The organism is Pseudomonas sp. ATCC 13867, assembly GCF_000349845.1.
Lineage (GTDB): Bacteria > Pseudomonadota > Gammaproteobacteria > Pseudomonadales > Pseudomonadaceae > Pseudomonas.
The window spans coordinates 2,060,252-2,110,000 of record NC_020829.1 but is presented as its reverse complement, the minus strand read 5'-3'; the positions used below and the strand labels follow the sequence as shown (position 1 = coordinate 2,110,000).

Sequence of the window (49,749 nt, the reverse complement as noted above, 5' to 3'; positions counted from 1 at the left end):
CGGCCTTCCATTCGTACTTTTTATCGAACATACGGGTACTCCTCCGCCGCCAAGGGCATGGATGGAATGAACGCTTGCGCAGGTAGGATTGCGGGGTGGATCAGAAGTACACGAGGGCTTCGACCAGACCGGTCAATTGGGTGCGGTCACGACCATTGCCGTAGACTCGGTCATGTTCGATGGGATCGAACCAGTCGTAACGCAGTTCGGGACGGATGCTGATGTGGCGCGTGGCGTCCCATCGGAGGCCCATCGTCAGAGCGTTGAAGTCGCCCCGAGCGCTACTGGTGGGGAACAGCACGAAGGCGTCGCGATCGCGGAAGTGTTCGCCGCGAACGGAAAAGGCCAGGTCCTTGCGGTGCTGGTAGGTCAGCACACCGTTGACGCCCCACCATGAGGCTCCGTCGAAACCAGGCCCGGTGACGATATCGACGGTGTCTGCCTTCCCATCCCCGGACTGGCGACCGTAGACCACCTCCCCGCCCATCGACCAACGCGTATCGAAAGCGTGCCAGGCGTTCAGCGAATGCTGCTGACGCAACTGGCCATCGTGAGAGACCAACCGCGCGGTAGGGGCCTGGACGTCGTCGAAGTCATGGTTCTCCTCATCGCCAACCATGAACTCGTAGTCGATCCAGGTCTGCATGTCTGGCGTGCGCCAGCGTAGCGCGCCCAGGACCGACTTGCCGCTGTTGTTGTCCCGCAGGTTGTTGCGTCCCTGTACCACCCCCAGCTCGACGCCGAGAAGACCGCTCTCGTCATCGAGTAACCGGGTGCTGGCCAGGAATCCCGACACGGTGCTGGCTTCGGAGACGAAGGCGTAGGTCTTGCTGGCGAATGGGTTGCGCGCCTCTCGGATGTTCGGTGGGATCTCGTAGCCCGTCGCCGGGCCGAAGATCCCGGCGATCAGGCTGAAGCCGGGACCATAGGGCAGGTATATGGAAGCGAACAGGTTCGGCGTGGCGACGAACTTCTCCTTGTCGCGCTTGGCCCGTTCGACATCGTCGTCGCCCGGTGAGTTGGCGGGCCAGTGCATGTCCCAGCCGAAGGTCCGCGCAAACTGGGCGTTGCGCCCATAGAGCGTCTCCATGCTGAATCCGAAGGACACCTCTTCGGGTTTGGGGCCGGGCAGCGGCGTGACCCTGGGTACCACATTGGCCACCAGCGGCTTGTCGGCAAATATATGCACCGATGCCAGCTCCAGCCCTTCATCGGAGAAGCCGGTCAGCGGCAGGTTGCTCAGACCGTCCTCTCGCTCGGCATGACTGGAGCGGTTGTTGCGGGCATAGCCGACATCCAGCAGACCGGAAATCCGTATGCCGTGGTCATGCTCCAGCTCGGGACCGAGCAACCAGCGCGCCAGGGAGCCCTCCCCCTTTTCTTCGACTTCAGCGTGAGCGCTCATCGCCGCAACGGCGAGCAAACCGGCGCTCATGGACAGCATCACGTTGTTCAACATATCTGCCTCTTGTTCTTGTTTTCGCGGATAGGGCGAGTCCCCTCCCGGAAGGCCTTCGCGGGGCAAAACACTCCCGAACCGGGCCGTGTGACCGGCCCGGCGGGAAGGGACTCATGAACGGGAAGGGAAACTCAGTGGCGAGCCAGCACGGCCTTCAAGGCATCCAGCAGCAATGCATCGGCAGATGGTGAAACACGCTGCGCACGCCAGGCGACATGCTTGTCAGGACGGACCAGTACGCAGCCGTCCTCATGGATCTCACGCAGCCGCGACCAATCGCCATAGCTGTCGGTATATTCCAGGCCCAGCCCGATGCGGCGTACGACCAGATCGATGCCCAGCTCCTGGGCAGCCAGTTGGGCGGCATGGCGCCAGGCCTCTCCACCGTGCCCGATAAGCAGCGTGAACCGCCCCTGGCTGCAGACATCCAGGGTGGAGAGCTTGTGTCCGGCGGCGTCATGCAACCAGGCATGCGGCAGGTGCGCACCGGGCCAGGTGGTGGGGTGATAGTAGAGTTCACGGTCCCGACCATAGGCCGGCGCCTCGCTGCCATCCCCCGACACCGCGCAGCCTTGATAACGCTGGCCCAGCTCCACGCCATGACAGTTGAACTGATAGTGCTGCAGTTGAATGGCTTGCTCCAGGGCCGCGCGGCGCTCACGGCCGGTTGCCGAGTCCGCGCTGAGCTCCTGCAGGCTCGCCCAGCCTTCGGCCTCGGTCTGGCCTGGCTTGAAACCCAGCGCGCTGGAGATCGGCAACATGTTGCGTACGCTCTCCATCGCGCGGTCCACGACCTCGCGCCCCACCGGCTGACGCTCCTGGTTGTAGCTGTCCAGCAACCCCGTGCCGGCTTCCCCCTTAAGGACCATCGCGAGCTTCCAGGCCAGGTTGTAGGCGTCCTGCACCGAGGTGTTGGTGCCCAGCCCGTTGGCCGGCGGATGGCGGTGCACAGCGTCGCCGCAGCAGAACACCCGCCCTTCGGAGTAGTGGCTGGCGACCACGTGGTTGATCTGCCACTTGCTGGTGGCGAGCACTTCCACGGGGATATCGGCGTCGCCGATGACACGGCGGGCTCGCTCGATCACCGCTGCCTCGCTGAGGTCCGGTTCCCCCTGTGCGGGATCGTACATGAACAGCATCACCCACTCGTTCCACGGACGAACGCAGATGAAAGTACCGCTGCCCACCCAGTAGTCGTTGCCCGGCTGCACCATCCAATAGAGCACGCCAGGGCGGCTTTCGCAGTAGCGGCGCAGGTCGGCGCGCAGCCAGACATTCACCGCGCAGCCCAGGCCCATCTCGCCTTCCAGCGGGATGCCGAGCAACTCCATCACCCGGCTACGGGCACCGTCTGCGCCGATCATGTAGCGGGCGCGCACGGTGAACTCGCGCCCGGTACCGCGATCAAGGACGCGGGCGGTAACCCCCTCGGCATCCTGGGTGAAGTCCACGAGTTCGTTGTTGAAACGCATCTCGCTGCCGGCGCGCAAGGCTTCGTTGGCGAGAATCGGCTCCATCAGGTGCTGGGGGATGTTGCACATGGCCGACGGGCTGGCCAATTCGTAGTCGGACTTGCGCTCGATGGCATTCCCCCAGGTCAGCAGGCGGCCGAACTCCTGGCCACTGAAACTGGTGGCCCAGACGTTGTTGGCCATCAGCTCATGGGGACTTGCGGCGGCGACGACCTGCGATTCGACACCGGCATCCCGGAACACTTCCATGGTGCGCTGGTTGGTGATGTGCGCCCGCGGGCTGTTGGCGGTCCAGCGATACTTGTTGATCAGCAGGTTGCGGATACCGTAGCGCGACAGCAGCAGGGAAGCCGTGAGGCCGGAGGGACCACCTCCGACAATCAGGACGGGGACTTCGATGATTTCGGAGGTGTTTTGCAGTTTCATGGTTGTACTCCGCACTCTTGTTCTTGAAATCGGAAAGTTACCCACCAGGGCGGGCGCTATTGCCTGCGCCACTTATCCAGGATCGGGCAAGCCGAACCCGCGCCGCTTGCCCGAAGGCAATCAGCGAATACGAAATGAATGGCGTCAGGGAGTTGCTGGCGTGCCGGTCAGCCGCCCGCCTCGGTGTTCAGGATGAAGTAGTCGGGGACCGGCGGCCCCCAGAGATACAGCGAGCTCTCCGCTGGGAAGTCTCCCGCCGGCCACTCGCTCCCGGCCTCGATGAAGTCCATTTCCGTGGAGTACTCACTGAAGGAGCCCCAGGGGTCGCGGACGTAATGGAAGTAGTTGGAACCCAGGCAATGCCTGCCCGTGCCCCACCCTTCGACATAGCCCGCGGCGGCCATCTGCTCCGCCCCATTGCCCACGTCATCGATGGTCGGGACGTCCCAGGCCGCGTGGTGGAACCCCTTGGCGCCGCTTTTGGCGAAGGCCACCAGATGGTGATCGCAACCGTGTCGCGCATGGGTGAAGGCAATGATGTCCTGGGAGCGGTCGGAAAGTTTCAAACCCAGCGCCTGCTCATAGAAAGCCACGGCCCGCGGCACGTCTGGAGAAAAGAACAGGACGTGGGACAGGCGCCTTGGCCGGACCTGGCACACCGCGTCCCGGCTGCCCACGCCACGCAGGTCGCGAACAACCTGGGGACTCGTGGGGCGCGAATCCGGCATGGTCTTCTCACCTACCCGGACCTGTATCAGGTTGCCGTCCGGATCGCGGAACCAGAAACCGTCGCCAGCGCCTTCTTCGAGCGGCGCGCCGCTACGCTCCACCTGCTCGCGCAGCGTGGCGAAGTCGTCCTCGAAGCAATTGAAGCTGATCCAGGCCAGTGACTTGCCCGGCCCCGGCAATATGCGCGCCCAGCGATGGCCGTCGGCCGCCGAAATGTCCAGCCACGCCTCGCTCCCCTGCACATCCAGACCGAAGTGCTCGAAGAAATGCCGGGCCTGCTGTAGCGACGGGACGTACAGCGCGTAATGATCGATCGAATGCACGCCACGACTCGTGATGCCCATGATCGCCTCCCTCATCTTGTTGTAGTCGAAGCCCCAGGGAGGGGGCTTCTCTGCTCATCGGTTGCGGCGACCGCTCAGGCCTCGTCGACCACCGGATTGACCAGCGTGCCAATGCCTTCGATGGAAACTTCCACGACATCGCCGGCCTTGAGATAGACCTTCGGGTCCATGCCGAAGCCGACGCCGGCGGGCGTACCGCTGACGATCACGTCGCCGGCTTCCAGGGTCACCGCCTCGCTGAGGGTGGAGATGATCGTTGCCACGTCGAACAGCATGTCCTGGGTGTTGGCTGACTGCACCACCTTGCCGTTGACCCTGGTCTGCAACAGCAGGCCCTTGCCGCCGAGCGGCAGTTCGTCCGCGGTGACCAGATCAGGACCGAAGGCGCCGGTGTCGTCGAAGTTCTTGCCGACTGTCCATTGCGGCGACTTGAACTGATAGTCACGCACGGAGCCCTCATTGAACAGCGCGTAGCCGGCCACGCAGTCCAGAGCCTTGTCTTTCGGGATATGCCGGCCGCCACTCTTGAGCACCACCGCCATCTCGCCTTCGTAGTCCAGCGTGTCGGAAACGCGCGGCCGCACCAGCGGCTGGTTATGAGCGGTCAGGCTGCTGTTGAAGCGCGGGAACAGGGTGGGATAGTCCGGCTGCGCATAGGGCGACTCTTTGGTGTGGTCGGCGTAGTTGAGGCCGACACACACGATCTTCCCCGGCCTGCGCATCAACGGCAGGTAGTCCTGTTCGCCAACCTCCACGACGTCCCCCTTGGCCTTCTCGCCATAGGTGGCCAGGTCCTCACCACGCGTCAGCAGCGACTCCAGGGTTTCCTCACCCAGCACCTTCACGCCTTCAGGAGTGCGAACGCCCAGCACGGCGCGGCCTTGATGATTGAACGATACATAGCGCATGGATCAGGACCTCTTGTTGTGTTGTACGGCACCGTCACGCAGAACGGCATAGGGAGAAAGCTAAACCCGTTAAAATATATCGTCAATTAAAAAATATATTTTCTTCAGATTTTCTACAAAAGGCTCTGCGTGTATGATCCTGCTAACGCTGACGCACACTGGGTATCTGCCATGAACCAACCTGAACGCTGGATGGAATCGGTCGAAGGCGTCGACAAGCGCACGATGGCTTCCCAGCTTGAATCCCGTGTCCGCCAGGACATCATCAGCGGCCGCCTGGCGCCAGGCAGCAAGTTGCGCCTCAAGGAGCTCGCCGATACCTACGACGCCGGCGTGATCCCGTTGCGCGAGGCCCTGTCGCGCCTGGCTGCCACCTGCTTCGTACTCGCCACCGAGCAGAAAGGCTTCAGCGTCGGCCGCATCTCCGCCGAAGAAATCCGCGACATCACCCATACCCGTCTGCTGATCGAATGCCAGGCACTGCGGTTATCCATCACCCAAGGCGACCTGGACTGGGAGAGCCGGCTGATTGCCGCCCACCACCGCCTGGACCGCCTGCCGGTGGTGGAAGGCCCCGAGAGAATGCTGCGGCCGGACTGGGAGCAGGCCCATGAGGCTTTCCATACTATCCTGCTCTCGGCCTGCGACTCGCACTGGCTGATGCGCTTTGCCGGAATGCTCCGCGACCAGACCGCGCGTTATCGCCAGTTGTCGCTGCTGTACGCCGGCAGCATCGATCGCGATGTACCGGGTGAACACCGCGCCCTGCTGGACGCGGCATTGGCACGTGACGTGGAGCGGGCCTGCGAGCTGCTCACCGAACATTACGAGACCACCACGCGCAATGTGCTCAAGCATGAGCGCCTGAAGGCTTCCACTCAGAGCTGACTCCGGCCTCTCTGAGCACTCAGAAAAGCCCCTTGAAGGAGCTGGACGTCACAATGCCTTTCCCAGGCGACGGGAGCGCAGCCAATCGCAGAAGCCTCCGCAAGCGGTGGCGCGGGGGGAATAAGTGGCTGGCCCGGGGGAACGTCGAAACCAGCCCACAGAGGCGGCAATCAGGCCGTAAGACCACCGTCGACCAGATAGTGAGCGCCGGTGACGAACGAAGCTCGCTCCGACGCCAGCCACATGACCAGCTCACCGACCTCCTCGGGCTTTGCTGCGCGACGAATCGCGGCGTTGGCCAGCAGCACCTTCACGCTCTTGTCGTCCCCCTGTGCTCACCGTCATCGGCGTGGCGATCAGGCCCGGACACACGGCATTGACCCGGATGTTGTAGCGCCCGCAATCCATCGCCGCAGCACGCGCCAAACCGATCACGCCATGCTTGGACACACGATACGCGACATCACCCGACATCGAGCGGACACCCGCGATCGACGCCGCATTGATGATTGCCCCACTGCCCGGAGCCTTCATCGCCGCGATCTGATGAAGCATGCACTTAATACCCCGACCAGGTTCACATCGATCACCCGTCGCCAGGTTTCCAGGCCCAGCGCATCAACCGGCAGCAGTTCGCCGGAATCCCCGCGCTGTTGAAGGCAACGTCCAGTCTTCCCATATGTCGTACGAATGCCAACTCTAAGCGTATGGGGTCCCAATGATGGCAATGAGGGGCGGCCCCGCTGGAGCTCGTGTGTAGATCCACCTGGAAAGCTGTTGAACCCATAGGCTCTCGTACGCCCCGGCTAACCCGCGGACACCCATCGCAGCGCCTACCGAAGGACACCTCGCCGCCGTAACTGGAGTAGTCGCCCACAGACCGACAGATATCATCCCCAATATACAAGGAGCTCCTCAGGCCCGCGTATCAATCCCGCTCATGATTCAGGACTGCAGCCTGACGCTCCCCTGCTGGCGACGTTACACTTCGGCGCTCGCCTACAGAGGCAAGCCTATCCGCTCCTATTCCCCGTTGGAGTATGCGGACTACAGCCCGCCTCCCTTCTTGACTATCAAGCGTGTTGTGGAGAGAGAGGGCTACTGGGCCACAAGAACGGCAGCATCACCAGCCACTACTCCGCGGCGGAGCTGGACAAGCTGATTGAGGCAGCCAACAAGGTATCAGCAACCGACCGTCGCGCACCGGCGCTTACGATTCTAAAGAGGAGGATGGGCTAGTCGAAAAGGGGCGTGCCACTTGAAAAGTCACTGCCCAGAAACGACAAAACCGCCCGAAGGCGGCTAAGTCATTGAATATATTGGTCGGGACGGAGTGATTCGAACACTCGACCCCTTGCACCCCATGCAAGTGCGCTACCAGGCTGCGCTACGCCCCGACGTTGCTTTTGAGTTCCCTCAGAAGCGGATCGCACTATACCCCAAGCATTTGCTTCGGAGAAGTGCTTTTTTCATTTTTTTCAGTTACTTGCGCAAGACGTGCAGCACGTCTTCCAATTCGGCGATCATCTGCCGGATCAGTTGCTTGTACTGTGTGGCGTCCTCGCGGGCTTCATCGCCAGTGAGGCGCTGGCGGGCACCACCGATGGTGAAGCCCTGATCGTAGAGCAGCGCGCGGATCTGGCGGATCATGAGCACGTCCTGACGCTGGTAGTAGCGCCGGTTGCCTCGTCGCTTGACCGGGTTGAGTTGCGGGAACTCCTGTTCCCAGTACCGCAGCACGTGCGGCTTTACCGCGCAAAGGTCACTTACTTCACCGATGGTGAAATAGCGCTTGCCCGGAATGGGGGGCAACTCGTCGTTATGACTTGGTTCCAGCATAAGCTTCAACCCTGGCCTTCAGTTTCTGCCCTGGACGAAAGGTGACGACGCGCCGGGCTGTGATCGGGATTTCCTCTCCCGTCTTCGGGTTGCGTCCCGGACGCTGGCGCTTGTCGCGCAGGTCGAAGTTGCCGAAACCCGACAACTTCACCTGTTCGTTATGCTCCAGCGCCTGGCGGATCTCTTCGAAGAAGAGCTCCACCAGTTCCTTGGCTTCCCGCTTATTCAGGCCCAGCTCTTCGTACAGACGTTCAGCAATTTCAGCTTTCGTCAGAGCCCCCATACGCTACTTCCTTAACGTGGCGTTGAACCTTTGTTCCAGCGAGGCGACGATATTCTGCGTAGTCGCGTTCACCTCGTCATCGTTAAGAGTGCGTGATGGATGCTGCCAGGTCAAGCCAACCGCCAAGCTTTTTCTAAGCGGATCAATGCCTTTACCGTGGTAGACGTCAAACAGCCTGAGGTCCGTCAGCCATTCGCCCGCCATTTCACGGATATTTGCCAGGACGAATTCGGCCGGGGTATCCAGATCGACGATCAGCGCCAGGTCACGGCGCACTTCGGGGAAGCGCGACAGTTCGCTGAATTTCGGCAGGCGGCCCTTGGCGACCTCGGCCAGTACCAGCTCGAAGGCATAGACCGGGCGATCCACGTCCAACGCCCTGGCCAGCTCCGGGTGCAGGGCACCCAGATAACCGACGAGCACGCCGTCACGCTCGATCCTGGCGGTCTGGCCCGGATGCAGCGCCGGGTGCTCCGCCGGGGAGAAGGTGAAGGCATCGATGGCGCCGGCGCTACCCAGTAGCGCTTCGACGTCGGCTTTCACGTCGAAGAAGTCGACGCTCTCGCGGCCGTTGGCCCAGCCTTCCGGCTGACGGGCACCGCAGACGACGCCGGCGAGCATGTTTTCCTGCACCAGCCCTTCCAACTGACCAACGAAGCGCAGGCCGCTTTCGAACAGGCGCACGCGGGTCTGCTGGCGGTTGAGGTTGTGCTGCAGGGACTTCACCAGACCCGGCCAGAGCGAGGCACGCATGGCGGCCATGTCGGCAGAGATCGGGTTGGCCAGCATCAGCGGCTCAACGCCAGGGTGGAACAGCTGGAACAGCTTGGGATCGATGAAGCTGTAGGTAATGGCTTCCTGGTAGTCGCGGGCGACCAGCAGGCGGCGCAGTGCCGGCAGTTCGGCCTGAGACTCGGACTTGGTGTTCGGCGCCAGGCGGGCCTGCGGGTAGCGAACCGGCAGACGGTTGTAGCCGTACAGGCGGCCCAGCTCTTCGATCAGGTCGACTTCGATGGAGACGTCGAAGCGATGGCTCGGCACACCCACAGTCCAGGCATCGGCGCCGGCCTTCTGGACGTCGAACTCCAGAGCGGTGAGCAGACGCTCGATCTCGGCGTTTTCCAGGGTCATGCCCAGCATCTGGGTGACGCGCTCGGCACGCAGGGTGACCGGAGCAACCTTGGGCAGGTCGGCCTCGTCGACCGCTTCCACGATCGGGCCGGCTTCGCCGCCGACGATCTGCAGCAGCAGTTCGGTGGCGCGCTCCATGGCGCGACGGGCCAGCTGCGAGTCCACGCCACGTTCGAAGCGATGCGAGGCATCGGTGTGCAGGCCGTAGGAGCGAGCCTTGCCGGCCACGGCGATGCTGTCGAAGAAGGCGCTTTCGAGGAACAGGTCGCGGGTCTTGGCGCTGACGCCGCTGTGCTCGCCACCCATCACGCCGGCAATGGCCAGGGCGCGTTCGTGGTCGGCGATCACCAGGGTGTCGGCACGCAGGGTGACTTCCTGGCCATCGAGCAGGACGAGCTTTTCGCCCTCCTCCGCCATGCGCACGCGCACGCCGCCCTTGATCTCGTCGAGGTCGAAGGCGTGCATCGGCTGGCCCAGTTCGATCATCACGTAGTTGGTGATATCGACGGCGGCGTCGATGCTGCGGATGTCGGAACGGCGCAGGCGCTCGACCATCCACAGCGGGGACGGCTTGCTCAGGTCGACGTTGCGGACAACGCGACCGAGGTAGCGCGGGCAGGCCTTGGGCGCGAGCAGCTCGACGTTGCGCACTTCGTCGATGTGCGGAGCAACGGCGTTGACCACCACCGGCTTGACCTCGGCGCTGTACAACGCACCGACTTCGCGAGCGAGGCCAGTCAGGGACAGGCAGTCGCCGCGGTTCGGGGTCAGGCCGATCTCGATGGAGGCGTCGTCCAGTTCGAGGTAGTCGCGGATGTTGGCGCCCACCGGCGCATCAGCGGCGAGCTCCATCAGGCCGGCGTTCTCTTCGCTGATTTCCAGCTCTTTGGCCGAGCAGAGCATGCCGTTGGATTCAACGCCGCGCAGCTTGGCTTTCTTGATCTTGAAGTCGCCCGGCAGCTCGGCGCCGATCATGGCGAAGGGGATCTTCAGGCCTGGGCGCACGTTGGGCGCGCCACAGACGACCTGGAAGGTCTCCGAACCGTTGCTGACCTGGCAGACGCGCAGCTTGTCGGCGTCCGGGTGCTGTTCGGTCGACAGCACTTCGCCAACGACCACGCCGCTGAACTGGCCGGCAACCGGGATCACGGCGTCGACCTCGAGGCCAGCCATGGACAGACGAGCGACCAGCTCGTCACGGGATACCTGCGGATTTACCCAGCTCCGCAGCCACTGTTCACTGAATTTCATCCTGCTCTCCTAAATGCGTTGACGGTCGTGCGGGCTAGCGGAACTGGCCGAGGAACCGCAGATCGTTATCGAAGAACAGGCGCAAGTCGTTCACGCCATAGCGCAGCATGGCCAGGCGTTCGATACCCATGCCGAAGGCGAAGCCCTGGTATTTCTCGGGGTCGATGCCGGACATGCGCAGCACGTCGGGGTGGACCATGCCGCAACCCATGACTTCCAGCCAGCCGGTCTGCTTGCAGACGCGGCAACCCTTGCCGCTGCAGAGCACGCACTGGATGTCGACTTCCGCCGAAGGCTCGGTGAAGGGGAAGAAGGACGGACGGAAGCGAACGGAGAACTCCTTCTCGAAGAAGGCGCGGAGGAATTCCTCGATGGTGCCCTTGAGGTCGGCGAAGCTGACGTCTTCATCGACCAGCAGACCTTCGACCTGGTGGAACATGGGCGAGTGGGTCAGGTCGGAGTCGCAGCGGTAGACGCGGCCCGGGCAGACAATGCGAATCGGCGGCTTCTGGTTTTCCATGGTGCGGACCTGTACCGGCGAGGTATGGGTGCGCAACAGCATGTTCGCATTGAAGTAGAAGGTGTCGTGCATGGCACGAGCCGGGTGGTGACCCGGAATGTTGAGCGCTTCGAAGTTGTGATAGTCGTCTTCGACTTCCGGCCCCTCGGCGACTTCATAGCCGATACGGGTGAAGCACTGCTCGATGCGTTCCTTGGTGCGGGTGACCGGATGCAGGCCGCCGGAGGTCTGGCCACGCCCCGGCAAGGTCACGTCGATGCGCTCGGCAGCCAGCTTGGCGGCGAGGGCGGCGCCCTCAAGCTCAGCCTTGCGGGCGTTCAGCACATCCTGAACCTGTTCCTTGGCGACGTTGATCAGCGCGCCGACCTTGGGGCGCTCTTCGGCCGGCAGGTCGCCCAGGGTCTTCATGACCTGGGTCAGCTCGCCTTTCTTGCCGAGGTAGTGAACCCGGATCTGCTCCAGGGCGTTGACGTCTTCGGTGTTTCGCACGGCGTCCAGGGCCTGCGAAACCAGCGCGTCCAGGTTTTCCATGTACCAACTCCAGATACAAAATAGGGGAAGAGCGGTAAGGCTCTTCCCCTATCGGTGACGTTACGTCCGGACCGAGATCCGGTAACTGTCGTGGGGCTTAAGCCAGGCTGGCCTTCGCTTTCTCGACAATCGCGGTAAACGCCGCTTTTTCGTTCACAGCCAGATCGGCCAGGACCTTACGGTCGATCTCGATGGCCGCCTTTTTCAGGCCAGCGATCAGACGGCTGTAGGACAGACCGTTCTGACGAGCACCAGCGTTGATACGGGCGATCCACAGGGCGCGGAACTGACGCTTGCGCTGACGACGGTCACGGTAGGCGTATTGGCCAGCCTTGATTACCGCCTGCTTGGCAACGCGGAACACGCGCGAACGCGCGCCGTAGTAGCCTTTTGCGAGCTTCAGGATCTTCTTGTGACGACGACGGGCAATCACGCCACGCTTAACACGAGCCATTTATTTATCCTCTACCAGAAATCAACGCAGACGCAGGGAGCGTTCTACACGGCGAACGTCGGAAGCAGCGAGCATCGAAGTGCCGCGCAGCTGACGCTTACGCTTGGTGGTCATTTTGGTCAGGATGTGGCTCTTGAAAGCGTGCTTGTGCTTGATGCCACCAGCAGTCACTTTGAAGCGCTTCTTGGCGCCACTCTTGGTTTTCATCTTTGGCATGTTTAGTACTCCGCATTCGTTAACAACTGATAACCATCAGGCCTGCCAGTGCCCGGGAGGTTATTTACGCTTCTTGGGAGCGATGACCATCATCAACTGGCGTCCTTCCAGCTTGGGATGCTGTTCCACGGTGCCGATCTCGGCGAGGTCGTTTTCGACCCGCTTCAACAGCTCCATGCCCAGCTCCTGGTGGGCCATCTCACGACCACGGAATCGAAGCGATACCTTGGCCTTGTCCCCTTCATTAAGGAAACGTACCAGGTTGCGTAGTTTTACCTGGTAATCCCCTTCTTCCGTCCCTGGACGAAACTTGATTTCTTTGATCTGTTGCTGGTGCTGGTTCTTCTTCGCAGCAGCGGCCTGCTTCTTCTTTTCGAAGAGGTGCTTGCCGTAGTCCATGATGCGGCAGACAGGGGGCACCGCATCAGCAGAAATTTCCACCAGGTCCAGCTTGGCCTCGTCGGCTAGACGGAGGGCCTCGTCGAGGGACACCACTCCTATCTGCTGACCGTCAGCACCAATCAGACGAACCTCACGGGCGGTGATATTCTCGTTGATCGGCGGTTTCGGGAGAGCCCGCTTATCCTGTCTCATTTCACGCTTAATAATGATTACTCCGAGTCTTGGCGACCACGCCGGGAAACCGCCTGAGCGAGCAGCTCAGCGAACTGGGCGACCGGCATCGAGCCGAGGTCTGCCCCTTCGCGCGTACGTACGGCGACGGCCTGCGATTCAACTTCCCGATCTCCAATAACCAGGAGATAGGGAACCTTGAGCAAAGTATGCTCGCGGATTTTAAAGCCAATTTTCTCGTTTCTCAAGTCGGACTTGGCACGGAATCCGCTTTGCTCGAGCTGGCGCACCACTTCTTCAGCCCATTCGCCCTGCTTGTCAGTGATATTCATCACCACGGCCTGGGTCGGTGCGAGCCAGGCCGGGAACAGGCCGGCATAGTGCTCGATCAGCATGCCGATGAAGCGCTCGAAGGAGCCGAGGATCGCGCGGTGCAGCATGACCGGGCGGGTACGACTGTTATCTTCGGCGATATAGCTGGCATCCAGACGCTCCGGCAAGTTCGGATCGTACTGCAGGGTGCCGCACTGCCAGTTACGGCCGAGGCAGTCCTTCAGGGTGAACTCGATCTTCGGACCGTAGAACGCGCCCTCGCCCGGCTGGTACTCCCACTCCAGGCCGGATTCGTTCAGAGCGTCGGCCAGCGCGCTTTCGGCGCGATCCCACAGCTCCTCGGAACCAACGCGCTTGGCCGGACGAGTGGACAGCTTCATGGAGACATCGGTGAAACCGAAGTCCGAGTAGACCTGCAGGGTCAGCTTGATGAAGTCGGCCGCTTCCTTCTTCACTTGCTCTTCGGTGCAGAAGATATGGGCGTCGTCCTGGGTGAAGCCACGCACGCGCATGATGCCATGCAGCGCGCCGGACGGCTCGTTGCGGTGGCAGGCGCCGAACTCGGCGAGGCGCAGCGGCAGGTCGCGGTAGGACTTCAGGCCCTGGTTGAAGATCTGCACGTGGCATGGGCAGTTCATCGGCTTGACCGCGAAGTCGCGGCTTTCCGACGCCGTGGTGAACATGTTTTCGGCGTAGTTGGTCCAGTGGCCGGAACGCTCCCAGAGGATGCGGTCGACGACCTGCGGGGTACGCACTTCCACGTAGCCGTGGTCGCGCTGCACCTTGCGCATGTACTGCTCGAGCACCTGATAGACGGTCCAACCGTTCGGATGCCAGAAGACCATGCCCGGCGCTTCTTCCTGGAGGTGGAAGAGGTCGAGCTGCTTGCCGATGCGGCGATGGTCGCGTTTCTCGGCTTCCTCGATGCGCTGGATGTAGGCAGCCAGCTGCTTCTTGTCCGCCCAGGCGGTGCCGTAGACGCGCTGCAGTTGCTCGTTCTTCGAGTCGCCGCGCCAGTAGGCACCGGAAATCTTGGTCAGCTTGAAGGCTTTCAGGAAACGGGTGTTCGGCACGTGCGGGCCGCGGCACATGTCCACGTACTCCTCATGGAAGTACAGGCCCATAGCCTTCTCGTCCGGCATGTCGTCGATGAGGCGCAGCTTGTATTCCTCGCCACGAGCCTTGAAGGTCTCGATGACTTCGGCACGCGGCGTCATCTTCTTGATGACGTCGTAGTCCTTCTCGATCAGCTCGGCCATGCGCTTTTCGATGGCAGCCATGTCTTCCGGCGTGAAGGGGCGCTCGAAGGCGATGTCGTAATAGAAGCCTTCGTCGATCACCGGGCCGATGACCATCTTGGCGGTCGGATACAGTTGCTTGACCGCATGGCCCACCAGGTGAGCGCAGGAGTGGCGGATGATTTCCAGCCCGTCCTCGTCCTTCGGGGTAATGATCTGCAAGGTCGCGTCGCTGTCGATGATGTCGCAGGCATCGACCAGGCGGCCGTTGACCTTGCCGGCCAGGGTGGCTTTCGCCAGGCCTGCGCCAATGGATTGCGCCACCTCGGTCACGCTGACCGGATGATCGAAGGAACGCTGACTACCGTCGGGAAGAGTAATGATGGGCATGGCGCCTCCTCTCCTAGTGGTGACCCCTACGAAAGGCCACATGGGTTGGGATGTGCCAGTAAGCGTCGCCCGCCGGGTAGGCCTGCCTCACAGTGGCAGGCGCCTTGTCGGCACCCTGCGCCTTAGCGCGCGGACGGAGATCACTGGAAGAAATCGGAAAACCTGCCCGCAAGCGATAGCGGGCAAGGCGTGGGATGTTACTGCAACTTTGGGTAACTGACGAGCGGCCACCCCCGACTTCGCTCAGTATTGATCGACAAATTCCAGCACGGTGCGATTGAAGGACGCCGGACGGATGACATTCATGCCATGAGAAGCACCGGAAATCATTGAAGTACGGGCGCCCGCCAGGGTCGATTGCAGCGCCTGGATGATCCGCGGAAAAGGCTCCGGGCTTTTTGCCCCGCCGATCAGCAGCACCGGCAATTGCAGTTGCTCGAGTTGAGCACGGGAAATCGGCAGCGGATGGTCCGTCACCTGCCCTACCAGGGTCATGGCATTGGCCGTGGCCATTTCACGGAACTGTCGGGAAGAACGCTCCCACACGCCCGCACCGCTCACCGTATCCACGAAGAGCTGCAACCCTTCGCCAACCTGCCCCGCGCGTATCATCATCAGCGCTTGCTGACGGAACTGATTGCGCTCAAGCGGGGATATTGGCGATACCAAGTCCACCATACGGAATACGTCTTCCGCAAAATCCCCGCCAGGATCGGCCAATGTCAGGGAGCGCAACTTCTCCGGCGCCGCCAGGGCCACGCGCAGACAAAGGTTGCCACCGCGCGAATGCCCCAACAGATGCACCGGACCGGGCAATTGATCCAACAATGCAAGCAGATCGCTCATATGCTGCTCAGTAGTAAAACCCGTCCCATTACCATCCCACTGCTCGGGAAAATAGTGCCGCAGGCTAGGCGCCACTACATGATAGCGGCCAGATAACGCAGCGAACTGCCCCTGCCAATAGCGGTAATCACAGAGAGAACCATGAACCAGCACAAGCGGCACCCCCCGCCCCGCCACCAGGCACGCGAGTTCATAATCATTGACCCGATACCGCACACTCTCGCTATTCATCCCGCTCTCGCACTCAACGCACCACAATGAATCACACAGCTTTCACAGGGATTTGACGAAGCCTCCCTTAGTCCGCGCATTATCCCCAGAAAACAACTAAGCCGTGCCCCCTGGATAACAGCCCGGAAGGTTTAAGGCATATTTTCCGAATCGCAACAATTCATATCCATAGTTGACGGCGATAACGACAAGAACAGAAAATCGCCCCACAATTCACCCCTGCCGACGGGAGCATATGATGTCCAAACTTGCGGAGTTCCGCGAAGCCGAACGCCAGCTTAAAGAACAACTCGCACTGCTGGAGAAACTCAAGAACGACAGCAGCCTGAAAAAGGAACTGGAGTTCAAGGACCAACTGCAAGCCCTGATGGACCAGTACGGCATGAACCTGCGGAACGTCATCAACATTCTTGACCCGCAACCCACCGGTGAACCGGCGCCGATCCAGCATCGCCGCAGCCGCCAGCTGAAAACCTACAAGAACCCGAACTCCGGTGAAATCATCGAGACCAAGGGCGGCAATCACAAGACCCTGAAAGCCTGGAAGCAACAATACGGCGCCGAAACCGTCGAATCCTGGCTGCAGAAGTAAGCCCCAAAGCCGCAGAGCGCTCCCGCCCTGCGGCTTTTCTTTACAGACTCGCAATGATTCTGACCAGCGGCCCAACATCGTCTGGCCATTTTCAACAGAAACCCCTATAATTCTGAAAGCGAGCACCAAACCTAAGGTCGCCCCTCCCAGCACTTCCCTACCTTGATCCAGGGTTGGAGCTGGGCACCACAGGGCCACGGCCAGCGCCTCCTCCGCATCGATTCCAGAGCACGTCAGCCGCGCCAGGAAAGTTTGCCCGAGCGATAGCGCCCACGTCAGTTCAACTGCCTTCACCCAACACTGCAGACTGACGCGAACCGACCCTCAAGTTTCCATTCGCTGCCATATTCCGGTCACACGCCTTCTGCATCCTCAGAGTGCACCCGGAGCTTTTTACGATTTCAACGGTCACAAGACCGTTACCTATTTGGAAAGACAAGACAATGAAAACCTCCCCGCATATCCAGGAGGCGATTCACGCCCTATCGGCAGCCTTCGCCCCACTGAACTGCATCATCCAGGCCAAGCGCAAGCACGGCTTCAGCTTCACGCTGGTGAACGAGCACGGCATCGCCAAGCACACCGAGCGCCTCTATCCCCAGCAGTATCAGGACGAAGCACCGCTGCAAGCAGTCATCGAGCGCGTGCAAGCCACCCTCGCCGCTTGAGCCTGACAATGAAAAGCCCCGCCGAAGCGGGGCTTCTTGCTTTCTGCCTTCTATATACAAGGCAGCGATTTGCACAAAGGTCAGCGCAGACTGATCCCCGCCTTGACCGACTCAATCTCCCCCGCAAGCGCCGCATAGTGCTCCGCCGGCGCCGCATAGGTCAGCGAATAGGCCGCCCCAGCTCCCAGCGCCACCTGCAACGCCTGCTTCAGCACCTCGGTACCGTTTCGACTGATACCACAGCGCACCTCCAGCCCCTCAAGGCCGCCCAGTTTCACCGCCTGCGGCCTGCTGCAGGCCGCCTGGAAGCCCTGACGAAGAAAGTCCTTCTGCAGCGCCTTGCGCATCTCGACGATGACCTTCTCCACATTGACGGAAGCGTCGGCAGCCAAACGGCTACGCGTAACCTCCATGACCAACGCCTGAGAACCATCCTCTGCCATGCGCACACCGCGCTGGCGAATCACCGGAGCATCGGCCGCCGCATCCTCCGGAGTGCGCGAGACACTCCAGCCCTCCGGCCAGACCACCTGCATGTCCGCCCACGCCGACCCGGACGCCAGCAACGCGCCGAGCAACAACCAGAATCGCAGACCGCCCATCACCACCTCCGACACACCCCAGAAGACACCCTAGCAGGCGCGTCAACTTTTCCGCAGGCAAACAAAAAGGGCGATCCTTTCGGATCGCCCTTTTTGCAACCGCCGAAGCGGCTATGTTTGGTAGGCACAATTGGACTCGAACCAACGACCCCCACCATGTCAAGGTGGTGCTCTAACCAACTGAGCTATGTGCCTGTCGATGTGGGCGCATTCTACGCGATGAATTTGGAGCGTCAAGCATTTTTTCAGCTAAGCCACTGAAAAAGTGAATTTTTTTATGTTCGACCGTCCGTAAATTATTTTGCACAGCTACTAGCCGGCCAGATTCGACTCAGGTAGCATCCACTCATCTCGTAAAAAATAACAAACACAGGTGCATTATGCCGCACACCCCCTACCCCTCTTCCTATTACGCAGCCTCGGCCAACCCGGTCCCGGCCCGTCCTGAACTGCAGGGCGAGGTGGAAACCGACGTCTGCGTGATCGGCGCAGGCTACACCGGCCTGTCCACTGCCCTGTTCCTGCTGGAAAACGGTTTCAAGGTCACCGTACTGGAAGCCGCCAAGGTCGGCTTCGGCGCTTCGGGCCGTAACGGTGGGCAGATCGTCAACAGCTACAGCCGCGACATCGACGTCATCGAACGCACCGTCGGCGCCAAGCAGGCTCAACTGCTGGGCCAGATGGCTTTCGAAGGCGGCCGTATCATTCGCGAGCGCATCGCCAAGTACAACATCCAGTGCGACCTGAAGGACGGCGGCGTATTTGCAGCCCTCAGCGCCAAGCAGATGGGCCACCTGGAGTCCCAGAAGAAACTGTGGGAGCGCTTCGGCCACACCCAGCTGGAACTGATGGACGCCAAGCGCATCCGCGAAGTCGTGGCAACCGACAGCTACGTCGGCGGCATGCTCGACATGAGCGGTGGTCACATCCACCCGCTGAACCTCGCCCTGGGCGAAGCGGCGGCCGTGGAGTCCCTGGGCGGCGTGATCCACGAGCAGTCCCCTGCCGTGAAGATCGACCGTGGTGCCAACCCGGTGGTGCACACCCCGCAAGGCCGCGTGAAGGCCAAGTTCATCGTGGTGGCCGGTAACGCCTACCTCGGCGGCCTGGTGCCGGAGCTGGCGTCCAAGTCCATGCCGTGCGGTACCCAGGTAATCACCACCGAGCCGCTGAGCGCCGACTTGGCCAAGACCCTGCTGCCGCAGGACTACTGTGTCGAGGACTGCAACTACCTGCTCGACTACTACCGTCTGACCGGCGACAACCGCCTGATCTTCGGTGGCGGCGTGGTCTACGGTGCGCGCGATCCGTCGAACATCGAAGCGATCATTCGTCCGAAGATGCTCAAGGTGTTCCCGCAGCTGAAGAACGTGAAAATCGACTTCGCCTGGACCGGCAACTTCCTGCTGACCCTGTCGCGCCTGCCGCAGGTCGGCCGCATCGGCGACAACATCTACTACTCGCAGGGCTGCTCCGGCCACGGCGTGACCTACACCCACCTCGCCGGCAAGGTACTGGCCGAGGCGCTGCGCGGCCAGGCCGAGCGTTTCGACGCCTTCGCCGACCTGCCGCACTACCCGTTCCCGGGTGGCCGCATGTTCCAGGTACCGTTCTCCGCAATCGGCGCCTGGTACTACAACCTGCGCGACAAGCTGGGCGTCTGACGCCCCGTACCGCACGAAGAACAACGGCGCCGCGAGGCGCCGTTTTCTTTTACTCACCCAAAGGATTCAGCCGCCCGGGCAGGCCGGCAGCGATTCACAGCGCGCCGCGGCATTCGAAGCGCCACCGGGAGCCACCGCAAAGCGCGAATCCGCCGGCGCCAGACGGGCCGCACAGCTACCCGCCTCGCGCGCCTGCTGCGGGCAACCCCGCTCACCCAGCACGTTCCCCAGGTTGAACCAGCCGGCGGCGAAGTCGGGACGCACGCCCACGCTCTGCCGCAAAGCCGATTCCGCCTCGGCCAGGTGACCACCCGCATACTGCGCATTGGCCAGGGCGAACCAGCCCAGCGCATCCTGTGGCCAGGCCTGTGTCGCGGTGCGGTAAGCCTGCTCGGCCAGCGCCGGCTGGCCGGTTTCCTCCAGGTCATGGGCCGCGCGCAACCAGGCGGTCGGCTGCGCCGTGGCCGGCAGGCGATCCGCCGGCACGGTCAGTACCGCCCAGCGTTTGCTACGAGCCCAGGTGACATCGAAGGCGGTGAAGTCGATCACCAACCGCTCGGTAATGCCCGAACGCAGGATCAACTCGTGACGCTGCCGATCGAAGCCGACCACCACCGCGAAATGCCACACCGGCAACCAGTCCAACCCCTGGTTCTGCAGGACCAGCACCGGGTTGCCCGCTGCCACTTCGCTCAGCACATCCTCCAGGCGCGGCCGCAACGGATAGACCAGCATGCCCTGCTCCCGCGCCGCCGCCACCAGCTCCACTTGCAAGCTGCCCTGGCGCTGCGGAAGGAAGACGCGATCCTTCAACTGGCGCGGCGTCACTCGCACCTCGCGCTGGTTGAGCATGGTCGCCAGCGCGGCCGGCCCGCACTGGAACTCCTGCTGCGGGAAAAACTGCACATCACGCAGTTCCACGCGTTCCGGTAGCGCCGCCACGCTGGCCGGCAACTTCGGCGCCTGCGCGCAGCCGCCGAGCGCCATGACCGCCGCCAATGCGGCAGCCACGGCCCAGCGACTCAACGCTGGCACCGGACGAAGGTAAAGATGTGGGTAATGCAGAGCATGTCGGTAATGACGAAGATCAGCAGGAACAGCAGGATGATGCCGATGATGCCGCCGGCGGGAGCCTGGTCCAGCTGCTGGTTGAATTGCGCCAGTTCCTCATTGGAGAGGCTCTTGATGCGCTGCTCCACCTTGCTGCGCTCGACGCCCATAGACTGCAGCTTCTGCTGCACACCCTGGTCATCGAGCATTTTCAGCAGTTGCTCACGGTCGACCTGCTGTTGCTGCGCCTGCAGCACTTCACCGGTACCGACCATGCTCGCCTGCGCCAGCGGAATCTCCGCCACCACGCCCAACTGCGCCAGCACCAACACGGCTGCAAGGCTCTTCACCCGCTTTGTTATGATCATTAAGGGTCACCTCATCATTGACTACATGCAAAAGGCGCGAGGTGCTGCCGCTCGGCGCAAGAGCCGGCCGGCCGCAACGTTCCCGCCCTATCGGCGCCAACTGCTGGGCCGCTATCTATTAAGATGCCAGGTCAGGAAAAGAGTTCGAAGCGCAGTGCACGCCAGTCGGCGTCGAGACGCCCCAGGTAGACGCAGGCGCAGTCTCGGGGAAAGAGCATGTGCTCGGGCCCGAAACCGCCACCCTCCACGCGCAGCAGTCGCCCCCAGGGATGATGACTGATACGCCCGCGCACATCGGCAACCGTGCCGCCACGCCACCAGTGAATGGCGCCTTCGGCATCCTCGACGCCTTCGGGCTGCTCGATGCGCACCGGTTCGTCGCACCAGCCGATGACCCGCCGTGGATCGAAGCCAGCCTGCCGCTCCAGCGGCAGGGGCGTGACCCAGCAGGCGCCGTCGCGCGTATCCAGCTCGACAGCCAGGTCGCACCACAATGGTTGCTCCAGGGCCCAGAGCAGGTCACCGTCGATTTCCAGTGAAGGCTCGGGCTGCGCCTGAATGCGGAAACCGGGGCAGACCAGCACGCCCTCGCGCAGTGAAATGCGGATCTCGCTCATGCTCCCTCCCGGAGCAGGAAGGGGCCGGCCTTGCGCTCCAGCAGGAGCACCAGTTCCGGCTGCTGGTACCTGTAGTCGTCGGGGATATCCAGGCAGACCAAGCGTTTACCGCGCATCGCCAGCGGAAACCGGCGCAGCAGTGCCTGCCGCTGTCGGCGCTCCATGACGAAGACAAGGTCGGCCCAGTCCAGGTGCTCGACGCTCAGCGGAACGTCCGCGTCCGGCGCCAGCCCGGCGGAGTCGGTCTCGACCTCCGGCCAGTTGGCGAAGACGGTTTCGGCAGTGGGGCTGCGCAAACGATTGCGGCTGCAGATGAACAAAGCGCGGCGCACTTCATCCTCCCTACGGCTGGCGCGCGAACGGCAGCCGCGATTCTAGGGAAGATATACGCTCAGGGCGAGACCGCCGCTTTCTGCCTGGCCTTCTGCCGTTCGAGGAAATCCACCTTCCATTGCTCGACACCCAGATGCTCGGAGTCCAGGCTCGCCTCGACGCCGTACTTGGCCTTGAGCAGCGCAACCTCCTTGGCGTGCTCGACGAGGAAGCGATCGAAGCGCTCGATCAACTCGCCGTGCTTCACCGTCGAGAGCTGGAAAGTGCTGCGGGTGTGCGGCAGGGACGGATCGAACACCAGCGCACCAGGGCGCGCGCGAATGTTGTCCAGGTAATAGGTCGCGACCACCACATTGAAGTAGGCGCCGTCGGCCTGCTTCTTCAGCGCGGTATGGATCATCTGCCGCAGGTCGGCGCTGGGAGCGATGCCGATCTGCCCGGACTGCACCGGCGCCTCGTAGCCACGCGGCGTCCAGCCCTCCACCAGCGCCAGCCGCTTCAACGCCCCGACACCCTGCCCCACGCGATCGGGGGCCACCAGCACACCGTCGACATACTGGGTCACCGGCTGGCTATAGCGCAGCGAGCTGGCGGCTTTCTGCTCCGGCGCCCAGTCACGGTTGTCCGGGTACTTGAAATCGACGTCGCCCGAAAGCAGCGCCGGCAACAGCGCATCCACCGGCAGCGGGCGGTATTCCAGGGTGATGCCGCTGCTGCTGGCGAACAGATCCAGCAGATCGCGGGCAAACCCCTGGTAGTGCCCCTGATCGTCAGTGACGTAGTGTGGCGCGAATGGCAGGTTCTCGACGCCGACCACATAGGTCTGCGCCATCGCCCCGGTGGAAAAGATGCTGGCAAGCGCCCAGCAAAAAGCCTTGAGCTTCAAAGTACCCTCCTGGTGACATTGTTGTTGTTCTGTCAGGCGGGCCAGGCAGCCCGCCGTGGCGGACTCAGCCGCCGGTCATGCTCATGAACCGCAGCACCTGTACCTGCTGATCGGCTTCGAAGTGATGGCGCTCGGGCTTCAGGCGCAGCGCTTCCATCAGCGCGGCACGCAGGCGCGCGACGTCGCCCGGGTACTCGCGCAGCAGGCGGCGCAGGTCCAGCGCGCCTTCATGGCCCAGGCACAGCACCAGCTTGCCCTCGGCGGTCACCCGCACGCGGTTGCAGTCGCCGCAGAAGTTATTGCTGTGCGGAGAAATGAAGCCGATGCGGCTGTCGTGGCCATCGATGCGGTAATAGCGCGACGGCCCGCCGCTGCGCTCGGGCGTCGGCAGCAACGACCAGCGCCCGGCCAGGTGCGCGCGCACCTCGTCGCTGCTGCACAGGGTGACCTTGCGCTCGTGGCTGCTGATGCTGCCCAGCGGCATTTCCTCGATGAAGCTGATGTCCAGCCCCTTGCTCAGGGCAAAGGCCACCAGCTCGCAGACTTCGTCGTCGTTGCGCCCCTTCTGCACCACGGTATTCAGCTTGATCCGCTCGAAACCCGCCTCGCGCGCGGCGTCGATACCGTCGAGAACCTGTTCCAGCCTGTCGGCACGGGTGAAGGCGGCGAAACGCTCGCGGCGCAGGGAGTCGAGGCTGATGTTCAGACGACGCACACCCGCGGCGCGCAACTCGGCGGCGCGTTCGCGCAATTGAGAGCCGTTGGTGGTAATGGCCAGATCGTCCAGTTCCGCGCGGGCGCCCAGCTTCGCCAGCAGACCGGTCAGCCCCTTGCGCACCAGCGGCTCGCCGCCGGTGATGCGAATACGGCGTACGCCCAGGCCAATGAAGGCATCCGCCACCGCTTCGAGTTCTTCCAGACTCAACACCTGGTCGCGCGGCAGGAACTGCATGTCTTCACTCATGCAGTAGGTGCAGCGGAAGTCGCAGCGGTCGGTGACCGAAAGGCGCAGGTAGGTGATGCGTCGGCCGAAAGGATCGACCAGTTGGGAATCAGGCATGGGCAATCAGGTTCCGGTTGGCAGGCGGGCCAGACGAAAGTGCGTTAGGAATACCTTAGCTGTGAATCGATGTATACACGATTTCGACCCGCAAGTCAGGAATTTACCCAAAACCTCTCGTCTTGAGAGGGCCGCAAGGCCGGTGCTACCATACCCGGCTCGGTTGGGCAACAACAGCAGCACAAGAAGACCAGCATCCATGACCAGCATTCGCGAGCGTAACCGGCGCCTGATCCTGCGCGCAGCCAGTGAGGAGTTCGCCGAAAAGGGATTCGCGGCGACCAAGACCAGCGACATCGCCGCTCGCGCCGGCCTGCCCAAGCCCAACGTCTACTACTACTTCCAGACCAAGGAAAATCTCTACCGCTGCGTTCTGGAAAGCGTCGTCGAGCCCTTGCTCCAGGCCTCCGCGCCATTCCGCGAGGATGACGAGCCGAGCGAGGCGCTGCGCGCCTACATCCGCTCCAAGGTGAAGATTTCCCAGGAGCTGCCGCATGCCTCCAAGGTATTCGCCAGCGAACTGATGCACGGCGCGCCGCACCTGCCGAAGGAGTATCTGGACGAACTGAACACCCAGGCGCAGCGCAACATCGCCTGTCTGCAGAGCTGGATCGACCGCGGCCTGCTCGCTCCGGTGGACCCGCATCACCTGCTGTTCACCATCTGGGCGGCGACCCAGACCTACGCCGATTTCGACTGGCAGATCTCGATAGTCACCGGCAAGACCAGCCTCAGCGACGCCGACTTCGAGGCCGCCACCGAGACCATCACCCGCCTGGTACTGCGCGGCACCGCGCCGGACAACGGTGGCGAGCACAAGCCCCAGGGGCGTTTGCGGCCGTTGCCGATCTGATCGATCGCACGTTCTACCCGCTGGAAACGTAGAACCGAGGGGGACGCCTGGTCCCTGCTCGCGAACCCGCTTCACACCTGAAACGTCCGGCGTAATCGAAGGTTCGCGAGCAAGCTCGCTCCTACAAAAGCATCCGGCGCGCGGCGAGCGCGCGCCCTTCCCTTCGTCGATCAGCCCGCGTCGGCCACCAGGCCTAGCGCCTGCACGCCACGGATCGCGCACTGCTCGTCGACATCCGAGAGGTCGCCGCTGATACCGATGGCGCCGATCACTTCATTGGCCTGATTGCGGATCAGCACGCCGCCCGGCGCCGGCACCACGTTGCCTTGCGCCAGGGTATTCACCGCCGCGATGAAGGACGGGCGCTGCTGCGCGTCCGCCGCCAGCACGCGCGACGACTTGCCCAGCGCCACGGCGCCCCAGGCCTTGCCGATGGCGATCTGCGGACGAAGCATGCTCGCGCCATCCTCCCGTTGCAGGGTCACCAGGTGTCCGCCGGCATCCAGCACGGCAATGGTCAGCGGCGCGGTGGACAGTTCGCGACTGGCGGCCAGGGCCTGGCGGGTGATGTCCAGCGCGGTTTCCAGACTGATGGTGCTCATGAGGTGTTCCTCTTCAAGGTTGATAAATCGGGGGTACGGACGGCGCTGGCAAATCGCCCGCAGACATCCGCATCAGAAATCTGTACGCAATCTAGTAGCCGAACGCCCCGCCCAAAGCAACACAAAAGGACAATGAGCACCTATTTTTGTATACATTTTTTCAAACAATAGTTTGACTTATGGATCAGCTTTTAAATTAGCTATCTGATTTATATATATTTTTAACAAAAATGACTCTTCAGTTCCTCGTATACAACCCGTCTTGACCTTCGCAACAGAGCCTGCCTAGAATCGCCTCAACTTTTGTACACAATCAGTATAAGAACCGAGGAACAAAATATGGCCAGAATGAGAGCAATCGAGGCTGCCGTACTGGTGATGCGTCGCGAAGGTGTCGATACCGCCTTCGGCGTGCCGGGCGCCGCCATCAACCCCATGTATGCGGCCATGAAGAAACTCGGCGGCATCGATCACGTCCTGGCCCGCCACGTCGAAGGCGCGTCGCACATGGCCGAGGGTTACACCCGCACCACCGCCGGCAACATCGGCGTGTGCATCGGCACCTCGGGCCCGGCCGGCACCGACATGGTCACCGGCCTGTACTCGGCCTCCGCCGACTCCATCCCGATTCTCTGCATCACCGGCCAGGCGCCTCGTGCACGCATGCACAAGGAAGACTTCCAGGCCGTGGACATCACCAGCATCGTCAAGCCGGTGACCAAGTGGGCGACCACCGTTCTGGAACCGGGCCAGGTGCCCTATGCCTTCCAGAAGGCCTTCTATGAAATGCGCAGCGGCCGTCCGGGCCCGGTGCTGATCGACCTGCCGTTCGACGTGCAGATGGCCGAGATCGAATTCGACATCGACGCCTACGAGCCGCTGCCGGTGAACAAGCCGAAAGCCACCCGCGCCCAGGCCGAAAAAGCCCTGGCCCTGCTCAACGACGCCGAGCGTCCGCTGATCTGCGCCGGCGGCGGCATCATCAACGCCGATGCCTCCGACAAGCTGGTCGAGTTCGCCGAACTGACCGGCGTACCGGTAGTCCCGACCCTGATGGGCTGGGGCACCATCCCGGATGATCACCCGCTGATGGCCGGCATGTGCGGCCTGCAGACCTCGCACCGCTACGGCAACGCCACCGTCCTGGAGTCGGACATGGTGCTGGGCATCGGCAACCGCTGGGCCAACCGCCACACCGGTTCGGTCGACGTCTACACCGCTGGCCGCAAGTTCGTCCACGTGGACATCGAACCGACCCAGATCGGCCGCGTATTCACCCCGGACCTGGGCATCGTGTCCGACGCCGGCTCCGCTCTGGACGTGTTCCTCGAAGTGGCCCGCGAGTGGAAAGCCGCCGGCAAGCTGAAGGACCGCAGCGCCTGGGTCGACGCCTGCCGCGAGCGCAAGCGCACGATGCAGCGCAAGACCCACTTCGACAACGTGCCGGTCAAGCCGCAGCGCGTCTACGAAGAGATGAACGAGTTCTTCGGCAAGGACACCTGCTACGTCAGCACCATCGGTCTGTCGCAGATCGCCGGCGCGCAGTTCCTGCACGTCTACAAGCCGCGCCACTGGATCAACTGCGGCCAGGCCGGCCCGCTGGGCTGGACCATTCCGGCAGCGCTGGGCGTGGTCAAGGCCGACCCGAGCCGTCAGGTCGTCGCGCTGTCGGGCGACTATGACTTCCAGTTCATGATCGAAGAACTGGCCGCCGGTGCGCAGTTCAACCTGCCGTACATCCACGTACTGGTGAACAACTCTTACCTGGGGCTGATCCGTCAGGCGCAGCGTGGCTTCGACATCGACTACTGCGTGCAACTGGCGTTCGACAATGTCAACGCGCCGGAACTCAACGGCTACGGCGTAGACCACGTCTCCGTGGTCGAGGGCCTGGGCTGTAAGGCGATCCGCGTATTCGACCCGAACCAGATCGGCGCCGCCTTCGCCCAGGCTCGCGAGCTGATGCAACAGCACCGCGTACCGGTTGTGGTGGAAGTCATCCTGGAGCGTGTCACCAACATTTCCATGGGTACCGAGATCAACGCGGTCAACGAGTTCGAGGAACTGGCGCTCAAGGGTATCGACGCGCCGACCGCCATCTCGCTGCTGGATTGATCCCCGTGGGAGAGGCGCCGCAAGGCCCTCTCCCCTGACCCTCTCCTTGCGAGAGGGGGCTGTTCGAGCAACACGCCATCAAGGAGTCACACAATGCCCCGTTTCTGCGCCAACCTGTCCATGCTGTTCACCGAGGTGGACTTCCTCGACCGTTTCGACGCCGCCGCCAAGGCCGGCTTCAGCGGTGTCGAGTACCTCTTCCCCTATGACGTCGAGGCCGAGGTGATCAAGGCCCGCCTGGACGCCAACAAGCTGGAACAAGTGCTGTTCAACCTGCCCGCCGGCGACTGGGCCAAGGGCGAGCGCGGTATCGCCTGCCACCCGGATCGCGTCGAGGAATTCCGCGCCGGTGTGGACAAGGCCATCGCCTACGCCAAGGTGCTGGGCAACAAGCAGGTCAACTGTCTAGCCGGCATCCGCCCGCAGGATCATGACTGCGCCACCATCGAGAACACCTTCCTGAACAACCTGGAGTACGCGGCGGGCAAGCTCGAAGCCGCGGGCATCAAGCTGGTCATGGAAATGATCAACACGATCGACATTCCCGGCTTCTACCTGCAGACCACGAAGCAGGCCCAGGACATCCGCGAGAAGGTCGGCAGCGCCAACCTGTTCCTGCAGTACGACATCTACCACATGCAGATCATGGAAGGTGACCTGGCGCGGACCCTCGAGAAGAACCTCGCCTCGATCAACCACGTGCAGTTGGCCGACAACCCCGGCCGCCACGAGCCGGGCACCGGCGAGATCAACTACCGCTTCCTGTTCGAGCACCTGGACCGCATCGGCTACCAGGGCTGGATCGGCTGCGAATACAAGCCCAAGACCACCACCGAAGCCGGCCTCGGCTGGCTGAAGAGCCACAACGTCATCTGATTCCGCTCGCAGGCGCGGTGGGTACGCACCGCGCCAGTCAGCCCAACAAGAACAACCAGGAGAATTCCTCATGGCCAAAATCGGATTCATCGGCACCGGCATCATGGGCCTGCCCATGGCACTGAACCTGCAGAAAGCGGGTCACCAGATCTTCGTTTCCACCCACCACGATGCCGCTCCCGCCGAGCTGGCCAGCGGCGGCGCCGTCGCCCTGGCCAACCCCAAGGAAGTCGCCCAGGAAGCCGAGTTCATCATCGTGATGGTCCCGGACACCCCGCAGGTCGAAGACGTCCTGTTCCGCAAGGATGGCATCGCCGAAGGCGTAGGCCCGAACAAGGTGGTGATCGACATGAGCTCGATCTCCCCCACCGCCACCAAGACCTTCGCCGAGAAGATCAAGGCCACTGGCGCACAGTACCTGGACGCCCCGGTTTCCGGCGGTGAAGTCGGCGCCAAGGCCGCTTCCCTGAGCATCATGGTCGGCGGCTGCCCGAACACCTTCGAACGCGCCCTGCCGCTGTTCCAGGCCATGGGCAAGAACATCACCCGCGTCGGCGGCAATGGCGATGGCCAGACCGCCAAGGTGGCCAACCAGATCATCGTCGCCCTGAACATCCAGGCCGTCGCCGAAGCCCTGCTGTTCGCCGCCAAGAACGGCGCCGATCCGGCCAAGGTGCGTGAAGCGCTGATGGGCGGCTTCGCCTCCTCGCGCATCCTCGAGGTACACGGCGAGCGCATGGTCAAGGGCACCTTCGACCCGGGCTTCCGCATCAGCCTGCACCAGAAGGACCTCAACCTGGCCCTGGCCGGCGCGCGCGAACTGGGCCTGAACCTGCCCAACACCGCCAACGCCCAGCAAGTGTTCAGCACCTGCGCGGCCATCGGCGGCAGCAACTGGGACCACTCCGGCCTGATCAAGGGCCTGGAGCACATGGCCAACTTCTCGATCCGCAAGGACTGAGAATCGGCGGATGAAGCGTTCCGCTTCATGCGCCCTACGAGGTACGTCAACGTAGGGCGCATAACGCCAAAGGCGTTATCCGCCACAGAGCAAAGTGACAGGCGAAGTTATGGGAGTGACGTCGCCCGTCACGCTGCAAAGCGACTCGAACACCCGGCCGGAGGGAATCACGGCCTCGCCGGCCGGGGCGTTCGAATCCATCGCTGAGTCTTCTGCGCGCAGAGAACCTTCTGCCCCGCAGAAGCCTGAGTCATGGATACACCACAACAAGAATCACGGGAGCCCCGTCATGAGCCTGGACCCACGCGCCTTCCTGCGCGAGCTGTTCGACACCGCCATCGCCGCCGCGCATCCGGCCCAGGTACTGGCGCAGCATCTGCCCACCGACCAGGGCGGCCGCACCATCGTCATCGGCGCCGGCAAGGCCGCCGGGGCGATGGCCGAAGTCGCCGAGAAGCACTGGAACGGCCAGGTCCAGGGCCTGGTCGTGGCGCCCTATGGCTACGGCGCCGATTGCCGCAGCATCGAAGTGGTGGAAGCCTCGCACCCGGTGCCGGACGATGCCGGCGAGCGCGTTGCGCGCCGCGTGCTGGAGCTGATCAGCGGGCTGACCGAGAACGACCGGGTGATCTTCCTGCTCTCCGGCGGCGGCTCCGCCCTGCTCGCCCTGCCGGCCGACGGCATCAGCCTCGACGACAAGCGCAGCGTGAACAAGGCGCTGCTCAAATCCGGCGCCGCCATCAGCGAAATGAACTGCGTGCGCAAGCACCTCTCGGCCATCAAGGGCGGGCGCCTGGCCCGCGCCTGCTGGCCGGCCAGCGTGTACACCTACGCAATCTCCGACGTCCCCGGCGACGAGGCCACGGTGATCGCCTCCGGCCCCACCGTGGGCGACCCGACCACCTCCGCCGACGCCCTGGCGATCCTCAAGCGCTACGCCATCGAGGTTCCGGCGAACGTGCGCGCCTGGCTGGAAGACCCGCGCTCGGAAACCGTCAAACCCGGTGACGAGTGCCTGTCGCGCAGCCACTTCAAGCTGATCGCCACGCCGCAGCACGCCCTCGATGCAGTGGCCGCCAAGGCCGAAGCCGCCGGCATCCCGGCGCTGATCCTGGGCGACCTGGAAGGCGAATCCCGCGAGGTCGCCAAGGTCCACGCCGGCATCGCCCGACAGATCCGCAAGCATGGCCAGCCGCTCAAGGCGCCGTGCCTGATCCTCTCCGGTGGCGAGACCACCGTGACCGTGCGCGGCAATGGCCGTGGCGGACGCAATGCAGAATTTCTCCTCAGCCTCACCGCCGACCTCAAGGGTGAACCGAACATCTGGGCCCTGGCGGGGGACACCGACGGCATCGACGGCATGGAAAGCAACGCCGGTGCCCTGATGAGCCCGTGCAGCTACAGCCGCGCCCTCAAGGCCGGCCTGAATCCGCTGCACGAGCTCGACAACAACAACGGCTACGGCTTCTTCGCCGAACTGGGCGACCTGGTGATCACCAGGCCGACCCGCACCAACGTCAACGACTTCCGCGCCATCCTGGTCCTCGAAAATGACTCCTGATAAAAAAGTAAAGATCCTCGCCACCCTGGGCCCGGCGATCAAAAGCCGCGACGACATCCGCGCCCTGGTGGAAGCCGGCGCCAACCTGTTCCGCCTGAACTTCAGCCACGGCGAGTACGGCGACCACGCCCAGCGTTTCGCCTGGGTCCGCGAAGTGGAAGCCGAGCTGAACTACCCCATCGGCATCCTGATGGACCTGCAGGGCCCGAAACTGCGCGTCGGCCGCTTCGCCGAGGGCGCGGTGCAGCTGGAAAAGGGCCAGAGCTTCACCCTGGACCTCAGCGACGTGCCGGGCGACGACAAGCGCGTCAACCTGCCCCACCCGGAAATCATCCAGGCGCTGGAGCCGGGCATGAGCCTGCTGCTGGACGATGGCAAGATCCGCCTGCAGGTGGTCAACGCCCACAGCGATGCCATCGAGACCCGCGTGATGAACAGCGGCGAGCTGTCCGACCGCAAGGGCGTCAATGTGCCCGAAGCCGTGCTCAAGCTCAGCCCGCTGACCGCCAAAGACCGCCGTGACCTCGAGTTCGGCCTGGAACTGGGCGTGGACTGGGTCGCACTGTCCTTCGTGCAGCGTCCAGAAGACATCGAGGAAGCCCGCGCGCTGATCGGCGACAAGGCCTTCCTCATGGCCAAGATCGAGAAGCCGTCGGCGGTGCAGTCCATCGAAGCCATCGCCCGCCTGGCCGACGCCATCATGGTCGCCCGTGGCGACCTGGGCGTGGAAATGCCGGCCGAGAGCGTGCCGGGTATCCAGAAGCGCATCATCCAGGTCTGTCGCCAGCTCGGCCGCCCGGTGGTGGTGGCAACCCAGATGCTCGAATCCATGCGTTTCTCCCCGGCGCCGACCCGCGCCGAGGTGACCGACGTCGCCAACGCCGTCAGCGAGGGCGCCGACTGCGTGATGCTCAGCGCCGAAAGTGCCTCCGGACAGTACCCGCGTGAAGCGGTGGAAATGATGGCGAAGATCATCCGCCAGGTGGAAGCCGAACCGGACTACCAGGGCCAGCTCGAACTCAACCGCCCGGAGCCGGACGCCACCGTCTCCGACGCCATCAGCTGCGCGATCCGCCGGATCAGCCGCATCCTGCCGGTCGCGGTGCTGGTGAACTACACCGAGTCGGGCGCCTCGACCCTGCGTGCCTCCCGCGAACGGCCCAAGGCACCGATCCTCAGCCTGACGCCGCAGCTCAAGTCCGCCCGCCGCCTGACCGTGGCCTGGGGCGTCCATTCGGTGGTCAACGCCCAGCTCGCCCATGTCGACGAGATCTGCTCCACCGCCCTGGACATCGCCCTGGCCCAGCGCATGGCGCGCCGTGGCGACACCGTGGTGATCACCGCCGGCGTACCCTTCGGCCAGCCGGGCAGCACCAACATGCTGCGCATCGAGACTGTCGCACCGGCGCTGGAAGGTTAAGCGTTGGAAGAGCGCCCTCACCCCAGCCCTCTCCCTCGGGAGAGGAGCGGGTTGAAGGGAACTGGCTGACAGGAGAAACACCGAGTTCAGGAGCCACGCAGCTGCAAGCGTGCCTCCGCACCGAGTCACTCCCGGACGGACGGGGCCGGGAATACGGGGCCGCGTCCCCGTCCGTCCGGGTTTGACCTTGCTATTGAATACTTGAGCACCGAATGCTTGTCGGTCCATGACCCCCACGCAGCAACTCCCAATGCTGGTCATGGAATTTCGAGGCTGTCAGCGGCTACCCCGCCGACAGCCTCTTTTCTTTTCAACCGTATGGCGCGGCCCCGTATGCCGGCGTCACAAGATGCTCTACGTTGCGCCGCCTCGACGCGCCCGGCCCGAGACGCAACCGAGCCCCAGTTTCCAACCACCCTGTAGCACCATGCCACTCATTCAGTTCGCTCGTACCCGGCTGATCGGATTCGGTCAGATCTACCTGCAGGCCGATGCCCGCTTCGGCCTGATCCTGCTGCTCAGCATCGCCTGGTCGGCGCCGCGCCTGTTGCCCGGCGCGCTCCTCGGTGCCCTGCTCGGCCCGCTCGCCGCGCGCTTCCTGCGCGTAGCGCAGGCGGACATCGACGCCGGCCTGCACGACTACAACCCGATTCTCGTCGGCCTGCTGCTGCCCTTCCTGTTCCAGTGGTCGCCGGCGATGCTGGCGCTCTGCGTCGCGGCCATCCTCGGTTCCGTGGCGCTGCAGGCCGGGCTGCTGCGCCAGTCGCGCCTGCGCTTCGGCCTGCCGGCCTATACGCTGGCCTTCGTGCTGCCGGGCTGGATCAGCGCGGCGCTGGGCAAGACCATCGGGCTGGCGCCCGCGACGGGGCTGGGTTGCCTATCCTGCAATCTGGTCAATCCTTACCTGGACTCCACGGTGCTGGGCTTTGGCGAAGTGATCTTCCTCGGCGAACCGCTGGCCGGCCTGACCATCGCCCTCGGCCTGCTGCTGGCCGACCGTCGCGCTGCCTTCTGGGCCCTGGCCGGTGCCGCCAGCGCCCTGCTGATCGCACCGCTGTTCGGGCTGCCGGCCGCCTCCACGCAAGCCGGCCTGCTCGGCCTGAACGGCGCGCTGGCCGGCATCGCCCTGTCGCCGCGCTACCGCGCTCCGCTGGCGCCGCTGTGCGGCATCCTGCTCGCCGTGCTGCTGCAGCCCGGCTTCGCGCTGATCGGCCTACCGGCCTTCACCGCGCCCTTCATCTTCGCCTGCTGGCTGGTGATCCTGGGGCAGCGCCTGCTGTCGGTGCTGCTGCGTAACCCGCCCACGGAAAAGGTCGGGCCGCGTCCATAGTCAGCCGGCCACCTCCTTCAGCGAGGGATCGCGGCCACGCATTTCGTGAAATACCAGGCACCGGGTAACGGCTACCCGGCCCATGCCGGGGACAACTTCCAGATGACCACGCGCGGCACGGTGCTGCCGGTCGCCGATATCGATCCGGGTCCCGGGGGCATTCCGCGAACCGGGCTGGGCCCGGCGCGATTCACGCGGCGACCGTCATGGATCAATACCGGTCCGCGTGCAGGCGTCCAGACTGCGCCCCGATGCCTGCCAGAACGGACGCTGGCCGCTCAATCGACGGGTAACCGCGCATTTCCCCATCGCAGACGGCATAATTCGCCCCCTTCCGTACCCGGTAGCGGGTGCGATCCCATTCCAACGCAGCGAACGATGTCATGACTCTTCCAGCCCCCACCTTCCTGCAACGACTCAAGCACACCAGCCTGGTCATGCGGATTTTCATCGGGATGCTCGCCGGCATTGCCCTGGCGCTCCTGTCGCCGGAGGCGGCCAAGGCCGTCGGCCTGCTCGGCAGCCTGTTCATCTCGGCCCTGAAAGCCGTCGCACCGGTACTCGTACTGGTGCTGGTGATGTCCTCCATCGCCAACCACAAGCAAGGCCAACGCACGCATATCCGGCCGATCCTGCTGCTGTACCTGATCGGCACCTTTTCCGCCGCGGTGGTCGCGGTGATTGCCAGCTTCGCCTTCCCCTCCAACCTGGTGCTGCACGCCCCCACCAGCGAACTGACGCCTCCCGGCGGTATCGGGGAAGTCCTGCGCGCGCTGCTGTTCAGCATCACCACCAACCCGGTGAAGGCACTGCTGGAGGCGGACTTCATCGCCATCCTGGCCTGGGCCATCGGCCTGGGGATCGCCCTGCGACACGCGCGGCAGAGCACCCGCGACCTGCTCGAGGACATGGCCAGCGGCGTGACCCTGATCGTCCGCGTGGTAATCGCCTTCGCCCCGCTGGGCATCTTCGGCCTGGTAGCCAACACCCTCGCCGAATCCGGCTTCGACGCGCTGCTCGGCTACCTGCACCTGCTGGCCGTGCTGCTGGGCTGCATGCTGTTCGTGGCACTGGTGGTGAACCCGCTGATCGTCTTCAGCAAGATCCGCCGCAACCCCTACCCGCTGGTGCTCACCTGCCTGCGCGAGAGCGGCATCACCGCCTTCTTCACCCGCAGCTCGGCGGCCAACATCCCGGTCAACCTGCAACTGTGCGAGCGCCTGGGCCTGCATGAAGACACCTACTCGGTGTCGATCCCGCTGGGCGCCACCATCAACATGGCCGGCGCGGCCATCACCATCAGCGTGCTGACCCTGGCGGCGGTGCACACCCTCGGCATCGCCGTGGACCTGCCCACCGCCATCCTGCTCAGCATGGTCGCCTCGATCTGCGCCTGCGGCGCCTCCGGCGTGGCCGGCGGTTCGCTGCTGCTGATCCCGCTGGCCTGCGGCCTGTTCGGCATCTCCAGCGAGGTGGCGATGCAGGTGGTGGCGGTCGGCTTCATCATCGGCATCCTCCAGGATTCGGCGGAAACCGCGCTGAACTCCTCCACCGACGTGCTGTTCACCGCCGCGGCCTGCATGGCCGAAGGCGACACCGACAGCCCCGAGGCCGGCGAACGCGCCTGACCCCGGCCGGGACGGCGGAGCACCCCGCCGTCCCGTCATTCCTCCCCGATTTTCGATCCGCGCCCTGTCCGGCAGCCTGATGACGCTGCACATTCCGGCTGCCCGCATGCGCGGATGAATAAGCAAATAGCCTTTAAGTATTTAATCGGCATATAACCCGACGGCATAATTCACCCCCAACAACACTGCCAAAAGGATCGGATTGTGAAACGACTGTTCAGCGCCTCGCTGCTCGCCGCCGGCCTCGCCCTGGCCTCCGCAGCCCAGGCCGCCCAGCCGCTGCTCAACGTCTCCTACGACGTGATGCGCGATTTCTACAAGGACTACAACGCCGCCTTCCAGAAACATTGGCAGGCGGAGAAAGGCGAGAACATCGTCATCCAGATGTCCCACGGCGGCTCCAGCAAACAGGCTCGCGCGGTCATCGACGGCCTGCCGGCCGACGTCATCACCATGAACCAGGCCACCGACATCGACGCCCTGGCCGACAACGGCGGCCTGGTGCCCAAGGACTGGTCCGCACGCCTGCCCAACAACAGCGCGCCCTTCACCTCCGCCACCGTGTTCATCGTGCGCAAAGGCAACCCCAAGGCCCTGAAGGACTGGCCGGACCTGATCAAGGACGGCGTGCAGGTCGTGGTGCCAAACCCGAAGACTTCCGGCAACGGCCGCTACACCTACCTCTCCGCCTGGGGCTACGCGCAGAAACACGGCGCCGATGAAGCCAAGGCCAAGGAATTCGTCGCCCAGCTGTTCAAGCACGTACCGGTGCTGGACACCGGCGGCCGCGCGGCGACCACCACCTTCATGCAGAACCAGATCGGCGACGTGCTGATCACCTTCGAGAACGAAGCCGAGATGATCGCCCGCGAATTTGGCCGTGGCGGCTTCGAAGTGGTCTACCCGAGCGTATCCGCCGAAGCCGAGCCACCGGTGACCGTGGTGGACAAGGTGGTCGACAAGAAAGGCTCTCGCGCACAGGCCGAGGCCTACCTGAAGTACCTGTGGTCCGACGAGGGCCAGACCATCGCGGCGAACAACTACCTGCGCCCGCGCAACCCGGAAATCCTCGCCAAGTTCTCCGACCGCTTCCCGAAAGTGGACTTCTTCTCGGTGGAGAAGACCTTCGGCGACTGGCGTACCGTGCAGAAGACCCACTTCGCCGACGGTGGTGTGTTCGACCAGATCTACACCCCGAACTGATCCGGGGCATGACGTAGGAGCGCCCTCCGTCCGCGATCCGGCCCAAGGCCAGCGTTCGCCCCATCGCGGACAAAGTCCGCTCCTACAAAAACACGAAAGCCGGAGCTGCTCAGCAGCTCCGGCTTTTTTATTGCCTTTCGTAGGAGCGAGCTTGCTCGCAAACCCGCCCCACTCCAGAGCGGCCGGGAAATCCGTTCGCGAGCAAGCTCGCTCCTACAGGGTGTGGCCAATCGACGGGCCGCAGTCCGGAGGATACCTCGCGTCATCCCTTCCAACCGACCTCGCGCAACGCCGCCAGCAGACGCTCCGCACTCAACGCCGGCGTGGCGGTGCAGGTACGCGACGCCGTGAGCCACTTCGGCGCCGGCGTGCTCTCCGAACGCGAGCTGGAGATCGCCCGGCTGATCCTGCGGGGTTACTCCTCCAAGGCCATGACCGAGCGCCTGGCGATCTCGCCGGAGACCATCAAGGTCCACCGCCGCCACCCGTACAACAAGCTCGACATCTCCTCGCAGCCGGAGCTGTTCTCGCTGTTCCTGCAGTCCCTGGGGCACGACCCGCAGACCCCCCGAAAGGCCTCGCCAGCCATCGGCGCGGCTGATGCCGCGCCATTCGCGCCCACCGGGACACCCCGCTGGCGCCCTGGGGACACTACCGCGCGCCGTCCGGGCTTCTAGACTGGAGCAGTGCCATCCAGCCCCTCCCACAACAATCACAAGAGCACAGCCCGATGAACGCACGCGCCCACTTCACCCATATGGAAGACGGCAGCGCCGAAGACTGGGCGATCATCGCCAAGGACTTCGCCCACTACGCCACCCTCCTGCCGGACCGCATCCTCACCCACCTGCGCCTGCTCGACGGCGACTTCGGCGGCTTCCCGGTGGACCGCCTGACCCACTCGCTGCAGACCGCCACCCTGGCTCACCGCGACGGTCGCGACGAGGAATACGTGGTCTGCGCCCTGCTCCACGACATCGGCGACACCTTGGGTTCGTTCAACCACGCCGACATCGCCGCGGCCATCCTCAAGCCCTTCGTCAGCGAAGAGAACCTGTGGATGATCGAGAAACACGCGATCTTCCAGGGCTACTACTTCTTCCACCACCTGGGCCTGGACCGGCACCTGCGCGAGCAGTTCAAGGACCACCCACAGTTCGAACAGACCATCGAATTCTGCGCACGCTACGACGCCGCCGCCTTCGATCCGGATGCCGAAGTGCTGCCCCTGGAGTTCTTCGAACCCATGCTGCGCCGGGTCTTCGCCCAGCCCCGCCGGTCGATCTACCGCAAGCCCGACGGCAGCATGGCCTGACCCGCGCCGAACCCGCGGCAGCCCGCGACGACGAGTGGCGAACCGCCACTGGCCCAGCGGGCTGCGCATGGAATAAGATCCCTACACCCGCAATCGCGTGGGAGGCGTCAATCAGGATTGCGCCGAAACTAACCAGGGACTTTTCCTGCGCATGAAGCCTATTGTCACCGAGCGTTCCGACGGCACGCTCACCCCCGCCCCCCTGCGCGAATACCATTCCCGCGTGCTGGCCTATATTGCCGTCGCCGCAACCATCACCGCCGGCACCTTCAGCCAGCACTTCGGCTACGACATCCTCTGGATGGTCCCCTACGCCCTGCTCTACCCGCATCTTGCCCAGCAGTTGAGCCGCCGCTTCAAGCACGACCACCCGCAGCGCACCCGCCTGATCCTGATGTTCATCGATGCCGTGCACGCCGGCGCCGCCACCGCGCTGATGGGCTTCTCGGAAGTGCCGAGCCTGATGCTGGTGCTGGTGCTGGCCTTCTCCTCGCTGATCATCGGCGGCCTGCGCTCCCTCGGCCTGGTCCTGCTGGTCATGCTCAGCGCGTCGGTGTTCACCGCGGCCCTGCTGTCTCCGGCCTACAAGGGCGGTACGCCGACCGTCGTGGCGTTGATCAGCGTGCTGTTCTCCACCCTGTACATCTGCATCACCGCCTTCTTCGTCCATCAGCAGGGCCTGCGCCTGGGCCTGGCCCGCGTGGAGATCGCCCGCGAACAGGAGAAGGCCGCGCGGCTGGCCAACAACCTGGCCAAGTACCTGTCGCCGCAGGTGTGGGAATCGATCTTCAGCGGCAAGAAGAGCGTGCGCCTGGAAACCCAGCGCAAGAAGCTCACGGTGTTCTTCTCCGACATCAAGGGCTTCACCGAGCTGTCCGAAGAGCTGGAGGCCGAAGCCCTCACCGACATGCTCAACAACTACCTGAACGAAATGTCGAAGATCGCCCTCAAGTACGGCGGCACCATCGACAAGTTCGTCGGCGACTGCGTGATGGTGTTCTTCGGCGACCCCGCCACCCAGGGCGCGCGCAAGGACGCCGCCGCCGCGGTGTCGATGGCCGTGGCCATGCGCAAGCACATGAAGGTCATGCGCCAGCAATGGCGCGCCCAGGGCATCACCAAGCCGCTGGAAGTGCGCATGGGCCTGAATACCGGCTACTGCACCGTGGGCAACTTCGGCGCCGAGACGCGCATGGACTACACCATCATCGGCCGCGAAGTGAACCTCGCCAGCCGCCTGGAAAACGCTGCCGAGGCCGGCGAAATCCTCATCAGCCACGAGACCTACTCGCTGGTCAAGGATGTGCTGATGTGCCGCGACAAGGGTCAGATCACGGTGAAGGGCTTCAGCAAGCCGGTGCAGATCTACCAGGTGGTCGACTTCCGCCGCGACCTGGGCTCCAACCCCAGCTTCATCGAGCACGAAGTGCCGGGCTTCTCCATGTACCTGGACACCAACAACGTGCAGAACTACGACAAGGAACGGGTCATCGAGGCGCTGCAACAGGCCGCCGAGAAGCTCAAGGACAAGATCATCCTCTGATCCTTCCAACGCAGGCCGCCCGGCCTGCGCGCCGTCTTCGCCTGGCTGGGCCCGTGCCGGGAAGTATGGCGCTTTCCCGAGGAGCGCAAGGCTACGCCTTGCATCGCGGACAAGGTCCGCACCTACGGGAGCGCACGGTGCCAGCCGATGAGCGTAGCAGCGGACTCCGTCCGTGATACCCCGCCACAAGCCCCAACCTGTAGGAGCGAGCTCGCTCGCGAACCACCCGGCTCCGGAGCCGCCGGATAAACCATTCGCGGCCAGAAGCCGCCGACACACCCCATCAGCCCATAAAAAAGCCCGCTCAAATGAGCGGGCTGGAATGGCTCCGGTGCTTCACGTTCACCGGGCCGAATTGCTCGTTGGGACACTCATCAGGAAGGCTGAAGCTCCGCGGAGTTGCCCGGGCCAGCGGCCAGTTCTTTGGACAGGGTCTTCTCGTCCAGCTGCTTGCACCACTTGGCGACCACGAGGGTAGCCACGCCATTGCCCACCAGGTTGGTCAGCGCGCGAGCTTCGGACATGAAGCGGTCGATACCCAGGATCAGCGCCAGCCCCGCAACCGGCAGGTGGCCCACGGCGGACAGGGTCGCGGCCAGCACGATGAAGCCCGAGCCGGTGACGCCGGCGGCGCCCTTGGAGGCGATCAGCAACACCACCAGCAGGGTGATCTGGTGGGAGATGTCCATCGGCGTGTCGGTGGCCTGGGCGATGAACACGGCCGCCATCGTCAGGTAGATCGAAGTGCCGTCCAGGTTGAACGAGTAGCCGGTAGGAATCACCAGGCCGACGACGCTCTTGTCGGCGCCCAGCTTTTCCATCTTGGCGATCATGCGCGGCAGGGCCGACTCGGAGGACGAAGTGCCCAGCACGATCAGCAGCTCCTCGCGGATGTAGGAGATGAAGCGCAGGATGCTGAAACCGTGATAGCGGGCAATGCTGCCGAGCACGACCAGCACGAAGAGGATGCAGGTGATGTAGAAGCACAGCATCAGCTGGCCGAGCTGCACCAGCGAACCCAGGCCGTAGGCGCCGATGGTGAAGGCCATCGCGCCGAAGGCGCCGAGCGGAGCGACCTTCATGATCACGTTGATGATGTTGAACATCACGTGGGTGATGCGATCGATGAACTGGAACACCGGCTGGCCGTAATCGCCCAGGCGGTGCAGCGAATAGCCGAACAGCACCGAGAAGAACAGCACCTGCAGGATGTCGCCATTGGCGAAGGCGCCGACCACGGTGTTCGGGATCACGTTCATGAAGAACTCGATGGTGCTCTGCTTCTCACCGGACGCCACGTAGGCCGTCAGCGTGGCGTTCTTGCTCATTTCGGCGGTGAGGCTGGCAACGTCGGCGTGCATGCCGGCACCCGGCTGCACGACATTGACCACGAACAGGCCGATGAGCAGCGCGATGGTGGAAACGATTTCGAAGTACAGCAGCGCCATGCCGCCCGTCTTGCCCACGGCCTTCATGCTCTGCATGCCGGCGATGCCGGTGACCACGGTACAGAAGATGATCGGCGCGATGGCCATCTTGATCAGTTTGACGAAGCCATCGCCCAGCGGCTTCATCAGCTTGGCAGTATCGGGATAGAAGTGGCCCAGCGCGATACCGATGGCGATGGCGATCAGCACCTGTACGTACAGGCTCTTGTAGAAAGGTTGCTTGGTCATGGCAGCTCTGTCCTCACGGGCATGCACTCCCGCCGGGGGAGGCAACACCGAACGCGTTATCTCCCTGCACTGGGAGAATTTGTTTTCAGGGCATGCCCACAGGCAAGCCTTGAGCGCTTATCGCAAGTGCTGTGCCAGACCTTTAGAAATCAATCTAATCCTTTATTTTCAATAACTTGCCATTAAAGACACGGTACGCAGGCAGCCAGAAATGGCGGAAACCCGCCTTCCGGCTGGCGGATTTCCCGCCCTCTGGCGGGTATCCGCCAGGGCCTTCGTACCGTAGTGTAGAGCCCCGCGACGGCCCCCCAACGACGGCCCGGACACACCGCGCGCACGAATGACGCACGGACAGAACAACAAGGACTCCCCATGCGAGAACGCACCATTGCCAGCCATTTCATCCGCGCCGCCGTGCAGGGTGCTCGGCGCCAGGGGCTGGATACCGCGCGTCTGCTGCGCGATGCCGGTATCGCCCAGGCGGTGCTCGACGAACCCCGCGCACGGATCGACCCCAGCCAGCTCACACGGTTGATACAGTGCTTGTGGGAGGCGCTGGACGACGAGTACATGGGGTTTGGCAACGTCCCCAGCAAACGCGGCACCTTCGCCATGATGTGCAACGCCATCATCCATTGCCGCACGCTGGAGAAGGCGTTGATCCGGGGCATACTGTTCTACGGCCTGTTTCCCGGAGCCCCGTCGATCCACCTGGTCCGCGAGGGCGACCGGGCGCGCCTGACCCTGGACGGACGCCACCTGCACGACCCCGACCACTTCCTGACCGAGAGCCTGCTGTTGATCTGGCACCGCCTGGCCAGTTGGCTGATCGGCCAGCGTATCCGCCTGGAAGAAGCCACCTTCAGCTACCCCGCGCCGGAGCACCAGGCCGAGTACGACCTGCTGTTCCCCTGCCCACGCCGCTTCGCCGCCGACAGCACCAGCCTGCTGCTGCCGGCGCGCTACCTGGACATGCCGCTGCTGCAGGACGAACGCACGCTCAAGCATTTCCTCAAGGACTCTCCCGCCGACCTGCTCGCCCGTCCCGACGGCGGCGACAGCCTGACCAGCCAGATCCGCCGCCTGCTTGGCCGCGACTGCCGCAACTGGCCGGACCTGGAGCAGGTCGCCGCGCAACTACACATGAGTCCGCAGACCCTGCGTCGTCACCTGCGCGAAGAAGGGCCGAACTTCCAGGAGCTGAAGGACCAGTTGCGCCGCGACCTGGCGATCTACTACCTGGGGCGCGACGAACTGTCGATCCAGGACATCGCCGACCAGCTCGGCTTCTCCGAGCCCTCGGCCTTCCACCGGGCGTTCAAGAAATGGACGGGGCTGACACCCGGCGCCTACAGGGCGCAGCAGGGGGAATAGCTCGGTTTCAACCTGTAGGAGCGCCGGCGCCCAGGCCGTAGGGCGCATAACCCGGAACGGATTATCCGCCGATTGCTCTCGCGGCGGATAACACTGGCGCGTTATGCGCCCTGCGACCTAAAACGAGGCTCCGGTGCGTGGGCGTTCGCGAGCAAGCTCGCTCCTACGAAGAGCGGGCCCTGCATAGCGGTCTTCGGCAGCACAGGTCGACCGGCTTTCTGTAGGAGCGAGCTCGCTCGCGAACCCGCACCGGCGCCCGATCACCCCGGCAGGCGAATCCGGAAGCACGCCCCACCCAACTCGGAATCCTCCAGCGCCAGTTCGCCGTCGTAGCTGTCGATGATGTCCTTCACCACCGCCGTGCCGATGCCCTGGCCGGGGTGCTGGGTGTCCAGGCGTTCGCCGCGCTTGAGGATACGCTCGCGCTGGCTGCCCGGAACGCCGGGACCGTCGTCCTCGACGACGAGCTCGAAGAAACGGCCCTGCTTGCGGGCGCTGACCTTTACTGTCGTCAGGCACAGGCGGTAGGCGTTTTCCAGCAGATTGCCGAGCATTTCCAGCAGCGCGCCCTGCTCCAGCGGCAGGGCGAATCCCTCGGGCATGTCGCGCTCCAGCAGCACGCGCTTGTCGCGGTAGACCTTGTCCAGCGCCCCACTGAGGGTGTCGAGCAAGGGTTCGAGCGCCGCACGATGCCGGATCAGGCCGCTCTTGCGCAGGCTGGCGCGCTGCAACTGGTAGCCGATCTGCTGGCTCATGCGCTCGATCTGAGTCTGCAGCACCTGCACCTGCTCGCGGTTCTGCGGCTGCGCGGCGAGGTTCTCGCTGACGCCCTGCAGCACCGCCAGCGGCGTCTTCAGGCTGTGGGCGAGATCGCCCAGGGAATTGCGGTAGCGCTCGCGCTGGGCGCGCTCGCTGTCGAGCAGGCGGTTCAGCGAACCGGTCAGGCGCAGCATCTCGTCCGGGTGCTCATCGCTCAGGCGCTCACGCTCGCCAGCCTCGATCTGATCCAGCTCGGCACGCAGCCCGCGCATCGAGCGAAAGCCCCAGCTCAAACCGAGCCAGAGCATCCCCAGCAGTACCAGCAGCGCTCCGCCCAGCCACACGTAGAGCTGTTCGCGGAAACCCCGTACCAATTCGCGGAAGTCGCTCTCCGGCTGCATGGTGACAATACTGTAGGCCGCCTGCGTCCCCCCGAGCAGGTCGATTTCCACGTCGTAGACGAAAAATTCCTGGCCGGAGCGATCGCGGATGCGCGTGAACTCGTCGACCAGGCCATCGTACTTGGGGACATACTCCACGCTCTCATCCTGCGCCGAGGTGGAGCGCCAGACCAATCGGCCATTCTGGTCGTAGATGTAGCCCAGCAGCTTGGATTCGGGGAGGTTGAAATCCTCCACCGGCAAATGGTCCGGCATGCTCAGCCGCCCGCCCTCGATGCGCGCCGCCGACACCAGCGTCGCCACATCGGCCGCCAGGCGCTGCTGGATGGCGTTCTCCAGGGCAATGCTGAAAGCCCGCTGCAGCGCCGGCAGCAAAGCCGCCATGAACAGGATGGCAAGCGTCGCCGCGCCGATCATCAAGCGCAGGCGCAGCGAACGAATCATTTGCACAACTCGTTGAAGATATAGCCCTGGCCACGCACCGTATCGATGGGCTTGAAGCCGGGCGCCATTTCCAACTTGCGGCGCAGGCGGCCGACCAGCACCTCGATCACGTTCGGATCGCGCTCGTCGTCATCGGGGTAGAGCTGCTCGATCAGCCGCTCCTTGGCCACCACCTGCTGGTGATGTCGCATGAGATATTCGAGGATGCGGTATTCGAAGGCGGTCAGTTGCAGCGACTCGCCATTGACCAGCGCTTGCTTGCGGTTGAGGTCGAGGAGCAGCGGGCCGGCCTCGATGCTCGACTGGGAAAAGCCGCTGGAGCGGCGCAACAAGGCATTCAGGCGCGCCTCCAGCTCCTCGAACTGGAAGGGCTTGACCACGTAGTCGTCGGCGCCGGCGGCCAGGCCTTCGACCTTGTCCTGCCAGTTGCCGCGCGCGGTAAGGATGAGGATCGGGAAGGTCTTGCCCTGGCTGCGGAACTCGCGGATCAGGTCCAGGCCGCTCATGCCCGGCAAGCCCAGGTCGATCATCGCCAGGTCGTGGTGGTATTCGCTGGCGCGGTACAGCGCCTCTTCGGCATCGGCCACGGCATCGACCACATGGCCTTGTTCGCCGAGCCGGGTGTACAGGTGATGGCGCAGCAGCGCCTCGTCTTCCACCACCAGCAATTTCATGCGCGTGCTCCCTGAGTCAGGCAACCGGGCCACGCGAGGCCCGGTTGCGGTACCGGTCAGAACCTGTAGTTGGCGCCCAGGTAGAACTGGGAGCTGCTGTGCAGGTCAAGGGATCCCACCTTGCCGCCACCGTGCGGGCTCATCTCGGTACTCGCGTTGCTACGCAGGTAACGGTAGCCGCCTTCCACGGATGCGTTCTTGCCGAGTTCCTGGAGGATACCGGCTTGGGCGCCGATGGCGTAACCCACATCGCTGTCGCGGCTGTAGCCCTTGGAGTCCTGCTCCAGCTTGACCAGGCCGGCGGTGCCGCCGCCGAACAGCCTGGTGCCCTGGTCGCCCAGCGGCAGGAAGGCGTCGTAGCTGCCGAGCAGGTTCTGCTGGCGCAGCTTCAGGCCGCTGTCGGTATCGGAAACGTTCTCGTAGGTGACGTAGTAGCGGCCCTGTTCCATCTGCTGGCCGGCGCGAACGCCCCAGGTACCGCTGTTGTTGATCACGCTGTCGAATTTCGGGTTGCCGAGGTTGCGATTCAGCGCGTCGGATTTCTGGATGTTGTTGCTGGTTTCGCCCCAGGTCATACCGACGAAGGTGTCGGCGGCGCTGGCCGCGGTGGCGGCGACACTGGCACCGAGGATGGCGCTGGCGAGGGCGATTTTCTTCATGGTTTTCATGGGGATTCTCCCGTCAAGGATCTGCGTAATGGGTTGACGGGGAAAAGGTTACGAGGAGGGTACTGAACGGAACCTGTCGGGGCGCTGAACCCAAGCTGAACGAGCTGGATGAAGGAAACCGCCAGCAGCTTTCGTAGTAGCGGACCTTGTCCGCGATGGGACTTTTCGCGAGCATCGATGCCTTGGGTTCGCGAGCAAGCTCGCTCCTGCAGTCTTGCTCCGTGCTCTTTGTAGGAGCGAGCTTGCTCGCGAACCAGAGCGGCACGGAGCGTCCTTTGCGGACAAGGTGCTCTTACGAGAGACAAAAGCCCCGGCTTGCGCCAGGGCTTCGGACCGCCAGAACGGGATCGCCTACCCGCTCTTCAATGCCTTCAGGATCTTCTGCCCTGCCCGCCCATCCGCGGGCGTCAGGCCGCGCTTGCGCTGCTCTTCCTGGATCGCCCGGCGCGTCATGTCGCCGATCATGCCGTCGGCCTTGCCGATGTCATAACCGCGCTGGATCAGCAACTCCTGCAACTCCTTGCGCTGCATCCGGCTCAGCCCCGGATCGTCGGTCGGCCAGGATGCGCGCAGCCCAGGCTCGCCACGCAGGCGGTCGGACAGCAGGGCAATGGCCAGCGCGTAGCTCTCCGCCGCATTGTAGGAATAGATCGCATCGTAGTTGCGCAGTACCAGGAAAGCCGGCCCCTGCGCCCCGGCCGGCAGCAGGATGGCCGCCCTGGAGTTCAGGTTCAGGATCGGCTGGCCATCGATACGCTTCACACCGCGCGCGCTCCAGTCGGCAATCGGCCGGCGCTTGGTGCGCCCGGCCAGCGACGCATCGAAGCCCGCCGGCAGCTTCACTTCGTACCCCCAGGGCTGGCCTTCGCGCCAACCCGACTTGCGCAGGTAGTTGGCGGTGGACGCCAAGGCATCGGCGGTGCTGCCCACCAGGTCGCGGTGGCCGTCGCCATCGAAGTCCTCGGCGATGCGCGCGTAGGTGGACGGCATGAACTGCGTCTGGCCGAAGGCGCCGGCCCAGGAGCCGGTGATGCCGCTGTCGCGGATATCGCCGGCCTGCAACAGCTTGAGGGTGGAGATGAACTCGCCCTGGAAGAATGCCTGGCGGCGCCCATAGCAGGACAGCGTCGACAGCGACACCAGCAGCGGCCGCTTGCCAGTGATGCGCCCGTAATCGCTCTCCACGCCCCATACCGCCACCACGGCGGCCGGATCGACGTGGTAGCGCGCGGCGACCTTGCGCAGCAGATCGGCGTGCTCGGTCATCATCGCCTTGCCGTCGGCCACGCGCTGTTCGTCCACCAGCCCCGCCAGGTAATCCCAGATCGGCGTGGTGAACTCCGGCTGCGCATCGAGCAACGGGAGCACGCTCATGTCCGCCTGCAGGCCCTGGGTGAAGCGCGCGTAGCTGGCCGCGCTGACGCCGCTGGCCTGGGCCTTGTCCTGCAGGCGGTCCAGGCAGGCGCCGAAGTCATCGCCCGGCGCCGCCTGCGCCAGCGCGACCGGCAGCAGGAGGGAAAGGGCCAGGGAAATGCGCACTGCCATGAAAGACATCCTCATTGGTGGTAGATCGTCAGGTTACTGAAGGTGGCCCGGCCACCCTCGCTCGCGGGCCCGCGATTGTCCTGCAGATAGAGCCCGGCCTTGAAGTACAGGCCCTGGAAGGCCCACTGCGGGCTCAACTGCTGGGTCACGTGGCCGTCGTTGACCTGGACGGTCAACAGCCCGCTGCGCGACACGCCCAGCCGGTAGCTGAACGCCTCGCCCAGCGGAAGGCCTTCGTACACGGTGTAGGTGCGGGTGGAGATATCATCGGGATGCTCGCGCACCAACGCCTGCACGCGCCCCAGGTTCAGACGCTGCTGGTAGACCAGCTTCACCAGCGGCAGTGCCTCGGCGCTGTTGCTGCCGTTGCTGTGGATCTGCCCGATCACCATGCGCCGGGTAGAGGGAACCGCATCGATCCGCAAGGTGGCCACCAGCAGGTTATTGTCGGCCTTCGGGTAGCGCCAGAACGACAACGCGCCGTTGGGCGCGGTCTCGCGCAGCTCGGTCCGTGGGTATTCGCTGCCGTTGGTGTGCGCGCCGTTGACCGGCACCCAGATTTCCACGCCGTTGACGCTGCGCTGGAAGTAGGGGCTCTGGTAATCGCGATTCAGCCTCGCGGTGGAAATGGTCGCGGCGGGGCCGCGCTGGGGAGTGGTCAGGTTCCAGGTACTGAGGTCCAGCATCAGCCAATCGCTTTCCGGGGTCGGGGAGTGGCGCCAAGGGTAGACGAGGCCATCTTACATTTCATCCATCGCCGCAGGATTGAACGGTTGTCCCTGCGCCGGGCAGGTGCCGCATAAACGACTATCTTCTCAGGGCCACCTTCGGCCACCGCCACGGAGAACCCCCATGCGCCTGCTCACAGCCCTGCTGCTGTTCGCGTTCGCCGCCAGCGCCGGCGCCGCGATCAAGACCCAGGAAATCCCCTATCAGTCCGCCGACGGCACGAAGATGGTCGGCTACTACGCCTACGACGACGCCAAACCCGGCATCCGTCCCGGCGTACTGGTGGTACACGAATGGTGGGGGCTCAACGATTACGCCAAACGCCGCGCCCGCGACCTCGCCGCGCTGGGCTACAGCGCGCTGGCCATCGACATGTACGGCGGCGGCAAGCACACCGAGCACCCTAACGACGCCAAGGCCTTCATGAGCGAAGCGCTGAAGAACGCCGACGCCGCCAAGGCACGCTTCCAGGCCGGCCTCGACCTGCTGAAGAAACAACCGCAGACCGACCCGGGCAAGATCGCCGCGATCGGCTACTGCTTCGGCGGCAAGGTGGTGCTGGACATGGCCCGCACCGGCCTGCCGCTGGCCGGCGTGGCGAGCTTCCACGGCGTGCTGGCCACCGATACGCCGGCACAGCCGGGCGCGGTGAAGGCGAAGATACTGGTCGAGCACGGCGGCGCCGACACCCTGGTGCCGGCCGAAAGCGTCGCCGCCTTCAAGGCCGAGATGGACAACGCCAAGGCCGACTACACACTGGTCGTGCTGCCGGGCGCCAAGCACAGCTTCACCAACCCGGACGCCGACATGCACAAGGGCCACGGCCTCGACGTGGGCTACGACAAGGCCGCCGACCAGAAGTCCTGGGCGGACCTGCAGGCGTTCTTCAAGGAGCTCTTCGACGAGAAGTCCTGAGCGCAGCACAAAAAAAACGGGAGCCCCTGGGGGCTCCCGCACTCAATCAAGTGTAAAGGTCGGAGCCCACCGTGGCGGCGCCCCAACAACAACCTCACCTGCGTCCCCACAGGGAACGCGGTCGGTAGTGTGGCAAAGCTCGTCCGGCGAATCCGTACGCCTTTGGTGAAGGTTTGCAAAGGAATGTAAGCGCCGCGTGACTGGTGAGCCACGTTCCGGCGCGGCAGAATGCTCCCCATGACCACCCTTCCCGTCTTCTGCACCCCGCTCTTCGCCGACTGGCCGCTACCCGTCCCACTGGCCGGCTGCCAGATGCGCAGCACCCGCTTCGATCACCAGCGCCTGCTGCCCGCTGACTTCCAGCACAGCCAGGTGCAGGCCCCGGCGAATATCCAGCGCGCCGTTGCCAAGCGCCAGGCCGAATACCTCGCCGGCCGCCTCTGCGCCCGCGCGGCGTTGCAGGCCAGCGGCGCAGACGCCGTAGTGCCCGGTACCGATGAAGAGCGGGCGCCCATCTGGCCGCCAGGCTTTTGCGGCTCGATCACCCACGGCGACGGCTGGGCAGCGGCGGTGGTGGCCCGCGCGAACGCCTGGCGCGGGCTGGGGCTGGACGTGGAAAGCCGTCTCGACAGCGCCCGCGCCCAGCACCTGGCCGGAGAAATCCTCACCCCGGACGAACTGTCGCGGCTCGACCCCGAACAGGCCGCGCTGCAAATCACCCTCACCTTCTCGCTCAAGGAAAGCCTGTTCAAGGCGCTCTTCCCACTGGTGCGCCAACGCTTCTACTTCGAGCACGCCGAACTGATCCAGTGGTCGGCCGGCGGCCATGCCCGCCTGCGACTGCTCACCGACCTCTCGGCGGAATGGCATCGCGGCAAGGAAATCGACGGGCAATACAGCCTGCAGGACGACCGCCTGCTCAGCCTGGTGGCGATTCCCGCCGATATCTGACGGCCATAATGTCTTGACTTAAAAGTCAGAATTTGGCGTCATGCACGCCGCTCAGACGCTCATCTACCTCTTTTGAACCTCAGGTTTTACCGCTCGGGGAGTCGTCAGCAGGTCCATCGCTATATAAAATCCTATACAGCCAAGTCAAAAACCTTGGCGACTGGGGTATCCACAAGAAGAACCGCACATCGGAGCAAACGGAATGACCAGAAACACCCTGGCGCTCGCCATCGCAGCCAGCTCGCTCGGTCTCATCGCGCAATCGGCGGCCGCCGGCGGCTTCATCGAAGACAGCAAGGCCAGC

The 49,749-nt window shown here is 63.9% G+C and carries 47 protein-coding genes, 2 tRNA genes and 3 pseudogenes (2 of these 52 only partly in view); 21 read left to right on the top strand and 31 right to left on the bottom strand.

Annotated elements, in window-relative coordinates; translation table 11 throughout:
* The 5 genes from H681_RS09640 to H681_RS09620 form a co-directional block, all read right to left on the bottom strand.
* Nucleotides 1–31, bottom strand: the start of a protein-coding gene (locus H681_RS09640; RefSeq protein ID WP_015476668.1) for an MFS transporter. It extends 1,202 nt beyond the left edge of the window; the window shows 31 of its 1,233 coding nt (coding positions 1–31); the start codon lies at nucleotides 29–31; its stop codon lies off the left edge, out of view.
* A 69-nt stretch (nucleotides 32–100) separates the two neighbouring features.
* Nucleotides 101–1,459, bottom strand: coding sequence for an outer membrane beta-barrel protein (locus H681_RS09635; RefSeq protein ID WP_015476667.1), 1,359 nt, complete (start codon nucleotides 1,457–1,459; stop codon nucleotides 101–103).
* Nucleotides 1,460–1,590: 131 nt separating this feature from the next.
* Nucleotides 1,591–3,357 carry an FAD-dependent monooxygenase gene (locus H681_RS09630; RefSeq protein WP_015476666.1) on the bottom strand — a complete coding sequence of 589 codons (1,767 nt, stop codon included), beginning with the start codon at nucleotides 3,355–3,357 and terminating at the stop codon, nucleotides 1,591–1,593.
* Nucleotides 3,358–3,524: 167 nt separating this feature from the next.
* Nucleotides 3,525–4,430: a VOC family protein gene (locus tag H681_RS09625; RefSeq protein ID WP_041712529.1), complete on the bottom strand. Its 906-nt coding sequence runs from the start codon at nucleotides 4,428–4,430 to the stop codon at nucleotides 3,525–3,527.
* 74 nt (nucleotides 4,431–4,504) lie between these two features.
* Entirely contained in the window at nucleotides 4,505–5,338 is an 834-nt protein-coding gene (locus H681_RS09620; protein WP_015476664.1) for a fumarylacetoacetate hydrolase family protein, read from the bottom strand.
* Nucleotides 5,339–5,509: 171 nt separating this feature from the next.
* Between H681_RS09620 and H681_RS09615 the strand changes: the two genes are divergently transcribed.
* Complete coding sequence (locus H681_RS09615) at nucleotides 5,510–6,226, top strand: GntR family transcriptional regulator (protein ID WP_236620513.1); 717 nt, start codon at nucleotides 5,510–5,512, stop codon at nucleotides 6,224–6,226.
* 170 nt (nucleotides 6,227–6,396) lie between these two features.
* Here the strand turns inward: H681_RS09615 and H681_RS25725 are convergent.
* Nucleotides 6,397–6,781: pseudogene (locus tag H681_RS25725) on the bottom strand (SDR family NAD(P)-dependent oxidoreductase).
* Between the two features lie 537 nt (nucleotides 6,782–7,318).
* On the opposite strand from H681_RS25725, the pseudogene H681_RS26860 reads away from it, so the two are divergent.
* A pseudogene (locus H681_RS26860) lies at nucleotides 7,319–7,465 on the top strand (tyrosine-type recombinase/integrase); the annotation flags it as partial.
* Between the two features lie 81 nt (nucleotides 7,466–7,546).
* Here the strand turns inward: H681_RS26860 and H681_RS09605 are convergent.
* The 10 genes from H681_RS09605 to H681_RS09560 form a co-directional block, all read right to left on the bottom strand.
* A tRNA-Pro gene (locus H681_RS09605) sits at nucleotides 7,547–7,623 on the bottom strand.
* Between the two features lie 85 nt (nucleotides 7,624–7,708).
* Nucleotides 7,709–8,065 carry a MerR family transcriptional regulator gene (locus H681_RS09600; RefSeq protein ID WP_015476661.1) on the bottom strand — a complete coding sequence of 119 codons (357 nt, stop codon included), beginning with the start codon at nucleotides 8,063–8,065 and terminating at the stop codon, nucleotides 7,709–7,711.
* Nucleotides 8,046–8,348, bottom strand: coding sequence for an integration host factor subunit alpha (ihfA, locus tag H681_RS09595; RefSeq protein ID WP_003090661.1), 303 nt, complete (start codon nucleotides 8,346–8,348; stop codon nucleotides 8,046–8,048). The genes H681_RS09600 and ihfA overlap by 20 nt, the downstream gene beginning before the upstream one ends.
* Nucleotides 8,349–8,351: 3 nt before the next feature.
* A complete protein-coding gene (gene pheT, locus H681_RS09590) occupies nucleotides 8,352–10,730 on the bottom strand; it encodes a phenylalanine--tRNA ligase subunit beta (RefSeq protein ID WP_015476660.1) in 2,379 nt (792 codons plus the stop codon).
* Between the two features lie 34 nt (nucleotides 10,731–10,764).
* A complete protein-coding gene (pheS, locus tag H681_RS09585) occupies nucleotides 10,765–11,781 on the bottom strand; it encodes a phenylalanine--tRNA ligase subunit alpha (protein ID WP_015476659.1) in 1,017 nt (338 codons plus the stop codon).
* 97 nt (nucleotides 11,782–11,878) lie between these two features.
* Nucleotides 11,879–12,235, bottom strand: a complete 357-nt coding sequence (gene rplT, locus H681_RS09580) for a 50S ribosomal protein L20 (protein WP_003099086.1) — start codon at nucleotides 12,233–12,235, stop codon at nucleotides 11,879–11,881.
* A 21-nt stretch (nucleotides 12,236–12,256) separates the two neighbouring features.
* Nucleotides 12,257–12,451, bottom strand: a complete 195-nt coding sequence (gene rpmI / locus H681_RS09575) for a 50S ribosomal protein L35 (RefSeq protein WP_009617012.1) — start codon at nucleotides 12,449–12,451, stop codon at nucleotides 12,257–12,259.
* A 60-nt stretch (nucleotides 12,452–12,511) separates the two neighbouring features.
* Nucleotides 12,512–13,063, bottom strand: coding sequence for a translation initiation factor IF-3 (gene infC / locus H681_RS09570; protein WP_169942760.1), 552 nt, complete (start codon nucleotides 13,061–13,063; stop codon nucleotides 12,512–12,514).
* Nucleotides 13,063–14,985, bottom strand: a complete 1,923-nt coding sequence (gene thrS, locus H681_RS09565) for a threonine--tRNA ligase (protein WP_015476657.1) — start codon at nucleotides 14,983–14,985, stop codon at nucleotides 13,063–13,065. The genes infC and thrS overlap by 1 nt, the downstream gene beginning before the upstream one ends.
* A gap of 243 nt (nucleotides 14,986–15,228) precedes the next feature.
* Complete coding sequence (locus H681_RS09560; RefSeq protein ID WP_015476656.1) at nucleotides 15,229–16,062, bottom strand: alpha/beta fold hydrolase; 834 nt, start codon at nucleotides 16,060–16,062, stop codon at nucleotides 15,229–15,231.
* 238 nt (nucleotides 16,063–16,300) lie between these two features.
* Between H681_RS09560 and H681_RS09555 the strand changes: the two genes are divergently transcribed.
* Both H681_RS09555 and H681_RS09550 read left to right on the top strand, forming a co-directional pair.
* A complete protein-coding gene (locus H681_RS09555) occupies nucleotides 16,301–16,654 on the top strand; it encodes a histone-like nucleoid-structuring protein, MvaT/MvaU family (protein ID WP_015476655.1) in 354 nt (117 codons plus the stop codon).
* A 443-nt stretch (nucleotides 16,655–17,097) separates the two neighbouring features.
* Nucleotides 17,098–17,322, top strand: coding sequence for a hypothetical protein (locus H681_RS09550; RefSeq protein WP_015476654.1), 225 nt, complete (start codon nucleotides 17,098–17,100; stop codon nucleotides 17,320–17,322).
* A gap of 80 nt (nucleotides 17,323–17,402) precedes the next feature.
* On the opposite strand, the gene H681_RS09545 is transcribed toward H681_RS09550, so the two are convergent.
* Both H681_RS09545 and H681_RS09540 read right to left on the bottom strand, forming a co-directional pair.
* Nucleotides 17,403–17,924 (bottom strand): DUF4946 domain-containing protein, encoded by a 522-nt coding sequence (locus tag H681_RS09545; protein ID WP_015476653.1) that lies wholly within the window; start codon nucleotides 17,922–17,924, stop codon nucleotides 17,403–17,405.
* Between the two features lie 118 nt (nucleotides 17,925–18,042).
* A tRNA-Val gene (locus H681_RS09540) sits at nucleotides 18,043–18,119 on the bottom strand.
* Nucleotides 18,120–18,304: 185 nt separating this feature from the next.
* Between H681_RS09540 and H681_RS09535 the strand changes: the two genes are divergently transcribed.
* Nucleotides 18,305–19,588 (top strand): NAD(P)/FAD-dependent oxidoreductase, encoded by a 1,284-nt coding sequence (locus tag H681_RS09535; protein ID WP_015476652.1) that lies wholly within the window; start codon nucleotides 18,305–18,307, stop codon nucleotides 19,586–19,588.
* 66 nt (nucleotides 19,589–19,654) lie between these two features.
* Here the strand turns inward: H681_RS09535 and H681_RS09530 are convergent, their stop codons facing one another.
* The 6 genes from H681_RS09530 to moaA all read right to left on the bottom strand — a co-directional run bounded on the left by H681_RS09530 (nucleotide 19,655) and on the right by moaA (nucleotide 23,902).
* The gene (locus H681_RS09530) at nucleotides 19,655–20,575 is read right to left on the bottom strand and encodes a PA2778 family cysteine peptidase (protein ID WP_015476651.1); all 921 of its coding nucleotides are present in this window, start codon (nucleotides 20,573–20,575) and stop codon (nucleotides 19,655–19,657) included.
* 35 nt (nucleotides 20,576–20,610) lie between these two features.
* Entirely contained in the window at nucleotides 20,611–21,006 is a 396-nt protein-coding gene (locus H681_RS09525; protein ID WP_041711856.1) for a PA2779 family protein, read from the bottom strand.
* A gap of 131 nt (nucleotides 21,007–21,137) precedes the next feature.
* A complete protein-coding gene (locus tag H681_RS09520; RefSeq protein WP_015476649.1) occupies nucleotides 21,138–21,623 on the bottom strand; it encodes a hypothetical protein in 486 nt (161 codons plus the stop codon).
* Nucleotides 21,620–21,955: a low molecular weight protein tyrosine phosphatase family protein gene (locus H681_RS09515; protein WP_041711855.1), complete on the bottom strand. Its 336-nt coding sequence runs from the start codon at nucleotides 21,953–21,955 to the stop codon at nucleotides 21,620–21,622. Before H681_RS09515 ends, H681_RS09520 begins: the two co-directional genes overlap by 4 nt.
* Before the next feature lie 59 nt (nucleotides 21,956–22,014).
* A complete protein-coding gene (locus H681_RS09510; RefSeq protein ID WP_015476647.1) occupies nucleotides 22,015–22,842 on the bottom strand; it encodes a substrate-binding periplasmic protein in 828 nt (275 codons plus the stop codon).
* Nucleotides 22,843–22,906: 64 nt separating this feature from the next.
* On the bottom strand, nucleotides 22,907–23,902 hold the full coding sequence (gene moaA, locus H681_RS09505; protein ID WP_015476646.1) for a GTP 3',8-cyclase MoaA: 996 nt from the start codon (nucleotides 23,900–23,902) through the stop codon (nucleotides 22,907–22,909).
* 199 nt (nucleotides 23,903–24,101) lie between these two features.
* On the opposite strand from moaA, the gene H681_RS09500 reads away from it, so the two are divergent.
* Nucleotides 24,102–24,755, top strand: coding sequence for a TetR/AcrR family transcriptional regulator (locus tag H681_RS09500; RefSeq protein ID WP_015476645.1), 654 nt, complete (start codon nucleotides 24,102–24,104; stop codon nucleotides 24,753–24,755).
* A gap of 170 nt (nucleotides 24,756–24,925) precedes the next feature.
* Here the strand turns inward: H681_RS09500 and H681_RS09495 are convergent, their stop codons facing one another.
* Nucleotides 24,926–25,357: a GlcG/HbpS family heme-binding protein gene (locus H681_RS09495; protein WP_015476644.1), complete on the bottom strand. Its 432-nt coding sequence runs from the start codon at nucleotides 25,355–25,357 to the stop codon at nucleotides 24,926–24,928.
* A 339-nt stretch (nucleotides 25,358–25,696) separates the two neighbouring features.
* Here H681_RS09495 and gcl point away from each other — a divergent pair, with 339 nt between their 5' ends.
* The 11 genes and pseudogenes from gcl (at nucleotide 25,697) to H681_RS09440 (ending at nucleotide 39,309) form a co-directional block, all read left to right on the top strand.
* A complete protein-coding gene (gcl, locus tag H681_RS09490) occupies nucleotides 25,697–27,472 on the top strand; it encodes a glyoxylate carboligase (protein ID WP_015476643.1) in 1,776 nt (591 codons plus the stop codon).
* 93 nt (nucleotides 27,473–27,565) lie between these two features.
* On the top strand, nucleotides 27,566–28,348 hold the full coding sequence (gene hyi, locus H681_RS09485) for a hydroxypyruvate isomerase (protein ID WP_015476642.1): 783 nt from the start codon (nucleotides 27,566–27,568) through the stop codon (nucleotides 28,346–28,348).
* A gap of 70 nt (nucleotides 28,349–28,418) precedes the next feature.
* Nucleotides 28,419–29,309 carry a 2-hydroxy-3-oxopropionate reductase gene (locus tag H681_RS09480; protein WP_015476641.1) on the top strand — a complete coding sequence of 297 codons (891 nt, stop codon included), beginning with the start codon at nucleotides 28,419–28,421 and terminating at the stop codon, nucleotides 29,307–29,309.
* Between the two features lie 289 nt (nucleotides 29,310–29,598).
* Nucleotides 29,599–30,870: a glycerate kinase type-2 family protein gene (locus H681_RS09475; RefSeq protein ID WP_015476640.1), complete on the top strand. Its 1,272-nt coding sequence runs from the start codon at nucleotides 29,599–29,601 to the stop codon at nucleotides 30,868–30,870.
* Complete coding sequence (pyk, locus tag H681_RS09470) at nucleotides 30,860–32,290, top strand: pyruvate kinase (RefSeq protein ID WP_015476639.1); 1,431 nt, start codon at nucleotides 30,860–30,862, stop codon at nucleotides 32,288–32,290. Before H681_RS09475 ends, pyk begins: the two co-directional genes overlap by 11 nt.
* A 427-nt stretch (nucleotides 32,291–32,717) precedes the next feature.
* Nucleotides 32,718–33,620 (top strand): urea transporter, encoded by a 903-nt coding sequence (locus H681_RS09465; RefSeq protein ID WP_015476638.1) that lies wholly within the window; start codon nucleotides 32,718–32,720, stop codon nucleotides 33,618–33,620.
* 383 nt (nucleotides 33,621–34,003) lie between these two features.
* Nucleotides 34,004–35,248, top strand: coding sequence for a serine/threonine transporter SstT (sstT, locus tag H681_RS09460; protein WP_041711853.1), 1,245 nt, complete (start codon nucleotides 34,004–34,006; stop codon nucleotides 35,246–35,248).
* A gap of 204 nt (nucleotides 35,249–35,452) precedes the next feature.
* Nucleotides 35,453–36,451, top strand: coding sequence for a sulfate ABC transporter substrate-binding protein (locus tag H681_RS09455; RefSeq protein ID WP_015476635.1), 999 nt, complete (start codon nucleotides 35,453–35,455; stop codon nucleotides 36,449–36,451).
* Nucleotides 36,452–36,774: 323 nt separating this feature from the next.
* A pseudogene (locus H681_RS09450) lies at nucleotides 36,775–37,020 on the top strand (helix-turn-helix domain-containing protein); the annotation flags it as partial.
* Between the two features lie 161 nt (nucleotides 37,021–37,181).
* Nucleotides 37,182–37,766, top strand: coding sequence for an HD domain-containing protein (locus tag H681_RS09445; RefSeq protein WP_015476633.1), 585 nt, complete (start codon nucleotides 37,182–37,184; stop codon nucleotides 37,764–37,766).
* 151 nt (nucleotides 37,767–37,917) lie between these two features.
* Nucleotides 37,918–39,309, top strand: coding sequence for an adenylate/guanylate cyclase domain-containing protein (locus H681_RS09440; protein WP_015476632.1), 1,392 nt, complete (start codon nucleotides 37,918–37,920; stop codon nucleotides 39,307–39,309).
* Nucleotides 39,310–39,683: 374 nt separating this feature from the next.
* Here H681_RS09440 and H681_RS09435 read toward each other — a convergent pair whose 3' ends face one another.
* Nucleotides 39,684–40,985 (bottom strand): dicarboxylate/amino acid:cation symporter, encoded by a 1,302-nt coding sequence (locus H681_RS09435; protein ID WP_015476631.1) that lies wholly within the window; start codon nucleotides 40,983–40,985, stop codon nucleotides 39,684–39,686.
* Between the two features lie 372 nt (nucleotides 40,986–41,357).
* Here H681_RS09435 and H681_RS09430 point away from each other — a divergent pair, with 372 nt between their 5' ends.
* On the top strand, nucleotides 41,358–42,359 hold the full coding sequence (locus tag H681_RS09430) for an AraC family transcriptional regulator (RefSeq protein WP_015476630.1): 1,002 nt from the start codon (nucleotides 41,358–41,360) through the stop codon (nucleotides 42,357–42,359).
* Nucleotides 42,360–42,619: 260 nt separating this feature from the next.
* Here the strand turns inward: H681_RS09430 and H681_RS09425 are convergent, their stop codons facing one another.
* From H681_RS09425 to H681_RS09405, 5 genes are all read right to left on the bottom strand, one after another.
* Nucleotides 42,620–43,963 (bottom strand): ATP-binding protein, encoded by a 1,344-nt coding sequence (locus H681_RS09425; RefSeq protein ID WP_015476629.1) that lies wholly within the window; start codon nucleotides 43,961–43,963, stop codon nucleotides 42,620–42,622.
* Nucleotides 43,960–44,637: a response regulator gene (locus H681_RS09420; RefSeq protein ID WP_015476628.1), complete on the bottom strand. Its 678-nt coding sequence runs from the start codon at nucleotides 44,635–44,637 to the stop codon at nucleotides 43,960–43,962. Before H681_RS09420 ends, H681_RS09425 begins: the two co-directional genes overlap by 4 nt.
* 56 nt (nucleotides 44,638–44,693) lie before the next feature.
* Nucleotides 44,694–45,305, bottom strand: a complete 612-nt coding sequence (locus H681_RS09415; RefSeq protein ID WP_015476627.1) for an outer membrane beta-barrel protein — start codon at nucleotides 45,303–45,305, stop codon at nucleotides 44,694–44,696.
* Between the two features lie 351 nt (nucleotides 45,306–45,656).
* Complete coding sequence (locus H681_RS09410) at nucleotides 45,657–46,850, bottom strand: lytic murein transglycosylase (RefSeq protein ID WP_015476626.1); 1,194 nt, start codon at nucleotides 46,848–46,850, stop codon at nucleotides 45,657–45,659.
* A gap of 11 nt (nucleotides 46,851–46,861) precedes the next feature.
* Nucleotides 46,862–47,536, bottom strand: coding sequence for a polysaccharide lyase family 7 protein (locus H681_RS09405; protein ID WP_015476625.1), 675 nt, complete (start codon nucleotides 47,534–47,536; stop codon nucleotides 46,862–46,864).
* Between the two features lie 166 nt (nucleotides 47,537–47,702).
* Between H681_RS09405 and H681_RS09400 the strand changes: the two genes are divergently transcribed.
* The 3 genes from H681_RS09400 to H681_RS09390 all read left to right on the top strand — a co-directional run.
* The gene (locus tag H681_RS09400) at nucleotides 47,703–48,494 is read left to right on the top strand and encodes a dienelactone hydrolase family protein (protein ID WP_015476624.1); all 792 of its coding nucleotides are present in this window, start codon (nucleotides 47,703–47,705) and stop codon (nucleotides 48,492–48,494) included.
* Between the two features lie 237 nt (nucleotides 48,495–48,731).
* Nucleotides 48,732–49,445, top strand: a complete 714-nt coding sequence (locus tag H681_RS09395) for a 4'-phosphopantetheinyl transferase family protein (protein WP_015476623.1) — start codon at nucleotides 48,732–48,734, stop codon at nucleotides 49,443–49,445.
* 202 nt (nucleotides 49,446–49,647) lie between these two features.
* A protein-coding gene (locus H681_RS09390) for an OprD family porin (RefSeq protein ID WP_015476622.1) crosses the window boundary here: on the top strand, nucleotides 49,648–49,749 show its beginning. Its footprint extends 1,272 nt past the window's final position; only the first 102 of its 1,374 coding nucleotides appear in the window; it begins with the start codon at nucleotides 49,648–49,650; its stop codon lies beyond the right edge, outside the window.

What these genes read in the sequence shown, in the direction of transcription:
- H681_RS09635 (WP_015476667.1), bottom strand. Translation starts at nt 1,459, where the DNA reads ATGTTGAACAACGTGATGCTGTCCATGAGCGCCGGTTTGCTCGCCGTT.
- H681_RS09630 (WP_015476666.1), bottom strand. Translation starts at nt 3,357, where the DNA reads ATGAAACTGCAAAACACCTCCGAAATCATCGAAGTCCCCGTCCTGATT.
- H681_RS09625 (WP_041712529.1), bottom strand. Translation starts at nt 4,430, where the DNA reads ATGGGCATCACGAGTCGTGGCGTGCATTCGATCGATCATTACGCGCTG.
- H681_RS09620 (WP_015476664.1), bottom strand. Translation starts at nt 5,338, where the DNA reads ATGCGCTATGTATCGTTCAATCATCAAGGCCGCGCCGTGCTGGGCGTT.
- H681_RS09615 (WP_236620513.1), top strand. Translation starts at nt 5,510, where the DNA reads ATGAACCAACCTGAACGCTGGATGGAATCGGTCGAAGGCGTCGACAAG.
- H681_RS09600 (WP_015476661.1), bottom strand. Translation starts at nt 8,065, where the DNA reads ATGCTGGAACCAAGTCATAACGACGAGTTGCCCCCCATTCCGGGCAAG.
- ihfA (WP_003090661.1), bottom strand. Translation starts at nt 8,348, where the DNA reads ATGGGGGCTCTGACGAAAGCTGAAATTGCTGAACGTCTGTACGAAGAG.
- pheT (WP_015476660.1), bottom strand. Translation starts at nt 10,730, where the DNA reads ATGAAATTCAGTGAACAGTGGCTGCGGAGCTGGGTAAATCCGCAGGTA.
- pheS (WP_015476659.1), bottom strand. Translation starts at nt 11,781, where the DNA reads ATGGAAAACCTGGACGCGCTGGTTTCGCAGGCCCTGGACGCCGTGCGA.
- rplT (WP_003099086.1), bottom strand. Translation starts at nt 12,235, where the DNA reads ATGGCTCGTGTTAAGCGTGGCGTGATTGCCCGTCGTCGTCACAAGAAG.
- rpmI (WP_009617012.1), bottom strand. Translation starts at nt 12,451, where the DNA reads ATGCCAAAGATGAAAACCAAGAGTGGCGCCAAGAAGCGCTTCAAAGTG.
- thrS (WP_015476657.1), bottom strand. Translation starts at nt 14,985, where the DNA reads ATGCCCATCATTACTCTTCCCGACGGTAGTCAGCGTTCCTTCGATCAT.
- H681_RS09560 (WP_015476656.1), bottom strand. Translation starts at nt 16,062, where the DNA reads ATGAATAGCGAGAGTGTGCGGTATCGGGTCAATGATTATGAACTCGCG.
- H681_RS09555 (WP_015476655.1), top strand. Translation starts at nt 16,301, where the DNA reads ATGTCCAAACTTGCGGAGTTCCGCGAAGCCGAACGCCAGCTTAAAGAA.
- H681_RS09550 (WP_015476654.1), top strand. Translation starts at nt 17,098, where the DNA reads ATGAAAACCTCCCCGCATATCCAGGAGGCGATTCACGCCCTATCGGCA.
- H681_RS09545 (WP_015476653.1), bottom strand. Translation starts at nt 17,924, where the DNA reads ATGGGCGGTCTGCGATTCTGGTTGTTGCTCGGCGCGTTGCTGGCGTCC.
- H681_RS09535 (WP_015476652.1), top strand. Translation starts at nt 18,305, where the DNA reads ATGCCGCACACCCCCTACCCCTCTTCCTATTACGCAGCCTCGGCCAAC.
- H681_RS09530 (WP_015476651.1), bottom strand. Translation starts at nt 20,575, where the DNA reads ATGGCGCTCGGCGGCTGCGCGCAGGCGCCGAAGTTGCCGGCCAGCGTG.
- H681_RS09525 (WP_041711856.1), bottom strand. Translation starts at nt 21,006, where the DNA reads ATGATCATAACAAAGCGGGTGAAGAGCCTTGCAGCCGTGTTGGTGCTG.
- H681_RS09520 (WP_015476649.1), bottom strand. Translation starts at nt 21,623, where the DNA reads ATGAGCGAGATCCGCATTTCACTGCGCGAGGGCGTGCTGGTCTGCCCC.
- moaA (WP_015476646.1), bottom strand. Translation starts at nt 23,902, where the DNA reads ATGCCTGATTCCCAACTGGTCGATCCTTTCGGCCGACGCATCACCTAC.
- H681_RS09500 (WP_015476645.1), top strand. Translation starts at nt 24,102, where the DNA reads ATGACCAGCATTCGCGAGCGTAACCGGCGCCTGATCCTGCGCGCAGCC.
- H681_RS09495 (WP_015476644.1), bottom strand. Translation starts at nt 25,357, where the DNA reads ATGAGCACCATCAGTCTGGAAACCGCGCTGGACATCACCCGCCAGGCC.
- gcl (WP_015476643.1), top strand. Translation starts at nt 25,697, where the DNA reads ATGGCCAGAATGAGAGCAATCGAGGCTGCCGTACTGGTGATGCGTCGC.
- hyi (WP_015476642.1), top strand. Translation starts at nt 27,566, where the DNA reads ATGCCCCGTTTCTGCGCCAACCTGTCCATGCTGTTCACCGAGGTGGAC.
- H681_RS09480 (WP_015476641.1), top strand. Translation starts at nt 28,419, where the DNA reads ATGGCCAAAATCGGATTCATCGGCACCGGCATCATGGGCCTGCCCATG.
- H681_RS09475 (WP_015476640.1), top strand. Translation starts at nt 29,599, where the DNA reads ATGAGCCTGGACCCACGCGCCTTCCTGCGCGAGCTGTTCGACACCGCC.
- pyk (WP_015476639.1), top strand. Translation starts at nt 30,860, where the DNA reads ATGACTCCTGATAAAAAAGTAAAGATCCTCGCCACCCTGGGCCCGGCG.
- H681_RS09465 (WP_015476638.1), top strand. Translation starts at nt 32,718, where the DNA reads ATGCCACTCATTCAGTTCGCTCGTACCCGGCTGATCGGATTCGGTCAG.
- sstT (WP_041711853.1), top strand. Translation starts at nt 34,004, where the DNA reads ATGACTCTTCCAGCCCCCACCTTCCTGCAACGACTCAAGCACACCAGC.
- H681_RS09445 (WP_015476633.1), top strand. Translation starts at nt 37,182, where the DNA reads ATGAACGCACGCGCCCACTTCACCCATATGGAAGACGGCAGCGCCGAA.
- H681_RS09440 (WP_015476632.1), top strand. Translation starts at nt 37,918, where the DNA reads ATGAAGCCTATTGTCACCGAGCGTTCCGACGGCACGCTCACCCCCGCC.
- H681_RS09435 (WP_015476631.1), bottom strand. Translation starts at nt 40,985, where the DNA reads ATGACCAAGCAACCTTTCTACAAGAGCCTGTACGTACAGGTGCTGATC.
- H681_RS09430 (WP_015476630.1), top strand. Translation starts at nt 41,358, where the DNA reads ATGCGAGAACGCACCATTGCCAGCCATTTCATCCGCGCCGCCGTGCAG.
- H681_RS09425 (WP_015476629.1), bottom strand. Translation starts at nt 43,963, where the DNA reads ATGATTCGTTCGCTGCGCCTGCGCTTGATGATCGGCGCGGCGACGCTT.
- H681_RS09420 (WP_015476628.1), bottom strand. Translation starts at nt 44,637, where the DNA reads ATGAAATTGCTGGTGGTGGAAGACGAGGCGCTGCTGCGCCATCACCTG.
- H681_RS09415 (WP_015476627.1), bottom strand. Translation starts at nt 45,305, where the DNA reads ATGAAAACCATGAAGAAAATCGCCCTCGCCAGCGCCATCCTCGGTGCC.
- H681_RS09410 (WP_015476626.1), bottom strand. Translation starts at nt 46,850, where the DNA reads ATGGCAGTGCGCATTTCCCTGGCCCTTTCCCTCCTGCTGCCGGTCGCG.
- H681_RS09405 (WP_015476625.1), bottom strand. Translation starts at nt 47,536, where the DNA reads ATGCTGGACCTCAGTACCTGGAACCTGACCACTCCCCAGCGCGGCCCC.
- H681_RS09400 (WP_015476624.1), top strand. Translation starts at nt 47,703, where the DNA reads ATGCGCCTGCTCACAGCCCTGCTGCTGTTCGCGTTCGCCGCCAGCGCC.
- H681_RS09395 (WP_015476623.1), top strand. Translation starts at nt 48,732, where the DNA reads ATGACCACCCTTCCCGTCTTCTGCACCCCGCTCTTCGCCGACTGGCCG.